The 56,271-nt window shown below is 65.4% G+C and carries 53 protein-coding genes (1 of these 53 only partly in view); 27 read left to right on the plus strand and 26 right to left on the minus strand.

Annotated features, from left to right (window positions below):
• The coding region (locus tag MFF62_RS27500) for an integrase core domain-containing protein (RefSeq protein ID WP_238266461.1) at positions 1–185 on the plus strand (185 nt) is incomplete at its 5' end.
• A gap of 74 nt (positions 186–259) precedes the next feature.
• Here the strand turns inward: MFF62_RS27500 and MFF62_RS27505 are convergent.
• Entirely contained in the window at positions 260–907 is a 648-nt protein-coding gene (locus tag MFF62_RS27505) for an arylesterase (RefSeq protein ID WP_404990849.1), read from the minus strand.
• Between the two features lie 34 nt (positions 908–941).
• Here MFF62_RS27505 and MFF62_RS27510 point away from each other — a divergent pair, with 34 nt between their 5' ends.
• On the plus strand, positions 942–1,640 hold the full coding sequence (locus MFF62_RS27510; RefSeq protein ID WP_238266680.1) for an ABC transporter ATP-binding protein: 699 nt from the start codon (positions 942–944) through the stop codon (positions 1,638–1,640).
• A gap of 25 nt (positions 1,641–1,665) precedes the next feature.
• Here the strand turns inward: MFF62_RS27510 and pgi are convergent, their stop codons facing one another.
• The 7 genes from pgi to MFF62_RS27545 all read right to left on the minus strand — a co-directional run bounded on the left by pgi (position 1,666) and on the right by MFF62_RS27545 (position 10,317).
• Positions 1,666–3,294: a glucose-6-phosphate isomerase gene (pgi, locus tag MFF62_RS27515; RefSeq protein ID WP_238266463.1), complete on the minus strand. Its 1,629-nt coding sequence runs from the start codon at positions 3,292–3,294 to the stop codon at positions 1,666–1,668.
• Positions 3,295–3,489: 195 nt separating this feature from the next.
• Complete coding sequence (locus MFF62_RS27520) at positions 3,490–4,443, minus strand: DMT family transporter (RefSeq protein WP_238266466.1); 954 nt, start codon at positions 4,441–4,443, stop codon at positions 3,490–3,492.
• Positions 4,440–6,038 carry an NAD(P)H-hydrate dehydratase gene (locus MFF62_RS27525; protein WP_238266467.1) on the minus strand — a complete coding sequence of 533 codons (1,599 nt, stop codon included), beginning with the start codon at positions 6,036–6,038 and terminating at the stop codon, positions 4,440–4,442. Before MFF62_RS27525 ends, MFF62_RS27520 begins: the two co-directional genes overlap by 4 nt.
• 7 nt (positions 6,039–6,045) lie before the next feature.
• Positions 6,046–7,341 (minus strand): D-amino acid dehydrogenase, encoded by a 1,296-nt coding sequence (locus tag MFF62_RS27530; RefSeq protein ID WP_238266468.1) that lies wholly within the window; start codon positions 7,339–7,341, stop codon positions 6,046–6,048.
• A 29-nt stretch (positions 7,342–7,370) separates the two neighbouring features.
• Positions 7,371–8,681: a TRAP transporter large permease gene (locus MFF62_RS27535; protein WP_238266470.1), complete on the minus strand. Its 1,311-nt coding sequence runs from the start codon at positions 8,679–8,681 to the stop codon at positions 7,371–7,373.
• Positions 8,681–9,232, minus strand: a complete 552-nt coding sequence (locus MFF62_RS27540; RefSeq protein WP_238266472.1) for a TRAP transporter small permease subunit — start codon at positions 9,230–9,232, stop codon at positions 8,681–8,683. The genes MFF62_RS27535 and MFF62_RS27540 overlap by 1 nt, the downstream gene beginning before the upstream one ends.
• Positions 9,233–9,345: 113 nt before the next feature.
• Positions 9,346–10,317, minus strand: a complete 972-nt coding sequence (locus MFF62_RS27545) for a TRAP transporter substrate-binding protein (protein ID WP_238266474.1) — start codon at positions 10,315–10,317, stop codon at positions 9,346–9,348.
• Between the two features lie 309 nt (positions 10,318–10,626).
• Between MFF62_RS27545 and MFF62_RS27550 the strand changes: the two genes are divergently transcribed.
• Entirely contained in the window at positions 10,627–11,220 is a 594-nt protein-coding gene (locus tag MFF62_RS27550) for a winged helix DNA-binding protein (protein WP_238266476.1), read from the plus strand.
• Positions 11,221–11,467: 247 nt separating this feature from the next.
• A complete protein-coding gene (gene purL, locus MFF62_RS27555) occupies positions 11,468–15,514 on the plus strand; it encodes a phosphoribosylformylglycinamidine synthase (RefSeq protein WP_238266478.1) in 4,047 nt (1,348 codons plus the stop codon).
• Positions 15,515–15,580: 66 nt separating this feature from the next.
• Here purL and MFF62_RS27560 read toward each other — a convergent pair whose 3' ends face one another.
• From MFF62_RS27560 to MFF62_RS27585, 6 genes are all read right to left on the minus strand, one after another.
• Positions 15,581–15,895 carry a hypothetical protein gene (locus MFF62_RS27560; protein ID WP_238266479.1) on the minus strand — a complete coding sequence of 105 codons (315 nt, stop codon included), beginning with the start codon at positions 15,893–15,895 and terminating at the stop codon, positions 15,581–15,583.
• Between the two features lie 214 nt (positions 15,896–16,109).
• Positions 16,110–16,904 carry a peptidylprolyl isomerase gene (locus MFF62_RS27565; RefSeq protein ID WP_238266481.1) on the minus strand — a complete coding sequence of 265 codons (795 nt, stop codon included), beginning with the start codon at positions 16,902–16,904 and terminating at the stop codon, positions 16,110–16,112.
• A gap of 35 nt (positions 16,905–16,939) precedes the next feature.
• Positions 16,940–17,224 carry a BolA family protein gene (locus tag MFF62_RS27570; RefSeq protein ID WP_238266484.1) on the minus strand — a complete coding sequence of 95 codons (285 nt, stop codon included), beginning with the start codon at positions 17,222–17,224 and terminating at the stop codon, positions 16,940–16,942.
• A gap of 46 nt (positions 17,225–17,270) precedes the next feature.
• Positions 17,271–17,825, minus strand: a complete 555-nt coding sequence (locus tag MFF62_RS27575) for a septation protein A (RefSeq protein WP_238266485.1) — start codon at positions 17,823–17,825, stop codon at positions 17,271–17,273.
• A 94-nt stretch (positions 17,826–17,919) separates the two neighbouring features.
• Positions 17,920–18,327, minus strand: coding sequence for a peptide-methionine (R)-S-oxide reductase MsrB (msrB, locus tag MFF62_RS27580; protein WP_238266487.1), 408 nt, complete (start codon positions 18,325–18,327; stop codon positions 17,920–17,922).
• 37 nt (positions 18,328–18,364) lie between these two features.
• Positions 18,365–19,915, minus strand: a complete 1,551-nt coding sequence (locus MFF62_RS27585) for a protein adenylyltransferase SelO (RefSeq protein ID WP_238266489.1) — start codon at positions 19,913–19,915, stop codon at positions 18,365–18,367.
• 396 nt (positions 19,916–20,311) lie between these two features.
• Here MFF62_RS27585 and MFF62_RS27590 point away from each other — a divergent pair, with 396 nt between their 5' ends.
• The 8 genes from MFF62_RS27590 to MFF62_RS27625 all read left to right on the plus strand — a co-directional run bounded on the left by MFF62_RS27590 (position 20,312) and on the right by MFF62_RS27625 (position 28,020).
• Positions 20,312–21,937: a 3-(methylthio)propionyl-CoA ligase gene (locus tag MFF62_RS27590; protein WP_238266491.1), complete on the plus strand. Its 1,626-nt coding sequence runs from the start codon at positions 20,312–20,314 to the stop codon at positions 21,935–21,937.
• A 154-nt stretch (positions 21,938–22,091) separates the two neighbouring features.
• Entirely contained in the window at positions 22,092–23,351 is a 1,260-nt protein-coding gene (locus MFF62_RS27595; protein ID WP_238266493.1) for a branched-chain amino acid ABC transporter substrate-binding protein, read from the plus strand.
• A 104-nt stretch (positions 23,352–23,455) separates the two neighbouring features.
• Entirely contained in the window at positions 23,456–24,403 is a 948-nt protein-coding gene (locus tag MFF62_RS27600) for a branched-chain amino acid ABC transporter permease (RefSeq protein ID WP_238266495.1), read from the plus strand.
• A gap of 3 nt (positions 24,404–24,406) precedes the next feature.
• Positions 24,407–25,720: a branched-chain amino acid ABC transporter permease gene (locus MFF62_RS27605; protein WP_238266496.1), complete on the plus strand. Its 1,314-nt coding sequence runs from the start codon at positions 24,407–24,409 to the stop codon at positions 25,718–25,720.
• Positions 25,717–26,493 (plus strand): ABC transporter ATP-binding protein, encoded by a 777-nt coding sequence (locus tag MFF62_RS27610; protein WP_238266499.1) that lies wholly within the window; start codon positions 25,717–25,719, stop codon positions 26,491–26,493. The genes MFF62_RS27605 and MFF62_RS27610 overlap by 4 nt, the downstream gene beginning before the upstream one ends.
• Positions 26,490–27,203: an ABC transporter ATP-binding protein gene (locus tag MFF62_RS27615; protein WP_238266501.1), complete on the plus strand. Its 714-nt coding sequence runs from the start codon at positions 26,490–26,492 to the stop codon at positions 27,201–27,203. The genes MFF62_RS27610 and MFF62_RS27615 overlap by 4 nt, the downstream gene beginning before the upstream one ends.
• A 165-nt stretch (positions 27,204–27,368) precedes the next feature.
• Complete coding sequence (locus tag MFF62_RS27620; protein ID WP_238266502.1) at positions 27,369–27,827, plus strand: hypothetical protein; 459 nt, start codon at positions 27,369–27,371, stop codon at positions 27,825–27,827.
• 46 nt (positions 27,828–27,873) lie between these two features.
• The gene (locus MFF62_RS27625) at positions 27,874–28,020 is read left to right on the plus strand and encodes a hypothetical protein (protein WP_238266504.1); all 147 of its coding nucleotides are present in this window, start codon (positions 27,874–27,876) and stop codon (positions 28,018–28,020) included.
• A 54-nt stretch (positions 28,021–28,074) separates the two neighbouring features.
• Here the strand turns inward: MFF62_RS27625 and MFF62_RS27630 are convergent, their stop codons facing one another.
• On the minus strand, positions 28,075–29,571 hold the full coding sequence (locus tag MFF62_RS27630) for an amino acid permease (RefSeq protein WP_283205386.1): 1,497 nt from the start codon (positions 29,569–29,571) through the stop codon (positions 28,075–28,077).
• Positions 29,572–30,093: 522 nt separating this feature from the next.
• Between MFF62_RS27630 and MFF62_RS27635 the strand changes: the two genes are divergently transcribed.
• The 11 genes from MFF62_RS27635 (at position 30,094) to MFF62_RS27685 (ending at position 42,621) form a co-directional block, all read left to right on the plus strand.
• Positions 30,094–32,175: a 3-hydroxyacyl-CoA dehydrogenase NAD-binding domain-containing protein gene (locus MFF62_RS27635; protein WP_238266512.1), complete on the plus strand. Its 2,082-nt coding sequence runs from the start codon at positions 30,094–30,096 to the stop codon at positions 32,173–32,175.
• A gap of 36 nt (positions 32,176–32,211) precedes the next feature.
• On the plus strand, positions 32,212–32,877 hold the full coding sequence (gene pncA / locus MFF62_RS27640) for a bifunctional nicotinamidase/pyrazinamidase (RefSeq protein WP_238266514.1): 666 nt from the start codon (positions 32,212–32,214) through the stop codon (positions 32,875–32,877).
• Positions 32,878–32,946: 69 nt separating this feature from the next.
• A complete protein-coding gene (locus tag MFF62_RS27645; RefSeq protein WP_238266515.1) occupies positions 32,947–34,125 on the plus strand; it encodes an acetyl-CoA C-acyltransferase in 1,179 nt (392 codons plus the stop codon).
• A 217-nt stretch (positions 34,126–34,342) separates the two neighbouring features.
• A complete protein-coding gene (locus MFF62_RS27650) occupies positions 34,343–36,202 on the plus strand; it encodes an acyl-CoA dehydrogenase (protein WP_238266516.1) in 1,860 nt (619 codons plus the stop codon).
• Between the two features lie 36 nt (positions 36,203–36,238).
• Complete coding sequence (locus tag MFF62_RS27655) at positions 36,239–37,021, plus strand: SDR family oxidoreductase (protein ID WP_238266517.1); 783 nt, start codon at positions 36,239–36,241, stop codon at positions 37,019–37,021.
• Positions 37,022–37,237: 216 nt separating this feature from the next.
• The gene (locus tag MFF62_RS27660) at positions 37,238–37,669 is read left to right on the plus strand and encodes a PaaI family thioesterase (protein WP_283205387.1); all 432 of its coding nucleotides are present in this window, start codon (positions 37,238–37,240) and stop codon (positions 37,667–37,669) included.
• A 57-nt stretch (positions 37,670–37,726) separates the two neighbouring features.
• On the plus strand, positions 37,727–38,740 hold the full coding sequence (locus MFF62_RS27665) for an NADP-dependent oxidoreductase (protein ID WP_238266518.1): 1,014 nt from the start codon (positions 37,727–37,729) through the stop codon (positions 38,738–38,740).
• A gap of 48 nt (positions 38,741–38,788) precedes the next feature.
• Complete coding sequence (locus tag MFF62_RS27670) at positions 38,789–39,631, plus strand: class II aldolase/adducin family protein (protein WP_238266520.1); 843 nt, start codon at positions 38,789–38,791, stop codon at positions 39,629–39,631.
• A gap of 62 nt (positions 39,632–39,693) precedes the next feature.
• Positions 39,694–40,629 (plus strand): glutathione S-transferase family protein, encoded by a 936-nt coding sequence (locus MFF62_RS27675; RefSeq protein ID WP_238266522.1) that lies wholly within the window; start codon positions 39,694–39,696, stop codon positions 40,627–40,629.
• 102 nt (positions 40,630–40,731) lie between these two features.
• Complete coding sequence (locus MFF62_RS27680) at positions 40,732–41,634, plus strand: SDR family oxidoreductase (protein WP_238266524.1); 903 nt, start codon at positions 40,732–40,734, stop codon at positions 41,632–41,634.
• A gap of 54 nt (positions 41,635–41,688) precedes the next feature.
• The gene (locus tag MFF62_RS27685) at positions 41,689–42,621 is read left to right on the plus strand and encodes an alpha/beta fold hydrolase (RefSeq protein WP_238266685.1); all 933 of its coding nucleotides are present in this window, start codon (positions 41,689–41,691) and stop codon (positions 42,619–42,621) included.
• A 26-nt stretch (positions 42,622–42,647) separates the two neighbouring features.
• On the opposite strand, the gene MFF62_RS27690 is transcribed toward MFF62_RS27685, so the two are convergent.
• The gene (locus tag MFF62_RS27690; protein WP_238266526.1) at positions 42,648–43,169 is read right to left on the minus strand and encodes an O-acetyl-ADP-ribose deacetylase; all 522 of its coding nucleotides are present in this window, start codon (positions 43,167–43,169) and stop codon (positions 42,648–42,650) included.
• 333 nt (positions 43,170–43,502) lie between these two features.
• On the opposite strand from MFF62_RS27690, the gene MFF62_RS27695 reads away from it, so the two are divergent.
• The 3 genes from MFF62_RS27695 to MFF62_RS27705 all read left to right on the plus strand — a co-directional run bounded on the left by MFF62_RS27695 (position 43,503) and on the right by MFF62_RS27705 (position 46,107).
• A complete protein-coding gene (locus MFF62_RS27695) occupies positions 43,503–44,501 on the plus strand; it encodes an alpha/beta hydrolase (RefSeq protein WP_238266532.1) in 999 nt (332 codons plus the stop codon).
• 122 nt (positions 44,502–44,623) lie between these two features.
• The gene (locus MFF62_RS27700) at positions 44,624–45,607 is read left to right on the plus strand and encodes a tripartite tricarboxylate transporter substrate binding protein (RefSeq protein WP_238266534.1); all 984 of its coding nucleotides are present in this window, start codon (positions 44,624–44,626) and stop codon (positions 45,605–45,607) included.
• A gap of 62 nt (positions 45,608–45,669) precedes the next feature.
• The gene (locus MFF62_RS27705; RefSeq protein ID WP_238266541.1) at positions 45,670–46,107 is read left to right on the plus strand and encodes a YbgC/FadM family acyl-CoA thioesterase; all 438 of its coding nucleotides are present in this window, start codon (positions 45,670–45,672) and stop codon (positions 46,105–46,107) included.
• A gap of 83 nt (positions 46,108–46,190) precedes the next feature.
• On the opposite strand, the gene denD is transcribed toward MFF62_RS27705, so the two are convergent.
• The 7 genes from denD to MFF62_RS27740 form a co-directional block, all read right to left on the minus strand.
• Entirely contained in the window at positions 46,191–47,150 is a 960-nt protein-coding gene (gene denD / locus MFF62_RS27710) for a D-erythronate dehydrogenase (RefSeq protein ID WP_238266542.1), read from the minus strand.
• A 19-nt stretch (positions 47,151–47,169) separates the two neighbouring features.
• A complete protein-coding gene (otnI, locus tag MFF62_RS27715; RefSeq protein ID WP_238266543.1) occupies positions 47,170–47,952 on the minus strand; it encodes a 2-oxo-tetronate isomerase in 783 nt (260 codons plus the stop codon).
• A 33-nt stretch (positions 47,953–47,985) separates the two neighbouring features.
• Positions 47,986–49,344, minus strand: a complete 1,359-nt coding sequence (locus tag MFF62_RS27720) for an MFS transporter (protein ID WP_238266544.1) — start codon at positions 49,342–49,344, stop codon at positions 47,986–47,988.
• A gap of 193 nt (positions 49,345–49,537) precedes the next feature.
• A complete protein-coding gene (gene otnC, locus MFF62_RS27725) occupies positions 49,538–50,176 on the minus strand; it encodes a 3-oxo-tetronate 4-phosphate decarboxylase (protein ID WP_238266545.1) in 639 nt (212 codons plus the stop codon).
• The gene (otnK, locus tag MFF62_RS27730; RefSeq protein ID WP_238266546.1) at positions 50,173–51,453 is read right to left on the minus strand and encodes a 3-oxo-tetronate kinase; all 1,281 of its coding nucleotides are present in this window, start codon (positions 51,451–51,453) and stop codon (positions 50,173–50,175) included. Before otnK ends, otnC begins: the two co-directional genes overlap by 4 nt.
• Before the next feature lie 4 nt (positions 51,454–51,457).
• A complete protein-coding gene (gene ltnD, locus MFF62_RS27735) occupies positions 51,458–52,351 on the minus strand; it encodes an L-threonate dehydrogenase (RefSeq protein WP_238266553.1) in 894 nt (297 codons plus the stop codon).
• A 22-nt stretch (positions 52,352–52,373) separates the two neighbouring features.
• Entirely contained in the window at positions 52,374–53,117 is a 744-nt protein-coding gene (locus MFF62_RS27740; RefSeq protein ID WP_238266555.1) for a FadR/GntR family transcriptional regulator, read from the minus strand.
• Between the two features lie 170 nt (positions 53,118–53,287).
• Here MFF62_RS27740 and MFF62_RS27745 point away from each other — a divergent pair, with 170 nt between their 5' ends.
• Positions 53,288–53,731, plus strand: coding sequence for a GNAT family N-acetyltransferase (locus MFF62_RS27745; protein WP_238266558.1), 444 nt, complete (start codon positions 53,288–53,290; stop codon positions 53,729–53,731).
• An 18-nt stretch (positions 53,732–53,749) separates the two neighbouring features.
• Here the strand turns inward: MFF62_RS27745 and MFF62_RS27750 are convergent, their stop codons facing one another.
• The 3 genes in view from MFF62_RS27750 to MFF62_RS27760 are tightly spaced (at most 53 nt apart) and all read right to left on the minus strand, a layout consistent with a single transcriptional unit that may run on beyond the window.
• Entirely contained in the window at positions 53,750–54,925 is a 1,176-nt protein-coding gene (locus MFF62_RS27750; protein WP_404990850.1) for a CaiB/BaiF CoA transferase family protein, read from the minus strand.
• 13 nt (positions 54,926–54,938) lie between these two features.
• Entirely contained in the window at positions 54,939–55,925 is a 987-nt protein-coding gene (locus MFF62_RS27755) for a Bug family tripartite tricarboxylate transporter substrate binding protein (RefSeq protein ID WP_238266567.1), read from the minus strand.
• A gap of 53 nt (positions 55,926–55,978) precedes the next feature.
• Positions 55,979–56,271, minus strand: the final stretch of a protein-coding gene (locus MFF62_RS27760) for an enoyl-CoA hydratase/isomerase family protein (RefSeq protein WP_238266569.1). The gene runs 469 nt beyond the window's last position; 293 of the gene's 762 nt are visible here — the last part of the coding sequence; its start codon lies off the right edge, out of view; it ends in the stop codon at positions 55,979–55,981.

Genomic DNA, 56,271 nt, shown 5'->3' on the forward strand with positions numbered 1-56,271 from the left:
TGGCCGAACGCATCAACGGCATTCTCAAGGGCGAATTCCTGCTGAACCGACCAAATGACCTGCAGCAAGCGACCCGCATGGTGAGGGAGTCTGTCCGGATCTATAACCGGGAACGGCCACATCAGGCCCTGAAATACAAAACGCCCGATGAGATCCATCGGGCGTCGGTTGCCTTGGCCCAATAGGGGCCGGCCGCAGCCAAAAAAGCTGTCAACCTATGTCAGGACTTGACATGGCGCTGTCGGCAGGCCAGAGCCGCTCAACTCGTCTTGCGGGGCGTCTTGAGCAGTGGCTTCAGCGCTGGCCATACAGTATCGAGCAGCGTGGATTGCGCAGCCGATGTCGGATGGATGCGATCGTCCTGGAACCACTCGGGGCGCGTGACGACCTTGTCGAGAAAGAACGGCACCAGTTGTGTGCGGTACTCCTTCGACAGTTTCGAATACAGCGCGAAGAACCGTTCGGTGTAGTCGGCCCCGTAGTTCGGCGGAATCCGCATGCCGACGAGCACGACCTGCGCGCCAGCCTTCTGCGCATCGCCGATGATGCCGCGCAGGTTGGCTTCGGTCGATGACAGCGACAGGCCGCGCAGGGCGTCGTTGGCGCCCAGTTCCACCACGACGATGGCCGGCTTGTGCCGCGTGAGCAGGTCGGGCAACCGGGTCTTGCCGCCAACGGTGGTCTCGCCGCTGATGCTGGCATTCACGACGCTATAATCGAACCGCTCGCGGCGCAGGCGTTCCTGCATCAGGCTTACCCATCCGGTGCCGCGCGCGATGCCATATTCGGCCGACAGGCTGTCTCCCAGCACCAGCACGGCAGGCCCGGCGGCCGGCTGTGCCATCGCAGGCAGCGGCAGATGTGAACCGAACAGGGCGATCACTGTCGCACCCAGAGTTGCCAGCATCCGCCGGCGTCCAATGTTTGCCATCCTTGCGCGCATGTCCTCTTCCATTCTTGCTGTCGAATCACTCGGAAAGACCGTAGCCGACACGACGGGTTCGCTGACGATTCTGCACGACGTCTCGTTTGCCGTCACGGCCGGCGAAACGCTGGCCATCGTCGGTGCCTCGGGATCGGGCAAATCCACGCTGCTGGGCCTGCTTGCCGGGCTCGACCTGCCGAGCACCGGGGCGGTCAAGCTGCACGGGCAGGACCTGTTCCAGCTTGACGAGGACCAGCGTGCCGCGCTGCGTGGTCGCCATGTCGGCTTTGTGTTCCAGTCATTCCAGCTGGTCGGGCACCTGACGGCGCTGGAGAACGTGATGCTGCCGCTGGAATTGCGCGGCGAAACGGTACGCGTACGCGAGCGTGCCACAGAAATGCTGGAGCGTGTCGGCCTGGGCAAGCGGCTCACGCACTACCCGCGGACGCTGTCCGGTGGCGAGCAGCAGCGTGTGGCGTTGGCCCGTGCCTTTGTGGCGCGGCCCGATATCCTGTTCGCAGATGAGCCGACAGGCAGCCTGGACACGGCAACCGGCGAAGCGGTCATCGCGTTGATGTTCGAACTCAATCGCGATGCGGGTTCCACGTTGGTCCTGGTAACCCACGACCGCTCCGTGGCAGCCCGCTGCGGCCGCATCCTGACCATCGACGCCGGCCGCGTGGCCAGCGATGAATTGATGGGTACGGAGATCTAGCCGATATCAGCCGGATCTTGCCGGCTCAGCCGCGTCCCAGCACGCCACGGGCACGTGCGATCAGCGCGGCCGTCGACGCATCGTGCGTGGCGGTACCCTGGCCAGTCAGTTCGCGCTCGATGGGCCGGGCCAGGATCTTGCCCAGCTCCACGCCCCACTGGTCGAACGAATTGATGTTCCAAACCACGCCCTGCACAAAGGTGCGGTGCTCGTACAGCGCGATCAGCGCGCCCAGCACGTGCGGGGTCAGGTCTTCCATCAGCAGCGTATTGCTGGGACGGTTGCCTTCGAACACCATGTGCGGCACGCGCGATTCGTCGGTGACGCTAGCCGCGCGCAATTCCTCCGCACTGCGGCCGCGCATCAGCGCCTCGGCCTGGGCAAAGCAGTTGGCCAGCAGCTTGGCGTGATGGCCGGGCAGGTCGCGCGGCGGCACCAGCGGCGCCACGAAATCCACCGGCACGATCTGCGAACCCTGGTGAATCATCTGGAAATAGGCATGCTGGCCGTTCGTGCCGGCCGTGCCCCACACCACGGGCGCGGTGTCCACGTGGGCCGGGTCGCCGTTCAACTGCACGGACTTGCCGTTGCTTTCCATCTCCAACTGCTGCAGGAATGCCGGGAACAGTTCGAGCGAGGTCGAATACGGCGCCATGCAACTGGTGGGCATGCCGAAGAAATTGCGGTACCAGATGCCGAGCATGCCCATGACCACGGGCATGTTCTGCGCCAGCGGCGCCGTGCGGAAGTGGTCGTCCATGGCCCGGCCGCCGCGCAGCAGGTCTTCGAATGCGTCGAAGCCCACGGCCAGCGCAATCGACAGGCCAACCGACGACCACAGCGAGAACCGGCCGCCAATCCAGTCCCAGAACTCGAACATGTTGGCGGGATCGATGCCGAACTTGACCACGGCCTCGCGATTGGTCGACACGGCCACGAAATGGCGCGCCAGTTGCGACTCCGCCGCGCCGTTACGCAGGAACCAGTCGCGCATGCTGCAGGCGTTGGCCATCGTTTCCAGCGTGGTGAACGTCTTCGAGCACACGATGACCAGCGTGCGCGCGGGGTCCAGTCGCACCAGCGTTTCCGCCAGCTCGGTACCGTCCACGTTCGACACGAAATGCATGCGCGGGCCCTGCGGGTCCGCCAGGTGCGCCAGCGCGCGGCAGACCATGCGGGGGCCCAGGTCGGAGCCGCCGATGCCGATGTTGACGATATCGGTGATCGACTGCCCGTCGAAGCCTGTCCAGGTGCCGGAATGTACGCGCGCCGTAAAGTCACGCATGCGTTGCAGCACATCCGCGATGCCGGGCATGACCGATGCGCCATCCACCTTGAATGGTGCGTCGGGCAGCGCGCGCAGCGCCACGTGCAGCGCGGCACGGTCTTCGGTCGTATTGATGTGCTCGCCCGCGAACATGGCGTCGCGGCGCTGGGTGACACCGGCTTCCTCCGCGAGCTTCATGAGCAGCGCGAAGGTTTCGAACGTGATGCGGTTTTTCGAGAAGTCGAGGAACAGGCCGGCGGCTTCCAGCGAGAAGTCCTCGACCCGGCGGGCGGCCTCGGCTTCGGCAAACCACTGCTGCATCGGCGTGTGGCGGATGGCATCGTGGTGTTGGCGAAGGGCGGTCCAGGCGTGGAATTCAGTCGGCATCGATATTCTGGGAATCTGGGGGCATTGCCCGCCAAAGCGGGCCTGAGCGCAAGTATATCGCTCCGATGTGATCTCAAAAGCCGAAAGTAGCAGCAAAAAGTAACTGCGCTTGCGGCATCCAGAAACCTTAGCAGCGTGGCGCGCGGCGCCGTATCGGGTGTTGTCCGACGCTGGCGTCGGTCGGGGCGCCGCGCGTCAGCGCCGCAGCCGTGCCGCCACGCGGCGCAAAAGCGGCTCGCCGCCCGCCACGCACAGCCCGCCAACGCAGATCACGGCGATGCCGAGCGCCGTGGTCCAGTCCGGCAGATGGCCGAACGCGAAGTACCCCACCACGGTGGCGGAGAAGATCTGCAGGTACAGGAACGGGCTCAGGAACGAGGCGTCGGCGTACTGGAAGGCGCGGATCACGAAGTAGTGTCCAAGCGATCCGGTCAGCCCCGCCGACAGCAGCAGCGCACCTTGCGTCGGCGTCGGCATGGCTTCGAACCAGAAGAATGGCACCAGTAGCGTGGTCAGCGCGGCGCCGGTCACGCCGCTCTGGATCAGCGTGGTCATCGGCGCGTCGTGGGCCGCGATCCGGCGCGTCAGCATCTGCAGCAAGGCGAACAGCAGGGCCGACAGCAAGCCGAGCCCCACGCCCAGAGCGCTGAGTTCACCGCCAGGGCGCACCACCACCAGCATGCCGCCAAAGCCGATGCCCACGCCGATCCAGCGTGTCCACCGCGCGTGCACGCCCGGCCGTTCGCCGAGCAGCCAGGGCGACAACGCCACGACGATCAGCGGCGCGCAGAAGTTCAGGGCTGTGGCGGTGGCCAGGGGCATCAGTTTCAGCACGCTGAAGAACACCAGCGTAGAGGCCAGCATCAGCGCGCCGCGCAGCCATTGCAGGCGCGGCGCGGTAGGCTGCGCCTGACGCCAGCGTGCGGGGCCGATCAGCAGGAAGATCGCCACCACGTGTCCCAGGTAGCGGACCCACGCCACGGCCACGACAGGCAGGCCCTGCTGGGTCAGCGTCTTGCCCGTGGCATCGAGCAGGCTCAGGATCCATTGCCCGATCACAAGCAGCGCGATGCCGGTCAGTAGCCGTCGCCGCGCGCCGTCGCCGCTTTCGCCATTCTCGCCGCCGGCCAGCGTTGCGGTGCTGGTCATGCCGCGCCGCCTTGCAGCAGCGCATTGAAAATTGCCCGCGCGGGCAGGTGGAGTTCGCTCGCGGTGAGTCCGGCCGGGCCGATGCCGGCGTCCACCAGGCGATCTGCCGCGCGTCCGTGGATCCATACCGCCGCGCGTGCGGCCGCCAGCAGCGGCATGCCTTGCGCCAGCAGCGCGCCGATCATGCCGGCCAGCACATCCCCCGTGCCTGCGGTCGACAGGCCGGCATTGCCGGTCGGGTTGATGGTGGCTGGCGCGGTCCCGGCCGTGGCGATGACCGTGCCGGAGCCCTTGAGCACGACGGTGGCCTGCCAGCGCGTGGCCAGCGCGTGCGCGGCCGCCAGGCGGTCACGCTGGACGTCGGCGACGCTATTGCCCAGCAGTCGGGCCGCCTCTAGCGGGTGTGGAGTCATGACGTACTCCAGGCCGCTCTCGGTCAGCGCCTGGGCCAGGGTTGCGTCGGCAGCCAGCAGGTTCAGGGCGTCGGCATCGAGTACAAGCGGCGGCGACGGTTCCGCCTTGGCGCAGACGTCGATCAGATGCGTCAGCAGCTTGCGCGCGGCCGTGCCGCCGCCCATGCCAGGGCCGGCCACGAACGCTGACATCGCGTCGAACGACAGTTCGGCCACCGGATGCAGCATCAGTTCGGGGTGCACAGGGTCGATGGCAGGTGCCGGTTGCGCCAGGAATCCCACATGCACGCGGCCTGCGCCAAGATGCAGCGCGGCACGCGCGCCCAGCAACGGTGCCCCGGTCATGCCATGGTTGCCGCCGATGACTGCCAGGCTGCCGAAGTGGCCCTTGTTGGCTGCGTGATCGCGGCGGGGCAGGGCATGCACGAACGCAGCCGGCTGGTTGACGATGGCGACTGGCCGCTCGGTGGGCGGGTAGTCCAATCCCAGCGGGGCGATATCGACAGCGCCCGCGCAGTCTCGGCCATCGAGCGTCAGCAGGCCCGGCTTGGCGGCCAGGAACGTGAGCGTGCGGCGTGCGCGTACGGCAGGCTGGCCGGCGCCGGTGTCGGCGAACAGGCCGCTGGGTACATCGAGGGCGTAGACCGGCAGGTGCGATGCGTTGAGATGCGTGATCCACCGCGCCAGATCGCTGTCGGCGGCGCGGTTCAGGCCAATGCCGAGCAGGCCGTCGACCACGGCCACGCAGCCAGTGGGCCACGGCGGCAGTGCTGCGTCGGGGGACGGATGCATGGCCAGCAGCGGCACGCCGGCGGCGCGCGCGTCGAACCATGCGCGCGCGGCATCGGCGGGCAACTGATCGGCCTCGGCGATCAGCCAGGCTTCGACCAGCCGCCCGGCCTGGTGCAGCCGCGTGGCGGCAACCAGCGCATCGCCGCCGTTGTTGCCGCGGCCAGCCAGGAACAGGATGCGACCGTTCGGCACATGGTGGTGAATCCAGTCCGCGGCGGCGGCGCCAGCGCGCGACATCAGCGTGAACGGCGGCGTGGCATCGAGCCCGGCCTGCTCGACACGGCGGATTGCGGCGGCGTCGTAGAGCGGGGTGGGGTCGCCGCTGGCGGCGTCCAGCGTCGTCCAGAGCGGGTCGTTGTTGGCGGAGGCGGCAGGGACTTCTGGATTCATGGTGAGTTCAGGCGGGCGCCAGCCGGTAGCGTGCCGGGGTCAGGCCATCCATGTCGATGGCAGGGCCGTCGCCCTGGCCGGCGCTGGCAGCAATCTGGTCAGCGGCGATTTTGCCCGATCCACAGCTCATCGCCCAGCCCGTGGACCCATGCCCGAGGTTCAGGAACAGCCCCGGCACGCGCGTGGCGCCGATCAGGGGCGGGCCGTCGGGCAGCATCGGCCGCGCGCCAGCCCACAACGTGGCTTCCTGATAGTGGCCGGCCACCGGAAACCAGTCGCGTGCCACCTTGATCAGCGTGTTCAGCGCGGCGGGGCGCAGGTCCAGCGCGCGCGAGCCCAATTCCGCCGTGCCGGCCACGCGCAGCCGGTTGCCCATGCGCGTGATCGCCACCTTGAACGATTCATCCATCAGCGCGCCAAGCGGCGCCTGCAGTTCGTCGCGCACCATGACCGTGGCCGAATAGCCTTTCACGGGGTAGAGCGGCACGCGCAGCCCCAGCGGGCGCAGCAGCCGTGCGCTGCCCACGCCGGCCGCCAGCAGCACGCGGTCGGCCTTTAGGATTTCGGGTGCGGCGCCATGCCGCGTGGGCGGCAGTTCGACGTCCAGTGCGCCGGTCTTGTCGGCGCGCAGCCGTGCCACGTCGGTCTGGAAGCGAAATTGCACGCCGGCGGCCTCGGCGTGCTGGTGCAGCCGGCGCACGAACATCGGGCAGTTGCCCGATTCATCCTCGGGCAGGTGCAGGCCGCCTGCCAGCGGCGTGTCGTCGGTCAGGCCCGGTTCGATACGCCGGCAGCCCGGCGCATCCACTAGCTGGTGCGGCACGTTGTTCTCGCGCAGCAGCGCCAGGGCGGGGGCGGCCAGGTCCAGGTCCTTCTGGGTGCGGAACAGTTGCAGGTAGCCGCGCGACTGTTCGTACTCGATCTCCAGTTCGGCGCGCAACTGGTGCAGGCATGCGCGGCTGTAGAACGCCACGCGCTGCATGCGCAGCTTGTTGGTGCGATAGCGCTCGACATCGCATTCGCGCAGCCACTGGCCGATCCAGCGCCACATTGCCGGATCGATGCCGGGGCGGAACAGCACCGGCGATTCGCGCTGGAACAGCGCGCGTAGCACCTTGCCCGGCATGCCCGGGGCGGCCCACGGCGTGACGTAGCCGGGCGCGATGACGCCGGCGTTGCCGAAGCTGGCCTCCTGCGCCGGTGCTGAACGCCGCTCCAGCACGGTGACCTCGAAGCCGGCCTGGCGCAGGTACCAGGCCGAGCAGACGCCGATGGCGCCGGCGCCAATGACGATGACGTGCATCCGGGCAGGTGTCCTTTTTCAGATGGGCGTTACTTGAGCTCCTTCGCCATCACCACGTCGGGCAGCCACGTGACCACGGTCGGCCAGACCGTGATGATGCCGATGGCAATCACCATCATCATGAAGAACGGCAGGGACACGCGCGCTATATAGTTGCTGTCCTTGCCGGTCATGCTCTGCAGCACGAAGAGGTTGAAGCCCACCGGCGGCGTCACCTCGGCGATTTCCACGAGCAGCACGATGAAGATGCCAAACCATACCAGATCGAAGCCGGCCGCCTGCACCATCGGCAGTACCGTGGCCGTGGTCAGCGCGATCATCGAGATGCCGTCGAGCGCCGTGCCCAGCACGATGTAGATCAGCGTCAGCACCGCGATCAGCGCCCATGGCGACAGGTGCAGCGCGGCCACCCATTCGGCCAGCGCGCGCGGAATGCCCGTGAAGCTCATGGTGACCGACAGGAACGACGTGGCGCCCAGCACGAACATGATCATCGCGGTCAGCCGCGTGGCCGACATCAGGCTTTCCCAGAACGCCTTGCGCGTCAGCGAGCCGCCGGCCCAGGCCAGGCCCAGCGACGCCACCACGCCATAGGCCGCGGCCTCGGTGGCGGTGGAGTAGCCGGCCATCATGATCCACGTGATGAACGCGATCAGGATGATGCAGGGCATCAGTTGCCGGATCGACGCCGCACGCGCGCGCCAGCCGAAGGTTTCGGCGGCCGGCGTCTTATTCGGGTTCATCAACGCCCAGACCACGATGTAGCCCGAAAACAGCAGCATCAGCAGCAGCCCCGGCAGGAAGCCCGCCAGGAACACGCGGATGATCGACACGTCGGCGGACACCGCGTACACCACCATCGTGATCGACGGCGGAATCAGGATGCCCAGCGTGCCCGCGCACGACAGCGAGCCCAGCGTGATGCGCTCGTCATAGCCACGCCGGGTCAGTTCGGGCAGCGCGGACTTGGCGATGGTGGCGCAGGTGGCGGCCGAAGACCCCGACACCGAGCCAAAGATGCCGCAGCCCAGGATGTTCACGTGCATCAGGCGTCCGGGCAGCCAGTTGAGCCAGGGCGACAGGCCGTTGAACATCTGCTCGGACAGCTTGGTCCGGAACAGGATTTCGCCCATCCAGACGAACAGCGGCAGCGACGCCAGCGTGTACGACGCGCTGGACGACCACCACGAATTGGCCAGGTTCACCAGGGCGTCGTGATCGGAGAAGATCACCAGTCCCACCCATGAGGTGACCGCGATCGCCACGGGAATCCAGGCGCCAATGGCCAGGAAGACGATCATCACCAGCAGCAGGACCAGGGCAACGAGTACGGTGCTCATCAGACGGTCTCCCCAAAATCGCCGGCGGCCAGCTTGGCTTCCTGCGCCTGCTGGTAGCGCGGCTTCTGCCGGCGCATCACGCGCAGCCATTCGTCGGCAACAGCCAGCAGGAATCCGATGGCACCCAGCACGGCAAAGCTCTGCGGCATCCAGAGCGGGATCACGATCTGGCCTTGCGAGACATCGCCGATATCCCAGCTCTGCCAGGCAAACGTGCCTAGCGCCCAGGCGGCGTAGGCGGCAAAGACCAGGCAGATGGTGAGCGAGAGCGCTTCGAGCAGCCAGCGGCGTTTGGGGCCGACGGCTTCGAGCAGCATTTCCACGCGCACGATGCCGCCGTGCTGGAACGTCTGGCCAAGGACCAGGAAGGCCGACGCGGCGCAGAGCCAGGCGACGATGTCGTCGCCGCCCTTGAGCACGATCAGGGTTTCGCGCGAGATCGACATGGCGATCATCACGATGCAGACGGCCAGGATACAGAGCGCGCCAAGCGCAGCGAACAGGTCAAGCAGACGGTCGAGCCATCGCTTGGGTGGGATAGGGGCGGGCATGGAACTACCTGTGGACGCGGACAGCAGGAATATGGAACGACCCGGCGCGGACCCCATCGGGGCATCCGCGCCGGGCCAACGGCACTAGACAACGGGCAGGGCAGGCGGACGATTTACTTGCGGTAGGCGTCCAGGATGGCCTTGCCGTCGTCACCGGCGCTCTTGGCCCACTCGTTGACCATGACTTCACCCACCTTCTGCATGTCGGTCTTCAGTTGCGCCGACGGCGGCGCCACGGTCATGCCGTTTTTCGACAGCGTGGCCAGGTATTCCTTGGTCTTCTGCTCCGAAACTTGCCAGCCGCGCTTCTCGGCGTCGGCCACGGCCTTGAGCAGTGCGTCCTGCGTGGGCTTGTCCAGCGCGTTGAACGCCTTCTTGCTGACCACCAGCATGTTCTTGGGCAGCCAGGCGTCGACGGTGTAGAAGTACTTGACCGATTCCCAGACCTTGGTATCCACGCCGGTGGCGCCCGAGGACATGAACGAATTCACGGTGCCGGTGGCCAGTGCCTGGGCCAGGTCGGCGGCCTGGATCGTCACCGGCTGCGCGCTCACCAGCTCTGCGATCTTCGACGTGGCGGGGTTGTAGGCGCGCCACTTCAGGCCCTTCATGTCGGCGGCGGCGTTGATCGGCTTGTTCGCGTAGATGCCCTGCGGCGGCCAGGCCACCGCGTAGAGCAGCTTTATGCCCTGGCGGTCCAGCACTTTGTCGGTGACCGGCTTCGATGCCTGCCAGAGCCGGTATGAGTCGGCATAGCTGGTGGCCAGGAACGGCACCGCGTCAACGCCATACACCGGATTTTCATTGGCCAGCAGCGACATCAGGATTTCGCCCATCTGCACCTGGCCGGTCTGCACGCCGCGCTTGATCTCGTTGGCCTTGAGCAGCGAGCCATTGGGGTGGATCACGATCTTGAGCTTGCCGCCCGTCGCCTTTTCCACATCGTTGGCCATCTGCTGCAGGTTTTCCGTGTGCAGATTGGTGGCCGGGTAGCCGGTTGGCAGGTCCCACTTCGTATCCGCCCGTGCCGCCGTGGCGGCCAGCAGCAGTGCCGCCACCGCGACGGCCATTGCCTTGACTCGCATTTCGATCTCTCCTGGTGTTGCGCATGGGCGCTTGCCCGACTGCGCGGGTTTGGACTACCTGGAACTGCCGCCGGCCCCAGGTCAGCAATGTTTGCGACATGGTCCGGTACCGCGGTCACGGCAATCGGCCTGGCTCTGCTTCAGTGCCCGTGACGGTAGAACGAATGCATCAATGCAAGGGACGTGCCCAGCAACGAATTAATGTGTTCATGCTCATAATTCGCCGATAAACTGTCAAGCCAAAATTGCCCGCTGCCGCTTCGGGCTTTCACCTATCGCCACCGTTCGAACTGTCCGGAGACTTTGCCCATGGCCCGCAAGCCCGCCCCAACCAGCCAAGCCGACGTGTCCGCGGACGCGGACGCGCAAGGCACGCGCGGCGCGCCGCTGACCCGGGCGGCAGGCGTCAATATCGTCTCGTCGGCGCACCTCGTCTCGGTGCGCAGCCCGGAATTGTCCGAATTCGAGTTCGGGCTGAACACCGCGTACAACGCCTATAGCCGGTGGGTGGTGCGCTGCATGGGCGCCGCCGGCGTGCGCGACCTGACCTTCCTGGACGTGCTGGTGCTGCACCATGTGAACCATCGCGGCCGGGCTAAGCGGCTGGCCGACATCTGCTTCGTGCTCAATGTCGAGGACACGCATCTTGTGACCTATTCGCTGAAGAAGCTGGTCGGCCTGGGGCTGGTGGCCGGCGAACGGGTGGGCAAGGAAGCTACCTATGCCACCTCGGCGGCCGGCACCGAGGCCTGTGCCCGGTACCGGGAAATCCGCGAGCAGTGCCTGACCAGCAATTTCACCGAGGGAAGCGACGAAAACGTCGAGATCGGCGAGCTGGCGCGGCTGCTGCGGGTGCTGACCGGGCTGTACGAACAGGCGGCACGCTCGGCAACTTCGCTCTGAGGCTACGTACCCGAGGGTATTGGTCGGGAGGATTACGGCCGGCCGATAGGGGGCTGAGGGGCGCCGGATGCGCCACCGGCACGGCGGGGCGTCCGGTTTTCCCGGCCTTGTCCGCCACTGCGGTATTGCGCAATGCAAAAAGCGGTCTCCGACAAGGTACAATAGCGGTTTCCCGACAGTCGGCATTCCATTCAGCAGTGCCGGCAGCCGCTTTGCCCCACCTCCTCGCCTCCTGACCGTACCGATCATGGCGCATTTCTCGTGCTTCCCCGGCGCTTTGGCGCTTTCTGCTTTCCGTCAGCAACGCCTGCTTGCCGCTCTCCAACAAGTCGACACCGATATTGAATCGGTGCACGGCCAGTTCGTGCATTTCGTCGATTCGGACACGCCGCTGTCCGCCGAGGACCAGACGCGCATCGGCGCCATGCTGACCTACGGCGCACCGTTCGCGGCCCAGCCCGAGGGCGACCGCTTCGTGGTGATTCCGCGCTTCGGCACGATCTCGCCGTGGGCCAGCAAGGCCACCGACATCGCCCATAACTGCGGCCTGACCCACGTGCACCGCGTCGAGCGCGGCATCGAGATCACCGTGGTCTGCAAGAAGGGCCTGCTGCGTGGCCGCAAGTCGCTGGACGCCGGCACGCGTGCCGCCGTGGCCGCGCACCTGTTCGATCGCATGACCGAGACCGTGATCGCCACGCGCGATGAAGCGGCCGGCCTGTTCCAGGAACTGCCGGCCAAGCCGCTGCAGTTCATCGACATTTCCGCCGGCCGCACCGCGCTGGAGGATGCCAATACGGCCATGGGCCTGGCGCTGTCGGACGACGAGATCGACTACCTGCTGGAAAACTACGGCAAGCTGGGCCGCAACCCGACCGACGTCGAACTGATGATGTTCGCGCAGGCCAACAGCGAGCACTGCCGCCACAAGATCTTCAACGCCACGTGGACCATCGACGGCGTGACGCAGGACAAGTCGCTGTTCGCGATGATCCGCAACACGCACCAGCTGAACCCGCAGGGCTCGATCGTCGCCTATTCGGACAACTCCGCCGTGATGGAAGGCGATGTGGCCGAGCGTTGGTATCCGCGCGGCGCGAACCAGCAGTATGGCCGCCACGAGGCGCTGACCCATACGCTGATGAAGGTGGAAACGCACAATCACCCGACCGCGATCTCGCCGTTCCCGGGCGCCTCGACCGGCGCTGGTGGCGAAATCCGCGATGAAGGCGCCACCGGCCGCGGCGCCAAGCCCAAGGCCGGCCTGACCGGCTTCACGGTGTCGAACCTGATGCTGCCCGACGCTATCGAGGCCTGGGAAAACGACCGCGACACGGCCCAGCCGATGGCGCATCGCAATCCCGACGACAAGGCCGGCGTGACCGGCAAGCCGGACCGCATCGCGTCGCCGCTGCAGATCATGATCGACGGCCCGCTGGGCGGCGCCGCGTTCAACAACGAATTCGGCCGCGCCAACCTGGGCGGCTACTTCCGCGTCTACGAGCAGAATGTGGGCGGCACGGTGCGCGGCTATCACAAGCCGATCATGATTGCCGGCGGTATCGGCAACATCGACGCCGGCCACACGCACAAGAACCCGCTGCCGGCCGGCACCCTGCTGATTCAGCTGGGCGGCCCGGGCATGCGCATCGGGATTGGCGGCGGGGCCGCCAGCTCGATGGCGACGGGTACCAATACCGCCGAGCTCGACTTCAACTCGGTGCAGCGCGGCAACCCCGAAATGGAGCGCCGTGCCCAGGAAGTGATCAATGCGTGCTGGCAGCTCGGTGAGGACAACCCGATCCTGTCAATCCACGACGTGGGCGCAGGCGGCATCTCGAATGCGTTCCCCGAACTGGTCGATGGCGCCGATCGCGGCGCGCGTTTCGACCTGCGCCAGGTGCATCTGGAAGAGTCCGGCCTGTCGCCGGCGGAAATCTGGTGCAACGAGTCGCAAGAGCGCTATGTGCTGGCCATCTCCCCGAACGAACTGTCGCGCTTCCAGGCCATGTGCGAGCGTGAGCGCGCACCGTTTGCCGTGGTGGGTATCGCCACGGAAGAAAAGCAGCTCCAGCTCGTCGACGCACACGTCGATGCCGCGCTGAATGAACATCACGCGGTGGACATGCCGATGGATGTGCTGCTCGGCAAGCCGCCGCGCATGCACCGCGACGTGCAGCGCGTGACGCGCGAACTGCCGCCCGTGGACGTGACCGGCATCTCGCTGGAACAGGCCGTGACCGACGTACTGCGTCATCCGACCGTTGCCAGCAAGTCGTTCCTGATCACGATCGGCGACCGTACGGTGGGCGGCATGAACGCACGCGACCAGATGGTGGGTCCGTGGCAGGTGCCGGTGGCCGACGTGGCCGTGACCACGCTCGACTACAAGGGCCGTGCCGGCGAAGCAATGACGATGGGCGAGCGTACGCCGCTGGCCGTGATCAATGCGCCGGCGTCGGGCCGCATGGCCATCGGCGAAGCGCTGACCAACCTGGCGGCTGCTCCGGTCAAGGACCTGAACAAGGTCAAGCTGTCGGCCAACTGGATGGCCGCCTGCGGCGTGGCTGGCGAGGACGCCAAGCTGTACGACACCGTGCATGCCGTGGGCATGGAGCTGTGCCCGGCACTGGGCATCAGCATCCCGGTGGGCAAAGATTCGCTGTCGATGCGCACCAAGTGGTCCGACGAAGGCGGCGACAAGGAAGTGGTGGCGCCGGTGTCGCTGATCATCTCGGCCTTTGCCGCCGTGGATGACACCGACAAGACCCTGACGCCGCAACTGCGTACCGATCTTGGCGAAACCGTGCTGATCGCGATCGACCTCGGCCGCGCGAAGAACCGCATGGGCGGCAGCATCCTGGCGCAAGTCACGCAGCAGGTGGGCGACAGCGCGCCGGACGTCGACAGCCCCGAGGATCTGAAGAACTTCTTCAACGTGATCCAGCGCCTGAACCGCGAGGACAAGCTGCTGGCCTATCACGACCGCTCCGATGGTGGCTTCCTGGCCGCCGTGGCGGAAATGGCTTTTGCCGGCCATACCGGCGTGTCGCTGAACGTCGACATGCTGACGCTCGATCCGAATCAGGAGCAGGACTACGGCGACGCCAAGAACTGGGCGCAGCAGGTGGCCGAACGCCGCAACGACCAGACGCTGCGCGCACTGTTCTCCGAGGAACTGGGCGCCGTGATCCAGGTGCGTGCGCAGGAGCGTGACGCCGTATTCGCCGTGCTGCGCGAAGCCGGTCTGTCGGCCTGCAGCCATGTGATCGGCAAGCCGAACGCGAACGACCAGTTCGAGATCTATCGCGACGCCAAGAAGGTATTCGGCGCCGCCCGTGCCGACCTGCAGCGCACCTGGACCGAGGTGAGCTGGCGTATCGCACGTCTGCGCGACAATCCCGCTTGCGCCGACAGCGAGTACGACAGCGTGCTGGACGCCGCGGACCCGGGTATCAGCCCCGTGCTGACCTTCGACCCGGCGCAGGACATCGCCGCACCGTTCATCGCCACGGGTAACCGTCCGCGCGTGGCCATCCTGCGCGAGCAGGGCGTCAATTCGCAGATCGAAATGGCGTACAGCATGGACCTGGCCGGCTTTGACACGGTCGACGTGCACATGAGCGACCTGATCGCCGGCCGCGCCAGCCTGGCCGACTTCAAGGGCTTCGTGGCGTGCGGCGGCTTCAGCTACGGCGACGTGCTCGGCGCGGGCGAGGGCTGGGCCAAGACGATCCTGTTCAACGGCCAGATGGCCGAGCAGTTCGCGGCCTTCTTCAACCGCCAGGACACGTTTGCCCTTGGCGTCTGCAATGGTTGCCAGATGCTGAGCAACCTGGCCCCGATCATCCCGGGCGCCGGCGCATGGCCGAAGTTCACGCGCAACCAGTCGGAACAGTACGAAGCGCGCTTCGTGACCGTGGAAGTCCAGCAGTCGTCGTCGATCTTCTTCGCCGGCATGGAAGGCAGCCGCATTCCCATCGCCGTTGCACACGGCGAAGGATTTGCCGACTTCTCGCAACAAGGCGATATCCGCAAGGTCAACGTGGCACTGCGCTTTGTCGACAACCGTGGCGCGGTCACGCAAGCCTATCCGCTGAACCCGAACGGTTCGCCGGAAGGCATCACGTCGGTCACCACGGTCGACGGCCGCTTCACCGCGCTGATGCCGCACCCGGAGCGCGTCTTCCGCGCCGCCACGATGAGCTGGGCACCGGACGCCTGGAAGGACGTGGCCGACGGCGGCAGCCCGTGGATGCGCATGTTCCGCAACGCCCGCAAGTGGGTCGGCTGATCGAACCCGTTGCCCTCAGGAAAACGCCCGCTGATGCGGGCGTTTTTTTACGTCATGAGAATGATCTCAGACAGGCGCGGATACCGCCGCTTCGGTCTCGTTTTCGACCGTCTGCGGGGTTTGCGTGGCAGGCGGGCGCGGGCGCTCGCTCCATGGCAGGTAGCGGGAATAGAGCAGCCGCATGCGGTCGGCGCCGGGCGGCACAGGGATCTCGCCGCGCACTTCCATGAAGGCGACGGTTGCCTGCAGCAGCTTCGATTGCGCGTAGCGGTCGCGCATTGGCAGGTGGGGGTGGAGTTCGCGCCAGCGGCCGCCGGTGCATTCGATATGCGGCATGCCGAGCGCGCAGTAGACCACCCCGCTGGAGTATAGGTGCCACATGTACCAGTAGCCGCTCGTCACGCCCATATGTCTTGAATCTCCGGCCCGATGCCGGGACGGATGTCCGGCTCTGTCGGGCCCTTCAGATCTTACTGAGGGCGGCGGGACGTTGGAACCCGCAAGCTGCACCAGTGTGTTACCAAGCGCGCCAAACCGCACGCACAAACAAAAACCGGCGCACAGGCGCCGGTTTTTTTGCTGCAATGGCAACGAATTACTGAATCTTTGCCTTGTCCTTGAGCGTCTTCATCATCGCCTGGAACTGCTCGCGCTGCCAGGCCTGATCGCCCATCAGCATTTGCTGCAGCTGAGGCTTCACTTCCTCGAACGTCGGCACCTTGGCATCGCGCACGTCCACGAGTTCGATGATGTGCCAGCCAAACTGCGACTTGACCGGCGTATCGGTCATCTGGCCCTTCTTGAGGCCGGTCATCGCGGCCGAGAATTCCGGCACGTAGCTGCTGCTGTTGGCCCAGTCCAGGTCGCCGCCGTTGGCTGCCGAGCCGGTGTCCTTCGACGATGCCTTGGCCACGTCCTCGAACTTGGCGCCGCCCTTGATCTTGGCGATCAGTGCCTTGGCGTCAGCTTCCTTTTCCACGAGGATATGGCGGGCGTGGTATTCCTTGCCATTGCCGAACTGGCTCTTGATCTTGTCGTACTGCTTGCGCAGTTCGTCGTCGCTGGCGCCGTGCGTGCGGACGTAGTCTTCGAACACCGCGCCGGCCAGCACGTTCAGGCGGGCCTGCTCGAGCTGGTCCTGAATGTCGTCGCGCTGCAGGATGCCGCGCTTGGAGGCTTCCTGCACCAGCAGTTCCCGGTCGATCAGCATGGTGCGTGCACGGTCGCGCAGTTCGGGCGAGGCGGGCTGGCCGGTGCCGGCGATCAGCTTGTCCACCTTGGCCGACGGGATGGGCTTGCCATTCACAACGGCGGCGTTCTGGGCGAACACGGGCAGGCTGCCAGCAGCGAGCACAGCCGCCAGGCTGAACGAGAGGACGGTGGTCTTCATGGAGTCAGGTCTGAAAGTAGCGAGAGCGCGTCGCGTCATGCTTCGCGGGATTGATATTCTTGGTCGGTGTACGCGCTGACGGCCAGCGCATGAATTTGCGAGGGGAATAGTTCGCGCAGCGCATCATACACCATACGATGTCGCGCAACGCGCGAATGCCCGGCGAACCGGTTGCTGACGATAAGAACGTTGTAATGCCCCCCACCGGAGGCTGCGCCGGCGTGGCCCGCGTGGGCCGCGCTGTCGTCATGCACATGCAGGTGGGTGGGTTCGAGCGCCGCGCGCAGCAGCGTCTCGATGGTGGCGGGATCGGCTGCCATGGGTAAATCCTTCCGAACGGTGAACGGGCAGGGCGGGGCGTTCCGGTTATTCGGAACGGCCTTCCTGGGACGGGGTTTCCTGGATGTGGCGCGACAGCCAGAGGCTCTGCGCCACAATGAAGACGACCATCAGGCCCATGCTGCCGAACAGCTTGAAATTGACCCAGGTGTCCGTGGAAAACTGGTAGGCGACGTACAGGTTCAGCACGCCCATCGCGGCGAAGAACGCGGCCCAGGCAACGTTGAGCCGGCCCCACATCGCGTCGGGCAGCGTCACCTGCTTGCCCATCATGGCGCGGATCAGGTTCTTGCGCCAGCCAATGACCGACCCGATCAGCGTGACCGCGAACAGCCAGTACAGCACCGTGGGCTTCCACTTGATGAACGTTTCGTTGTGCAGCAGGATGGTTGCGCCGCCAAACACGCCGATGATCACCAGGCTGACCCATTGCATCGGCTCCACCTTGCCATGGCGGATACGCACCCAGGCAATCTGCAGCACCGTCGCCACAATGGCCACCGCGGTGGCCGGATAGATGCCAAACAGCTTGAAGGCGACGAAGAAGAGGATGACCGGGAGTAGGTCGAAAAGAAATTTCATGCGGACCAAATCAGGTTGGCGGACCCGGCACATGGCCGGGCCTGCTGGCAATCCGCCTGGCGGATTGGACGTGGCGTCCGGTGTGCGGGTGGCGTCACCCGCGATCAGCCGGATCGCGATCGTCGAATTTTAGCGCAGCCGAGTTGATGCAATAGCGCAGACCGGTCGGGGCGGGTCCATCCTCGAAGACGTGGCCCAGATGGCTGCCGCATTCCTTGCAGCGGACCTCCACGCGCGTCATGCCATGGGTATGGTCGGCGTGCTCGGCAATTACCTCGCCGTTGATCGGCCGGAAATAGCTCGGCCATCCGCAACCGGCGTCGAACTTGGTGCCCGATTCGAACAGCGGCGTGTCGCAGCCCACGCAATGGTAGATGCCCTGGTCCCAGTGGTCCCAGTAGCGGCCGGTGAACGGGCGTTCGGTGGCGGATTCGCGCGCGACGCGGTATTCGATATCGGATAGTTGCTCACGCCATTCGGCGTCGGTCTTGGTGGTGGTCATCTCGTTTCCTTTGAGGGATCCCGCAAGGCTGCCTGGTTCACGACGAGCAGCTTACTTCCAGCCCCGAGGCCCAGTCGGGCGGCAGCGTGGCGTAGTGTTCCGCGTCCGGCTGTTCGTCGAATGGCTTCGACAGCACGGCCAGCAGGCGGTCCACTTCCGAAAAGTCCTTGTCGCGTGCCGCGCGGATCGCGGTTTCGGCCATATGGTTCCGGAGCACGTATTTCGGGTTGACTTGCAGCATTGCAACCCTGCGTGCGGCATCGTCGGACTGTTCCGACTGCAGCCGCGCACGATATTCGGCGGCCCATGCGTCCCAGGCCGCGCGATCCAGGAACAGGTCGCGCACCGGTGCGTCCAGCGACCCATCCTGGGCGCCCACCTGGGCAAGGCTGCGCCAGAACAGCGTGTAGTCCACGCGGTTGGCGTGCATCACGCGGAACAGGTTGGTCATCAGCGTTTCGTCCTGCTCGTGCTCGGTCCGCAGGCCCAGCTTGGCCCGGTAATGGCGGAAGAATGCCTGCGCATAGCGGTCGCGGAACGGGTCCAGGGCCTCGCGCGCGGCTTCCACGGCGGCTTCCTTTGCGGCCTCGGGGTCGGCGGCGTCCGTTTCGCGCCAGAGCGGCAGCAGCGCCTGCGCCAGGCAATGTAGGTTCCAGAACGCGATCTGCGGCTGCTGGCTGTACGCGTAGCGGCCCTGCTGGTCGGAGTGGTTGCAGATATGGTTGGCGTCGAACGCGTCCAGGAACCCGAACGGACCATAGTCGATGGTCAGGCCCAGGATCGACATGTTGTCGGTGTTCATGACGCCATGGCAGAACCCCACGGCCTGCCAGTGGGCCACCATGTCGGCCGTGCGCAGCGACACCTCGTGCAGCAGCGCCTGATACGGATTGGCGGCGTCGCGGCAGGTCGGATAGAAGCGGTCGATCACGAAATCGGCCAGTTGCTTCAGTGAGGCGTGGTCCTCGCGCGCCGCGAAATGCTCGAAGTGCCCGAAGCGGATGAAACTCGGCGCCAGCCGCGTGACCACGGCCGATGTCTCGATGGTTTCACGCCGTACCGGGGCATCGGAGCCCACGATGGCCAGCGCCCGCGTGGTGGGTACGCCCAGCGCGTGCATGGCTTCGGAGCACAGGTACTCGCGGATCGATGAGCGCAGCACCGCGCGGCCATCGGCCATCCGGGAATACGGGGTCAGGCCGGCGCCCTTGAGCTGGATTTCCCATGGACCATCGGGCATCGACGCTTCCGCCAGGCGGATCGCGCGGCCATCGCCAAGCTGCCCGGCCCAGACGCCAAACTGGTGGCCCGAATACACGGTGGCCAGCGGGTCGGCCCAGTCCGGAATGGCGTTGCCGATGAACGTATCAAGGAAGCGCGGATCCTGTGCCGCGGCGCGCAGCCCGGGCTCGTCCCAGCCCAGCAAGGCGCCAGCGGCGGGCGCCACGCTGACCAGGTACGGCGACGGCAGCGGCGTGGGCGCCAGGCGCGTGAAAAAGCGTTCGCCAAGCGCGGCCATGCCGGGTGTCGTGGCAAACGGTACGGGGTAGGGTGGGCGCGGCTGGGGGCTGGTGGATTCGGTAGACATCAGATGCACAGGCAAGGGGGCGGGCATTTATCCGTGATAAGGCTCGGGTTGCCGCATGTCCCGCTCGGACGCACATAGACAGCGTGCATGACGCTAGGGGAAAACGACATATTGAGACACATCAGGGCTCGCAGTATTGTACTTGCACCGGTTTTCCCCTGCCGGCCAAGGGTTGTCCGCTGCGCGTAGACCAGTCAAAAAACGACGCAAATATTGGACATCAATCCCGTGCATGGCAGGGTCCGCGAGTGGGTCTGGAGAGAACACCACTACGCGTCAGTCCACCAACATCACCAACAAGTTTCTTCATTTTTGTCGATGCTTTTGCAGGGTGTGGGAAGAATCGGCCAAAAATAAGAACGGTTGTTCGTTTTTATACGAAAAGGAGACCGTTTCATGGCATTGATGGGTCAAATGATGAGCGCGCCGCTGCTCATTTCCTCCATCATCAAGCACGCTGCGCGTTATTACGCCAGCACGGAAATCGTCTCGCGGCGAACCGAAGGCGACCTTCACCGGTATACCTATGCCGACTGCGAGCTGCGCGCCCGCAAGGTGGCGCAGGCACTGGGTGCGCTCGATGTGGGGCAGGGCGAACGCGTCGGCACGCTGGCCTGGAACGGCTACCGGCACCTTGAGATCTACTACGGCGTGTCGGGCATGGGGGCCGTGTGCCACACGATCAACCCGCGCCTGTTCCCGGAGCAGATCGCCTATATCGTCAATCACGCCGACGACCGCTTCATCTTCTTCGACTCGACGTTCCTGCCGCTGGTGGAGGGCGTGGCGCCGCACTGCCCGAACGTGAAGGGCTGGATCATGATGGCCGACCGCGCGCACATGCCGGCCGAGTCCAAGGTGAACCTGCTCTGCTACGAAGACCTGATCGACGCGCATGACGGCGAGTACGAATGGCCGGACCTCGACGAAAACCAGGCGTCGAGCCTGTGCTACACGTCGGGCACCACCGGCAATCCCAAGGGCGCGTTGTATTCGCATCGTTCGACGGTACTGCACTCGTATGCCTCGGCGCTGCCCGACGCGCTGGGTTGCTCGGCCAAGGACGTGATCCTGCCCGTGGTGCCGATGTTCCACGTCAATGCCTGGGGCCTGCCGTATTCGGTGCCGCTGGTGGGCGCCAAGCTGGTGTTCCCGGGCGCCAAGCTCGACGGCGCGTCGCTCTACGAACTGTTCGAGCAGGAAGGCGTGACGTTCTCGGCGGGGGTGCCCACGGTATGGCTGGGCCTGCTGCAGTACGTGCAGGCCAACAAGCTGAAGTTCTCGACGTTCCGCCGCACCGTGATTGGCGGTTCGGCCGCGCCGCCGGCGATGATCCGCACGCTGGAAGCGCTCGACGTGGAAGTCATCCACGCCTGGGGCATGACGGAAATGTCGCCGCTGGGCACGTCTTGCAAGCTGCTGGCCCGTCACAAGGACCTGCCCGAGGACGAGCGCCACCGCATCCTGGAAAAGCAGGGCCGGGTGATCTACGGCGTGGACATGAAGATCGTGGACGGCGAGGGCCGCGAACTGCCGTGGGACGGCAAGGCCTTTGGCGACCTGCTGGTGCGCGGCCCGTGGGTAATCGACCGCTACTTCCGCAACGACAGCAATCCGCTGGTGGATGGCTGGTTCCCGACCGGCGACGTGGCCACCATCGATGAAGAGGGCTACATGCAGATCACGGACCGCAGCAAGGACGTGATCAAGTCGGGCGGGGAATGGATCTCGTCGATCGATATCGAGAACGTGGCCGCGGCCCATCCGGCCGTGCACATGGCCGCGTGCATCTCGGTGTATCACCCGAAATGGGACGAGCGTCCGCTGCTGGTGGTGGTCAAGCGGCCCGGCATGGAGGTCAGCCGCGAAGAGCTGCTGGGCTTCTTCGAGGGCAAGGTGGCCAAGTGGTGGATTCCCGATGAGGTGGCGTTCGTGACCGAAATTCCGCTGACGGCTACCGGCAAGATGCAGAAGCTCAAGCTGCGCGAACAGTTCAAGGACTACCGGCTGCCCGGCGCCTGAGTCCCGTCCCCAATGGCCTGGATCAACCCCGACCAGGCCGCAGCAGGCATTTGCGGTGTGCCGCCAGGGCGGTCACAGCGCAGACACGGCCGCCCCCGCGAGGAGGATGTGGGCGGCCGTCAATCGCCAACGACAACAAGTGAAGGAGACAGGTATGACGAGGTTGCGTCCGCTGGTAAGAGGTGTGGCTGCAGTTGTTGCTCTGGGTTCCGCGCTGGCATCGGGCATGGCGGCGGCCGAAACGGTGAAGATCGCCTTCATCGATCCGCTGTCGGGGCTGATGGCCCCGGTGGGTCAGAACCAGCTCAAGAGCTGGCAGTATGTGGCCGATGTGGCCAACCAGAAGGGCTGGGGCGGGGCGCACAAGTTCGAGGTGGTGGGCTTCGACAACAAGCTGAGCCCGCAGGAAAGCCTGACCATCCTCAAGCAGGTGGTCGACCAGAACATCCGCTACATCGTGCAGGGCAACGGTTCGTCGGTGGGCCTGGCGCTGGAAGACGCCGTGGCCAAGCACAACGAGCGCAATCCGGGCAAGGAAATCGTCTACCTGAACTACGCGGCGGTTGACCCGGACATGACCAACAGCAAATGCAGCTACTGGCATTTCCGGCTCGACGCCAACTCCGACATGAAGATGGAGGCCCTGACCACGTACCTGGCCAAGGACCCCAGCGTCAAGAAGGTCTACCTGATCAACCAGAACTATTCGTTCGGCCACCAGGTGACCCGCGCCGCCAAGGACTACCTGAAGCGCAAGCGTCCTGACATCCAGATCGTCGGCGAAGACCTGCACCCGCTGGCACAGGTCAAGGATTTCGCGCCGTATGCCGCCAAGATCAAGGCATCGGGCGCCGATACCGTGATCACCGGCAACTGGGGCAGCGACCTGGCGCTGCTGATCAAGGCCGGCAAGGACGCGGGCCTGCCCGTCAACTACTACACCTACTACGCCGCCACGACTGGCGTACCGACCGCCATGGGGGCGTCCGGAGCAGAGCACGTCAAGTACGTGGGCTACTACAACCCGAACAACGCCACCTTCCGGGGTGCCGACATCGTCGAGGGGTACAAGAAGAAGTACAACGACGACTTCTACGTGATGGCGTCGTACACCGGCGTTGCCATGCTGGCCAAGGCGTTCAAGGACAGTGGATCCACCGATCCGGTCAAGGTGGCCAAGGCGCTGGAAGGTATCAAGGTGGAAAGCATGAACGGCACCGTGGAGATGCGCAACTCCGACCACCAGGCGCAGCAGCCGCTGGTGGTGGCCACGTGGACCAAGGTCAACGGCAAGGACATCAAGTTCGACCAGGAGAACACGGGCTACGGCTGGAAGACCAATGCGACGCTCGACCAGTTCGTGGCGGCGCAGCCGACGTCTTGCCAGATGAAGCGGCCCGGCGCCGGAGGCTGAGGCAGGGGATGTGGCTTGGGGTTCCCGCAAGCGCGGGAACCCCTGACAATATGGCTTTTGTCGGGCCAGGTTCCGGCTCCGGGAACCGCCCCTGAGGACTCGCCGTGGAATTTTTCGTCATCTCGCTACTGAACGGCGTCAGCTATGGGCTGCTGCTGTTCATGCTGTCATCGGGGCTCACGCTGATCTTCAGCATGATGGGCGTGCTGAACTTCGCGCACGCCAGCTTCTACATGCTGGGCGCCTATTTTGCCTACACCATCGCCACCAAGTTCGGCTTCTGGCCGGCGCTGATCTTCGCGCCGCTGCTGGTGGCCGGCGCCGGGGCGCTGGTCGAGCGCTTTGGCCTGCGTACCGTGCACAAGTACGGCCACGTGGCCGAACTGCTATTCACCTTCGGGCTGGCCTACCTGATCGAGGAAGGCGTCAAGCTGGTATGGGGCCTGGCCGCCGTGCCGTACCGGATTCCGGCCGAACTCGACGGGCCGCTGTTCACGGTCTTCACTTCGTCCTTCCCCAAATACCGCGCGTTCATGATGCTGGTGTCGCTGGGCATGCTGGTGGCGATCTACCTGGTGCTCACGCGTACGCGCATCGGGCTGGTCATCCAGGCCGCGCTGACGCATCCGGAGATGGTCGAGGCGCTGGGCCACAACGTGCCGCGCGTATTCATGATGGTGTTCGGCGGCGGCGCGGCCCTGGCCGGGCTAGCGGGCGTGATCGGCGGCAATGCGTTCGTCACCGAGCCGTCGATGGCGGCGGCGGTGGGGTCCATCGTCTTCGTCGTGGCCGTGGTGGGGGGCATGGGGTCTCTGGTCGGGGCGTTCATCGCGTCGATCCTGATTGGCGTGCTGCAGACATTCGCGGTGACCATCGACACATCGCTGGCGGGTTTGTTCGGCAGCTTCGGCCTGGCCGTGTCCGACACCACGCCGTTCAGTTCGGTATGGAAGCTGACCGTGGCGCAGGTGGCGCCGGTGATGCCATACCTGCTGCTGGTGGTGATGCTGATTTTCCGCCCGCGTGGGCTCATGGGCACCCGGGAGAGCTGAGCGATGGAGTCGACGACGATGCAACAAAGCTCCCAGCCGGTGGTGACGGGCCGTACGCTGCGCTACCGTCCGCTGAACCTGGCGCGCTGGATCATCTGGAGCGTCACGGCGCTGGTGATGCTGGCGATGCCGATGATGTTCACGGGCGGTTTCGCGGTGACGCTGATGTCGCAGATGGGCATCATGATCATTTTCGCGCTGTCCTACAACATGCTGCTGGGGCAAACCGGCATGCTCTCGTTCGGGCATGCGGTCTACTCGGGCCTGGGCGCCTTCATCGCGGTACACGTGCTGAACATGATCGGCGCGGGCAAGGTGTGGCTGCCGGTGTCGATGCTGCCGCTGGTGGGCGGGCTGGCCGGGGCCTTCTTCGGCGTGCTGTTCGGCTACGTCACCACCAAGAAGTCTGGCACCACGTTCGCCATGATCACGATGGGCATCGGCGAGATGGTGTTCGCCAGCTCGCTGATGTTCCCCGAGTTCTTCGGCGGCGAAGGCGGCATCTCGACCAACCGCGTGGTGGGCGACCCGTTCCTAGGCATCTCGTTCGGCCCGGGCCGGCAGGTGTACTACCTGATCGCGATCTGGTGCTTCCTGTCGATGGTGGCCATGTACGCATGGACCCAGACCCCGCTGGGGCGTATTGCCAACGCGGTGCGTGACAACCCCGAGCGCGTGGAATTCATCGGCTACAACACGCAGCGCGTGCGCTACCTGGTGCTGATCCTGTCGGCGTTCTTCGCCGGTATCGCCGGGGCGCTGTCGGCCATCAACTTCGAGATCGTGTCGGCCGAGAACGTCAGCGCGGTGCGTTCGGGCGGCGTGCTGCTGGCCGCGTTCATCGGCGGCGCGGGTGTGTTCTTCGGGCCAGTCATCGGCGCCGTCGTGTTCACGCTGTTCGCGGTGGCGCTTTCCGACCTGACCAAGGCGTGGCTGCTGTACCTGGGCCTGTTCTTCGTGGGGATGGTGATGTTCGTGCCGGGCGGCATCGCCAGCCTGCTGCTGATGCAGTTGCCGCTGGTGGCCAAGAAGAAGCTCGGCCGCATGGTGCCGTCGTACGCGCAGGCCGGCGTGGCCGGGCTAGTGCTGCTGGCGGCCATGATCCTGACCGTCGAGATGGTCTACAAGGTGCAGGTCGACAGTGCCAACGGCACCGCCATGTCGCTGATGGGCATTGGCTTCGATGCTGGAACATTGCCGCCATGGGTGGTGGCGGCTGTGCTGTGGGCCGTGGGATATGCGGCATGGCGCTGGGCTACGGGCAAGGTGCGCGCCGAGCTCGACGCGATCCAGGCGGAAACCGGAGGCATCGCATGAACGCCGCACTCGAACTGTCGGATGTCCGCAAGCGGTTTGGGCAGACCGAGATTATCCGTGGCGTCACGCTGACCATCGGCAAGGGCGAGCGGCACGCGCTGATCGGCCCGAACGGTGCCGGCAAGTCCACGACGTTCAACCTGATCTCGGGTCGGTTTTCTCCGACCTCGGGCACGGTGAAACTGAACGGTGAGAGCATCGCCGGGCTGCGTCCGTTCGAGATCAACCGCATGGGGCTGTCGCGCAGCTTCCAGATCACCAACATCTTCCATCGGCTGTCGGTATTCGAGAATTTGCGCTGCGCGGTGCTCTGGTCGCTGGGGTACAAGTACTCGTTTTGGCACCGGCTGTCCGCGCTGCGCGACGCCAAGGAGCGGGCGGACGAGGTGCTGGAGCTGATCGGCATGCAGCATCGCCGCAATTCGCAGGCTGGGTTGCTCACGTACGCCGAGCAGCGCGCACTGGAGATCGGCATCACGATCGCCGGCGGCGCCGAGGTGATTCTGCTCGACGAGCCCACTGCGGGCATGAGCCGGTCGGAATCGGACCACGCGGTGGAGCTGATCCGGAAAGTCACCGTCGGCAAGACGCTGGTCATGGTGGAGCACGATATGAGCGTGGTGTTCGGCCTGGCTGACCGCATCTCGGTGCTGGTCTACGGCGAGGTCATCGCTACCGACACGCCGGAGGCCATCCGCAACAATCGCCGCGTCAAGGAAGCCTACCTGGGCACATCGCTCGACGAACCCGCGCTGGCAGGAGCCCACGAATGAGCAAGCCCATGCTGGAAGTCTCCGGCCTGCACGCCTACTACGGCAAAAGCCACATCCTGCACGGCGTGGATGCCCATATCGACGACGGCGAGATCGTCGCGCTGCTGGGCCGCAACGGCGTGGGGCGCTCGACCATGGCCAAGGCCATCCTGGGCATGGTCAAGGCCGAAGGGTCGGTGCGCTTCCGTGGCGACGAGATCCTGGGCCGCCGCACTTTCGAGATCGCCCATGCGGGCATTGGCTACGTGCCGGAGAACCGCGACATCTTTCCGACGCTGACCGTCCGGCAGAACCTGCTGCTTGGCGAGAAACGCAATCCCCGCCAGCAAAAGCCGCGCTGGAGTGTGGAGGACATGTACCGCATGTTCCCCCGGCTCAAGGAGCGCGAGAACACGTCGGCCGGTGTGCTGTCCGGCGGCGAGCAGCAGATGCTCACGCTATGCCGCACGCTGATGGGCGATCCCGACCTGATCCTGATCGACGAGCCCACCGAGGGCCTGGCGCCGATGATCGTGACGCTGGTGGGCGATTTCCTGAAAACGCTCAAGGAGCGCGGCGTATCGGTGCTGCTGATCGAACAGAAACTGGCCATCGCACTAGACATCTCGCAGCGCGTCTATGTGATGGGACACGGCCACATCGTGTTCGAAGGCACGCCGACGGAATTGAAGGCGAACGCGCAGATCCGGAAGGAGTGGCTGGAGGTCTGACGCACCGTCAGACCTTTCTCAAAGCGTTTTCACACATCCGCAGGAATCAGTTGGCGCGGTGCAACGCCGCGTTTCTTCCCTGCCGATTTAACACATTGACACTTGGTGCCTGGCGCTCCCGCGCCTAGCATGGCCCGCGTACATCAACTTGCGGGGAAGGCGCCAATGCCCAGTGTCATCGAGCTGTTCGGCTGGTTCGTATTCAACATCGCTATCCCATTGTTTGCGCCGCTGATGCTGCTGCCGTTGATCCGGTATTCGAGTCCCAGTCCGGAACGGTATGTGGGCATTGTCCGGTTCGCCATCACGGACGGGCAACTGCTGTGGTCCGTGATTGCGATCAGCGCTAACGGGTGCTACATGATGGCATCCGCAAGCAATCCAGCCGGAACTGATGCGCAAGTCATGTGGCTTGCGCTGGGCCTCCATGTTGCTGTGCTGGTGGCGGCCTCCGTGATGGCCGCGTTTGCCACGATGGACTCGTTCATGCGTCGGGAGCGGCGGCGGCGGCGTCGGCATGGGCAACAGCATCGCCGATATCCTTTGACCTGGATCGTTGTCATCGTTGCATGTGCGGTGTCAAATTTCATCGGCTACGTGTGTGTCGTGCGGCCCAGCACATAGCCATCGCTGCGCCCGCAGCATTCATCAATATATAAAGGGGGTCCTGATGAGAAGCTTCGTTGAAGCCATGGAAAATGACTTTGATCATGTGCAGGCGATCGTGCGTCGCGTCGTCTGTGTTGTATGCCTGCTCTGCATCGTATTGTCGTTGGGGGTCGGCTACTACTCGATGACGCAGCAACTACAGCGTTGAAATCGGGCGAGGGCGCACTGAGGGCGGCCTCGCCGGCCTCACTCCTTCACTCCTTCACTCCTTCCTCTCGATCTCGAACGGCATGTCCTCGTACGCGATAAACCGCGTCTTGCGCGCAAGCCGGTAGCCCAGCCACAGTGCCAGGAACACTGGCACGCCGATGTATGTGGCGATGATTTCCTGCCAGCGGCCGGGGATATCGGCAAAGGCCTGGTAGTTCTGGCCGGCGACGATCGCCAGGCACAGCACGCCGGAGAAGATCGGGCCAAACGGATAGAGCGGTGACCGGTAGGCAAGGTCCGTCACCTTGAAGCCCTGGGCGATCAGCCCCTTGCGGAAGCGGTAGTGGCTGATGGCGATGCCAAACCATGCAAAGAACCCGGTCATGGCGGAGGTGTTCAGCAGCCACAGGTAGACGGCCTTGTCGCCGAACAGCGAGCTGAAGAAGCATAGCGCGCCAACCGCGGTGGAGATCAGCAGCGCGTTGAACGGCACGCCGTTGTTCGTGAGCTTTGCGAAGGCCTTTGGTGCGCGGCCGCTGACGGCCAGGCCATAGAGGATGCGTGTCGACACATACATGCTCGACGTGCCGGCGGACAGCAAGGCGGTCAGGATCACTGCGTTCATGACACCTGCCGCGAACGCCAGGCCGGCGTGGCGGAAGACCAGCGCGAACGGGCTGACGCCGACATCGGTCACGTCGTTGCGTAGCAGGCTCGGGTCGGTGTAGGGGATCAGCACGCCAACGATGAGGATGGCGAGCACATAGAACAGCAGGATGCGCCAGAAGGTCTGGCGGATCGCGCGGGGAATCGTGCGCGACGGGTTGTCGGCTTCGCCGGCAGCCACGCCGACGGTCTCGGTACCCAGGAACGAGAACCCCGCGATCATCGCCACCGCGAACAGGCCTGGCACGCCGCCCACGAACGGGGCGTCGCCGATCGTGAAGTTGTGCCAGCCCGACTGCGGGCCGCCCTTGAGAATGCCGAAGATCATCAGCACGCCAACGACAAGGAAAACCACCACGGTAACGATCTTGATCAGTGCGAACCAGTACTCGGCCTCGCCAAAGCCGCGTACGGAGAACGCATTGAGCGCGAACATCAGGGCGAGAAAGCCGGCGCTCCAGTAAACGCCGGGCACGTCGGGGAACCAGTACTGCATGACGAGCTGCGCGGCCGTCAGTTCCACGGCGATGGTCACGGCCAGGCTGAACCAGTAGTTCCAACCCAGGGCAAAGCCAAAGCCTTCTTCCACATAGAGCGCGCTGTAGGTGACGAAGGAACCGGCCACAGGCATATGCACAGCCAGTTCGCCCAGGCTCGTCATCAGGCAATAGACCATCAGGCCGATCAGGCAATAAGCCAGCAGGGCGCCGCCGGGGCCGGACTGGGCGATCGAGGCGCCCGAGGCGACGAACAGGCCGGTGCCGATGGCGCCGCCGAGCGCGATCATGGTCAGGTGGCGTGCCTTGAGCTTGCGGTGCAGGTCGTCGTGTTCGACGACCGGATGCTGGTGTTGCGATTGGGGTTGGGCGGGATCGAAGGTCATCAGGGTCGCTGGGTGGTCGGGATCGGCGGCCGCCTGAAAGCCTTGTGGGCGGAAGGGTGGCGTGCCGTTCCGAAAAAAACGAAAGGCGCGAGTCTACAGGGTCACTTCTAGTCGATTGGAGGCCGACGTCAAACCATTGCGTTTGCAATGACGGCTGCCGCGTAAAAGCGCCTCAAACGCCATAAACCGCGACGCCTCGCCGGATTTCCTACGGGTTCCCCCTGAGGGTTTCGTCCGTCATGGCGGATCAACATGAACGGCGGAAAAGCCGGGCATGAAGGCCGCGCATGGCGCAACTTCCATCGTAGAAAAATGAAATTGAACGACCGTGCTATTTTGTGTATGCTTGTTCCGCTTTCGAGCCGGATGGCTTGTGGCGCAAGGGATTGCGGGCCGTCGCGCAAGCGGGGCTTCGGTCCTGGCGGTACCCAAGGCAATAACTGAATTCGAGAATTCGAATCCCGAGACAACCCATGAGCCCCTAGGTAGAACGAAGGGCTCGCAGATACCAAAGGAACGCGTATGACAGCGCAGTATCAGGTACAGGACGGCGTAGCCGTTATCACGCTCGACAATCCCCCCGTCAACGGGCTGGGTCACAGCACCCGCCTGGGTATCGTCGAAGGCATGACCCGTGCGCTGGACGATGCCGCCGTCAAGGCCGTCGTCATTACCGGCGCTGGCAAGGCGTTCTCGGGCGGCGCCGACATCCGTGAATTCAATACCCCCAAGGCCACGCAGGAGCCGACGCTGCATTCGGTGATCCGTACGCTGGAAGCCTCCACCAAGCCGGTGGTTGCGGCCATCCACTCGGTCGCCATGGGCGGCGGCCTGGAACTGGCCCTGGGCTGTAACTACCGCGTGGCCGCCAAGGGCGCGCAGATCGCGCTGCCTGAAGTCAAGCTGGGCCTGCTGCCGGGCGCCGGTGGCACGCAGCGTCTGCCGCGCCTGATCGGCCTGGAGCACGCGCTGAACATGATCGTGTCCGGCACCGCCATTCCGTCGGAAAAGTTCGCCGGTTCGAAGCTGTTCGACGAGATCGTCGACGGCGACGTGCTGCCTGCCGCTGTCAAGTTCGCGCAGAACGTGGGCGCCGCAGCCGGCCCGCATCCGAAGGTGCGTGACCTGAAGGTGCGTCATGAAAACGCCGAAGGCTTCCTGGCCTTCGCGAAGAACACCGTGGCCGCCGTGGCCAAGAACTTCCCGGCCCCGTCGAAGTGCGTCGAAGCCGTGGCCGCGTCGCTCAAGCCGTTCGAAGCTGGCCTGAAGGAAGAGCGCGAAGGCTTCATGTACCTGGTGGGTACGCCGGAATCGCGCGCACTGCGCCATGCGTTCTTCGGCGAGCGTGCCGCCAGCAAGATCCCCGATGTGTCCGGAGACACCCCGGTCCGCAAGATCGAGAAGGTTGCCGTGATCGGCGCCGGCACGATGGGCGGCGGCATCACCATGAACTTCCTGAACGCCGGCATCCCCGTGACGATGCTGGAGACCAAGCAGGAAGCGCTGGACCGTGGCGTGGCCACCATCCGCAAGAACTACGAAAACAGCGCCAAGAAGGGCAAGCTGACGCAAGAGAAGGTCGAGCAGCGCCTGGGCCTGCTGACCACCACGCTGTCCTATGACGAGATCAAGGACGCGGACATGGTCATCGAGGCCGTGTTCGAGGAAATGGGCGTCAAGGAAATCGTGTTCAAGAAGCTGGACGAAGTGATGAAGGACGGCGCAATCCTGGCCTCCAACACGTCCACGCTCGACGTCAACAAGATTGCCTCGTTCACCAAGCGTCCGCAAGACGTGGTCGGCATGCACTTCTTCAGCCCGGCCAACGTGATGAAGCTGCTGGAAGTGGTGCGTGGCGAAAAGACCGGCAAGGATGTGCTGGCCACCGTCATGCAGATCGGCAAGAAGATCAAGAAGACGGCTGTTGTTTCGGGCGTCTGCGACGGCTTCATCGGCAACCGCATGATCGAGCAGTACAGCCGCCAGGCCGGCTACCTGCTGGACGAAGGTGCGCTGCCCGAGCAAGTGGATCGCGCGATCGAGAAGTTCGGTTTCGCGATGGGCCCGTTCCGAATGGGCGACCTGGCCGGCAACGACATCGGCTGGGCCATCCGCAAGCGCCGCGCCGTGGACAAGCCGGACATCCAGTACTCGAAGACGGCCGACAAGCTGTGCGAAATGGGCCGTTTCGGCCAGAAGACCGGCGCCGGCTGGTACGACTACAAGGCGGGCGACCGCAAGCCGTACCCGAATGCGCAGGTCAACGAAATGATCGTCGAGCATTCGAAGGAACTCGGCATCACGCGCCGCAAGATTTCCGATGAGGAAATCGTGGAGCGCCTGGTGTTCGCGCTGGTGAATGAAGGCGCGAAGATCCTGGAAGAAGGTATTGCCTCGAAGGCGTCGGACATCGACATGGTCTACCTGACCGGCTACGGCTTCCCGCTGTTCCGCGGCGGCCCGATGCTGTACGCAGACCAGGTTGGCCTGTTCAACGTGGCGCAGGTCATGAAGCGCTTTGCCAAGGGTTACCACGGCGAAGCGTGGAAGGTGGCCCCGCTGCTGCAGAAGCTGGCCGACGAGGGCAAGGGCTTCAACGGCTGAGATACGTTGGCGTGAACCGACAGGGGTAACGGAACCATGACCTACGGCGCGCAGGATTGCCTGCTGGTTGTCGACGTGCAATACGATTTCATGCCTGGTGGCGCGCTGGCCGTGCCGCAGGGCAACGAGGTCGTGCCCGTGGTCAACCGGCTGGCAGCGGCGTTCGAGCATGTGGTGCTGACGCAGGACTGGCATCCGGCCGGCCATGCGTCGTTTGCCACCAGCCATGCCGGCGCGGTGCCGTTCCAGACCACCATGCTGCCGTACGGCGAGCAGGTGCTGTGGCCCGACCACTGCGTGCAGGACACTGACGGCGCCGCGCTTCACGCGGACCTGCATGTCCCGCATGCACGGCTGGTGATCCGCAAGGGTCATCACGCCGGGGTGGACAGCTACAGCGCCTTCGTGGAAGCGGACCGCACGACGAAAACCGGCCTGGCCGGCTACCTGCGCGAGCAGGGCGTGCGGCGCGTGGTCTTCGCGGGGCTGGCAACGGACTACTGCGTGGCCTGGAGCGCGCTCGATGCGCGCGCCGCCGGCTTCGAGGCCGTGATCGTCGAGGACGCCTGCCGCGCAATCGACCTGAACGGGTCGCTGGCGCAGGCGTGGCGCGATCTGGCCGAGGCTGGTGTCCAGCGCATGACGTCCGAGGCATTGCTGGCCGGTAGTGCGAACCACAATCCCTGGCTGCCCGAATCCTGACGGCTCACGCCGCAATACCGAATATTTCTCGCATATTTGCGAAAGAACCAAGATACCGAGGAGCAACACATGAACGAGGCAGTCATCGTATCCACGGCGCGCACCGCGCTGGCCAAGAGCTGGAAAGGCGCTTTCAACATGACCCACGGCGCCACCCTGGGCGGCCATGCCGTGCAGCACGCCATCGCCCGCGCCAAGATCGAGGCCGGTGAAGTGGAAGACGTGCTGATGGGCTGTGCCAACCCCGAAGGCGCCACCGGTGCCAACATCGCGCGCCAGATCGCACTGCGCGCCGGCTGCCCGGTGACCGTGCCCGGCGCCACCGTGAACCGCTTCTGCTCGTCGGGCCTGCAGACCATCGCCATGGCGGCACAGCGCGTGATCGCCGACGAAGGCGACATCTTCGTGGCCGGCGGCGTTGAGTCGATCTCGTGCGTGCAGCAGGAGATGAACCGCCACATGATCCAGGAAAGCTGGCTGAACAAGAACAAGCCGGAAATCTACTGGAGCATGCTGCAGACCGCCGAGAACGTGGCCAAGCGCTACAACATCTCGAAGGACCGCCAGGACGAGTACGGTGTCCAGAGCCAGCTGCGTGCCGCAGCCGCGCTGGAAGCCGGCAAGTTCAAGGACGAGATCGTGCCGATGACGGTACTGGCGGGCGTGGCCGACAAGGCCACTGGCCAGCTGATGACCAAGGAAGTCACGATCGACGCCGACGAAGGCATCCGCGCCGACACCACGCTGGAAGGCGTGTCGAAGATCCGCACGGCAATGCCCGGTGGCGTGATCACCGCTGGCAACGCGTCGCAGTTCTCGGACGGCGCCTCGGCAGCCGTGGTCATGAACGCACGCGTGGCAGCGGCCAAGGGCCTGCAGCCGCTGGGCGTGTTCCGCGGCTTTGCCGTGGCCGGTTGCGAACCCGATGAAATGGGTATCGGCCCGGTGTTCGCGGTGCCCAAGCTGCTGAAGAAGACGGGTCTCAAGGTCGAGGACATCGGCCTGTGGGAACTGAACGAGGCGTTCGCTGTGCAGGTGCTGTACTGCGCTGACAAGCTGGGCATCCCGATGGATCGCCTGAACGTCAACGGCGGTGCCATCGCCGTGGGCCACCCGTACGGTGTGTCTGGTGCGCGCCTGGTTGGCCATGCGCTGATCGAAGGCAAGCGTCGTGGCGTCAAGTACGTCGTGGTGACGATGTGCATCGGCGGCGGCCAGGGCGCTGCTGGCCTGTTCGAAGTGCTGTAAGCCTCCGGACTACCCGCTGCTGGTTGTCTCCCCTCTCCCGCAAAGCGGGAGAGGGGCCGGGGGTGAGGGCCCAGCGCTTCAATTTGCCAATATCGCATCTTGAGCCGCCAACCCTCACCCCCAACCCCTCTCCCGCTTGCGGGAGAGGGGAGCATTCCCTCATCGCATTTTCGAAGGCCAAGCCTGCCCTTCGTTTCAGCCCGGAGCCTAGCATTCCATGTCGCTGATTCTTTCCCGTCGTGATCTCAACTTCGTGCTCTACGAATGGCTCAAGGCCGAGTCACTGACCGAAATTCCCCGCTATGCAGACCATTCGCGCGAGACGTTCGACGCCGCGCTGGATACCTGCGAAAAGATTGCCACCGACCTGTTCGCGCCCCACAACAAAAAGAGCGACGGCAACGAACCGCATTTCGACGGCGAGACCGTCACGATCATTCCCGAGGTCAAGACGGCCCTGAAGGCGTTCTGCGAAGCCGGGCTGATGGCTGCTGGCCAGGACTACGAGTACGGCGGCATGCAATTGCCGGTCACGCTGGAAAAGGCCGCGTTCGCGTACTTCAAGGCGGCCAACGTCGGCACGAGTTCGTATCCGTTCCTGACCATCGGCAACTCCAACCTGCTGCTGACGCACGGCACGCCGACGCAGATCGACACCTTCGTACGTCCCGAGCTGGAAGGCCGGTTCTTCGGCACGATGTGCCTGTCCGAGCCGCAGGCCGGATCGTCGCTGTCGGACATCACCACGCGCGCCGATTTCGAAGGCGAATCGCCGTTCGGGCAGCAGTACCGGCTGCGCGGCAACAAGATGTGGATCTCGGCCGGCGAGCATGAGCTGTCCGACAATATCGTCCATCTGGTGCTGGCCAAGATTCCCGGCCCCGACGGCAAGCCGATTCCGGGCGTGAAGGGCATCTCGCTGTTCATCGTGCCGAAGTACCTGGTCAACGAAGACGGCTCGCTGGGCGAGCACAACGACGTGGTGCTGGCCGGCCTGAACCACAAGATGGGCTATCGCGGCACCACCAATTGCCTGCTGAATTTTGGCGAGGGCATGAAGTACCGCCCCAACGGCAAGGCAGGCGCGATTGGCTACCTGGTTGGCGAGCCGCACAAGGGTCTGGCCTGCATGTTCCACATGATGAACGAGGCCCGCATCGGCGTAGGTCTTGGCGCCGTGGCACTGGGCTACACCGGCTACCTGCACTCGCTCGACTACGCACGTAATCGTCCGCAGGGCCGTCCGGTGGGGCCGCAGGGCAAGGACCCGGCCAGCCCGCAGGTCAAGCTCGTGGAGCACGCCGACGTGCGCCGCATGCTGCTGGCGCAGAAGAGCTATGTCGAGGGTGGCCTGGCGCTGAACCTGTATTGCGCGCGGCTCGTCGATGAAGAGCATGCGGCCAAGGCCGCTGGTGCGACGGAGACGCAGCGCGAACTGGCGCTGCTGCTCGACATCCTGACGCCGATCGCCAAGAGCTGGCCGTCGCAATGGTGCCTGGAAGCCAACAGCCTGGCCATCCAGGTGCATGGCGGCTACGGCTATACGCGTGAGTACAACGTCGAGCAGTTCTATCGCGACAACCGCCTGAATCCGATTCATGAAGGCACGCACGGCATTCAGGGCCTGGACCTGCTGGGCCGCAAGGTCGTGATGCAGGATGGCGCTGCGTTCCAGTTGCTGGGCAAGCGCGTGCAGGCCACCTGTGAACGGGCTGCCGCCAGCGGCGACAAGACGCTTGGCGAGCAGGCCCGCGCGCTGGGCGCCGCCACCGCGCGTCTGGCCGAGGTCACGCGCACACTCTGGGCGGCCGGCGACACGAACGTGACGCTGGCCAATGCATCGGTCTATCTCGAAGCATTCGGCCACATCGTTGTCTCGTGGATCTGGCTCGAACAGGCGCTGGTGGCGCAGGCCGCCGTGGCGGGCGCCGCTGGCGAGGACGCCGATTTCTATCGCGGCAAGCTCGCGGCGGCGGCGTTCTTCTTCCGCTTCGAACTGCCGAAGGTCTATCCGCAGCTCGACCTGCTGGCCTCGCTGGACCGCACGACGCTCGACATGCAGGACGCCTGGTTCTAAAGCCGGGTGTTCCAGAAACAAAAATTGGGAGACAACATGAGAACCATCCAGCAACTGTTCGACCTGAAGGGCCGCACCGCGCTGATCACGGGCGGATCGCGCGGCCTGGGCCTGCAGATTGCCGAAGCACTGGGCGAGCAGGGCGCCCGCGTGGTGCTGTCGGCACGCAAGGCCGACGAGCTGCAGTCGGCGCAGGCGCACCTGAAGGCGCGCGGCATCGAGGCCGACTGGATTGCCGCCGACGGCTCGCGCGAAGACGAAATCGCACGACTGGCCGATGAAGCGTTGGCCAAGCTTGGCCACGTGGACATCCTGGTCAACAACGCAGGCGCCACGTGGGGCGCCCCGGCGGAAGATCATCCAATCGAAGCCTGGGACAAGGTGATGAACCTGAACATCCGCGGGCTGTTCCTGCTGTCGCAGAAGATCGGCAAGCTGTCGATGATCCCGCGCCGCAATGGCCGCATCATCAACGTGGCGTCGATTGCTGGCCTGGCCGGCAATCCGCCGGGGTCGATGGAGACGATCGCGTACAACACGTCGAAGGGTGCCGTGATCAACTTCACGCGCACGCTGGCGGCGGAATGGGGCGAGCACAACATCACCGTCAATGCGCTGGCGCCGGGCTTCTTCCCGTCGAAGATGACCAAGGGCTCGCTGGACCGCCTGGGCGTGGACAAGATGTGCGAAGGCGTGCCGCTTCACCGCCTGGGCGACGACGAAGACCTGAAGGGCGCCGCGCTGCTGTTCGCATCGGACGCCGGCAAGCACATCACGGGTCAGGTGCTGGCAGTTGATGGCGGGGTTAGCGCGGTTTGATGCGGCGCTCTCCCTGGTTTGTTTTGCTCCCCTCTCCCATGCAATGGGAGAGGGGCCGGGGGTGAGGGCGCGGAGGTTCAAATTGCGATTTGTCTCGATTTGAGCCACTAAGCCCTCACCCCCAACCCCTCTCCCGCGCGCGGGAGAGGGGAGCAGATATCAGGGATCACTGAAAACCGCGCATAATCCCAGATCACGTTTTACCAGCCCCCAATCATGACCCAGCGCCCCCACAGCATTCCATTCCTTACCGACCTCGGCGTCGTCTTCAACTACATGGAGGGCGGCCGCAGCGAGATCGAGCTCGACCTGCAGAAGCGCCACCAGAACAGCTGGGACATGGCGCACGGTGGCGTCATCATGACGCTGCTGGATGTGGCGATGGCCATCGCGGGCCGGTCGTCGGACGCGGACGGGCGCGGCGTGGTCACCATCGAGATGAAGACCAGTTTCATGTCGCCGGGCCGAGGCAAGCTGACCGCGCGCGGCCAGACCGTGCATCGCACGACGACGATGGTGTTCTGCGAGGGCGAGATCGTCGATGCCGACGGCAAGGTCGTGTCGAAGGCATCCGGCACATTCAAGTACATCAAGCGCATGCCGCCCAAGCGTGAAACCGGCGCGGCCGATTCGGGCGCGGACGGCTGATCCCGTCGCGCCAGCAGTTTTTCCTTTCACAACACACCTAGAGCGAAGGAACCGATCATGTCGAAGCAAACCTACAAGCGCATCGTCCTGGCCTCGCGCCCCACGGCAGCCGTCACGCCCGACAACTTCCGCCTGGAAGAAGTGGCCGTGCCTGAACTGGCTGACGGCCAGGTCATGGTGCGCAACCATTTCCTGTCGCTGGACCCGTACATGCGCGGCCGCATGAGCGAAAGCAAGTCGTACGCCGACCCGCAACCGCTGGATTCCGTGATGATCGGCGGCACCGTGGGCGAGGTGGTCGCCAGCAAGAACCCGAAATGGAACGTGGGCGACAAGGTCGTCGGCATGTTCGGCTGGCAGGAAATCGGCATCACCGACGGCGGCGGCATGCAGAAGGTCGATACCACGCATATCCCGCTGTCCGCCTACCTAGGCTCGGTCGGCATGCCCGGCGTGACGGCCTGGTACGGCCTGAACAAGATCATCGCGCCGAAGGCTGGCGAGACGATCGTTGTCAGCGCGGCCTCGGGCGCCGTGGGCAGCGTGGTGGGCCAACTGGCCAAGCTGGCGGGCTGCCATGTGGTGGGCGTGGCCGGTGGCAAGGACAAGTGCGACTACGTGACCCGTGAACTGGGCTTTGACGCGTGCGTGGACTACAAGGCGGCCAAGGACGCCAAGGAGCTGTACGCGATGGTCAAGGCCGTGACGCCGAATGGTGTCGATGGCTATTTCGAGAACGTCGGTGGCGACATCCTCGACGTGGTGCTGTCCCGCCTGAATCCGTTCGCGCGCATTGCCGTGTGCGGCCTGATCGCCGGCTACGACGGCCAGGACATGCCGCTGCGCAATCCGCGCGCCATTCTGGTGTCGCGCTGCAAGATCGAGGGCTTCATCGTGTCCGAGCACATGGAAGTCTGGCCCCAGGCGCTCAAGGAACTGGGCGGCTATGTGGCCCAGGGCAAGATCAAGTTCCGCGAAAGCATTGCCGAAGGTCTGGCCAGCGCGCCGGACGCCTTCATCGGCCTGCTGAAGGGCAAAAACTTCGGTAAGCAGCTCGTGAAGATGGTCTGACCGCAAGACTGCACAAAAACAAGCAGCAAGCCCACAAAGGAGACAGCCATGAACGCCCCGCAATCCCCCGCCGACCGTGACGACATCGCCGCAGGCCTGTCCGAGGAGGTCAAGGCCCGCTACCGCAACCTGCCGCGTCCGCCGAAGTTCGATACCCCGGCGCAAGAGCGGCTGCATCGCAAGCAGCGGCTGGCGGCGGCGTTCCGGCTGTTCTCCAAGTTTGGCTTTGACGAGGGCGTGGCCGGCCATATCACGGCGCGCGACCCCGAGTTCACCGATACGTTCTGGGTCAATCCGTTCGGCGTGCATTTCAGCCAGGTCAAGGCGTCGAACCTGATCCGCTGCGATCACCATGGCAACGTGGTGGAGGGCGACTATCCGGTGAATGCGGCCGCCTTTGCGATCCACTCGCGCGTGCACCAGACCCGCGACGACGCCGTGGCCGCGGCCCATTCGCACAGCACACATGGCCGGGCGTGGTCCACGCTGGGCCGCAAGCTCGACCCGCTGACGCAGGATGTCTGCGCGTTCTACAACGATCACGCGCTGTACGACGATTTCGGCGGCGTGGTGGTCGAACTGGACGAGGGCCAGCGCATTGCCAACGCGCTGGGGCCGAACAAGGCGGTGATCCTGCAGAACCATGGTCTGCTGACGGTAGGCAAGACCGTGGACGAAGCCGCCTGGTGGTTCATCACGATGGAGCGGTCGTGCCAGGTGCAGATCCTGGCGGAATCGGCGGCCGCCCGTACCGGCGAGGCGCCGAAGACGATCAGCGACGCCGCCGCGCGCCAGGCGTGCTCGATCGTGGGTACGGCCCAGGCCGGCTGGTTCCAGTTTCAGCCGTTGTACGCACGAATCGTTAAAGAACAGCCGGATCTGCTCGATTAAGAAGGGGTCACAATCCGGTCAACGCCGGACGAATTCCTCGATCCTTCTTCTAAAAGGCCAAGATGCCCGAAATCATCCTGCATCAATACGCAACGTCGCCGTTCTCCGAGAAAGTTCGGCTCGTATTGGGTGCCAAGAACATGTCGTGGTGTGCGGTGGAAATTCCGCCGATCATGCCCAAGCCCGACGTCACCGCACTGACCGGCGGCTATCGCCGAACCCCGGTGATGCAGATCGGTGCCGATATCTACTGCGATACGGCCCTGATCTGCGCGGTGCTGGACCGAATGGCGCCCAATCCGCCGCTTTACCCGGCTGCCCAGGCGGCTCACGCACGCATGGCCGCGGCCTGGATCGACAGTGCGCTGTTCACGGCCACCGTCACCTATGCAATGCAGCCGGCCGGGGTGCAGGCGATGCTGTCGCACCTGTCGCCGGGGCAGATCCAGGCATTCATGGCCGACCGCAAGGCCATGCGCGGCGATACCAATGCGCTGCGCATGCCGTTGCCCGAGGCGGCGGCGATGCTGCATGAGACGTTCGCGCAGTTGCAGGAGCAGTTTGCGGCCGGCGTCCAGCACGTGGCCGGGCCGGAACTGTCGATTGCCGATTTTTCGCTGTTCCACTGCATCTGGTTCATCCGCCGCGCGCCGGCGCTGGCCGCGCTGCTCGACGGCTATCCGCTGGTCAAGACGTGGTTCGCGCGCATGCAGGCGTACGGGCACGGCAAGCTCCGCGTGGTGCCGTCGGAATCGGCCATTGCCGATGCCTACGACCACGATCCGCTCCCGCACGACCCGACCATCCTGCCCGGCGCCGGCTTTGCCGCTGGCGACGCAGTCACCGTCACCCCCAACGACTACGCCAAGGACCCGGTTGCCGGCGTACTGCTGACGCTGACCGAGCACGTGGTGACCATCCGCCGCCAGGACTCCCGCGCCGGCGCGGTCAACGTGAATTTCCCGCGCCAGAACTACCACGTCCGCGCAGCAGGTTGAAGGACTGAAAGAGTGTTCCCCTCTCCCGCAAAGCGGGAGAGGGGAGCAAGACAAAGACAAAAGCGAGCCAAGACAAACCATCCGTAAACGGAGGAGACAACCATGAAGCAGTTCGAAGGCAGGGTAGCCGTCATTACCGGGGGTGCCTCGGGATTCGGCAAGGAATTCGCGCGGATTGGTGCCCAGCTGGGCATGAAGCTCGTACTGGCCGACGTCCAGGAAGACGCGCTCGATGCCACGGTTGCCGAACTGAAGTCGCAGGGCACGCAGGTCATCGGCCTGCGTACGGATGTGTCGAAGGCCGAGCAGGTGCAGGCGCTGGCCGATGCCGCGATGACCACGTTCGGTGAGGTCAACCTCGTGTTCAACAACGCGGGCGTGGGCGCGGGCGGCTTTGTCTGGGAAAACACCGAGAAGGACTGGGAGTGGGTGCTGGGCGTGAACCTGTACGGGGTTATCCACGGCGTGCGCATCTTTACTCCGCTGATGCTGGCGGCCGCCGCCAAGGATCCGTCGTTCCAGGGGCATATCATCAATACGGCGTCGATGGCCGGGCTGCTGAATCCGCCGGCGATGGGCGTCTACAACGTGTCCAAGCACGCGGTGGTGTCGCTCACCGAAACGCTCCATCACGACCTGGGCCTGGTCACCGAACAGGTGCGCTGCTCGGTACTGTGCCCGTACTTCGTGCCAACCGGCATCAGCCAGTCGCACCGCAATCGTCCCTCGGGCCTGACCAACGATGCGCCGCCCACGCGGTCGCAGATGGTGTCGCAGGCGCTGTCGGACAAGGCAGTCAGTTCGGGCAAGGTCACGGCCGCCGACGTGGCGCAACTGACGTTCGACGCCATCCGCGACGAAAGCTTCTATATTTATTCGCACCCGCAGGCACTGGCCGCGGTGCGACAGCGCATGGAACACATCGTCGACCAGACCAATCCTGGCGATCCGTTCGGCGACAGGCCCGAAGTGCGTGCGGGTCTGGTTGCCGCGCTGCGTGGCTGACCTGGCCACTTTCTTGCATCGTCGACTGGGAGACCTGTGATGGCAGAAATGGCCATGGAGACCATGATGACCGCACCCGCCGTGATTCATCACCTGCAGTTCGCCAATTTGCCCAATGGCATGCGACTGCATTACGGCAGTGCGGGAGAGCAAGGCAAGCCGCTGATCCTGTTCGTACACGGCTTTCCGGAGTTCTGGTACGCGTGGGAACGGCAGCTGGCCGAATTTGGCCAGACCCATTTTGCAGTGGCCCCCGACCTGCGCGGCTTCAACCTGTCGGGCAAGCCGGCGGCGGCCGAGGCCTACCGGCCGAAGCAGCTGGTCGAAGACCTCGTGCAGTTCATCCGCGTGCTGGGCTACGACCGCTGCACGATCGTGGCCCATGACTGGGGCGGGGCGGTCTGCTGGAACCTGGCGGCCCAGTTCCCGGACCTGATCGAGCGTTTTGTCATCATCAACTCGCCGCACCCGTACCTGTTTGCCCGCGCGTTGTCCGCCGATCCGGCGCAACAGCAGGCGTCGGCTTACATGAACTGGCTGCGCAAGCCCGGATCGGAACAGGCGCTGGCCGCCAACGACTTCGCGCTGCTGGAAAAGATGCTGACCGGCGATGCGGGCAGCCCGCCCGCGTGGTTCAACGGCGAGACGCGCGCCAAGTATCACGCCGCCTGGTCAGAACCGGGCGACGAGGGCTCGCATCCGCTGACTGGCGGGGTGAACTACTACCGCGCCACGCCCATGCATCCGCCAGCCCAGGGCGAAACGGCTCCCGACATCTCGCGGCTGGACCCGTCCATGTTCGTGATCCGGGTGCCGACGCTGGTGATCTGGGGCGAAAACGACCGGGCGCTACCCAAGTCGCTGGTCAACGGGCTGGACGAGTTCGTGCCCGACCTGCGCCTGGAGCGCATTCCGGAAGGCACGCACTGGATCATTCACGAGCAGCCGGAGCGGATCAACCTGTTGATCCGCAGCGCGCTGCCGTGAATGGCTGAACGGGCAGGTGAGGTGATTCAGCTCAGTCGTTCGCGATAGAGCCTGTAGTTCTCGTCGTCGAAGCAGACGAACGTCACCTGCTCGATCTTGGGCGCGCGGGCCAGCGCCTCGCGTACCGCCGCAATGGCGATATCGACGGCCCGCTCGCGCGGAAAGCCGTAGATGCCCGTGCTGATGTTCGGAAAGGCCACCGTGCGCAGGTTATGCTCCGCCGCCAGGCGGATGCTGTTGCGGTAGGCGTTGGCCAGCAGTTCGTCCTCGTTCTGTCCGCCGCCTTGCCAGACCGGCCCGACCGCGTGGATGACATAGGGCGCCGGCAGCAGGCCTCCCGTGGTGATGACGGCCTCGCCGGTCGGGCAGCCGCCTTGTGTATCGCGAATGGCCTGGCACGCCGTCTTGATGGCCAGCCCGCCCGCGCCATGGATCGCCCCGTCCACACCGCCGCCGCCAAGCAGGCCGCTATTGGCCGCGTTGACGATGGCGTCTACCTCCATCCGCGTGATATCCCCGTGCACAACCTGCAAATGCTCGCCTGTCATGGTGTCTCCTGGTTCGAATGGGACCTGTCGAAACTCTGCCTGGGATGCCCTACTAGCATAGGCGGCAAACGTGCGCCCGGCAGCATCGCAGGCATGGCCGGTGATCGCGCAAAAGGTGCAGCAAGCGTGGATCCAAGGGTTATTTCGTAATGCCGCTGCCGGCAAACGCTGGCATAGTTACAGAAATCGAACGACCGTTCACAATTTGAAACTGTCTCGAATCCCGGCGAACCTGCACGTACTCGCACGTACCTGCAGGGCCTTTGTGGTTATGGTGTGCCCCCGATCGGCAACGGTCTAACATGGCCGCCAGTCCGACTTCGACCGATCGACATGTCCGCCCAGCCTTATCCATCCACTCCCGGTTTGCCCGCCCAGCCGCTCGACCCCCAGGTCGCGCAGCTGCTTGAGCTGATCGGGCGGGCCAAGCGGCCGTCGCTCCATACGATGGAGCCGGCGGACGCCAAGATCGGCTACGAAAAAAGCGCGCCGATCCTGGACCTGAACCCGGCCCCGGTGCACGCCGTGGAGAATTTCACCGTCGCCGCGCGCGACGGCCATGAGATTCCGGTGCGGCTCTATGCGCCGCGCGAGGCAAGCTGGGCCGATCCGCTGCCGCTGCTGGTGTACTTCCATGGCGGCGGATTCACGGTCGGCAGCGTCAATTCGCATGACTCGCTGTGCCGCGTGTTCTGCAACGGGGCCGACTGCCTGGTGCTGTCGGTCGACTACCGGCTAGGGCCGGACTGGAAGTTTCCGACCGCCGCCAACGACGCGTTCGACGTGTTGCACTGGGTGTTCGCCGAAGCGGCGCGCCTGGGCGCGGACCCGGCGTGCATCGCCATCGGTGGCGACAGCGCGGGCGGCACGCTGGCCGCGGCATGTGCCGTCGAGGCGCGTGATGCCGGCTTGCAGCCGGTGCTGCAGATGCTGATCTATCCGGGCACGAGTGCGCGCCAGGATATGCCGTCGCACCGCGCACTGGCCGACGGCTACCTGCTGACGGCCGACATGATCCAGTGGTTCTTCTCGCAGTACCTGGACACGGACGCAAGCCGCGACGACTGGCGCTTCGCGCCGCTCGACGGCGGTGGCGCCGGCGCCGATGTGCGCGGCGTCTGCCCGGCCTGGGTGGCCGTGGCTGGCTACGACCCGCTGCACGACGAAGGGGTGGCCTATGCGGCCAAGCTCCAGGCGGCGGGCGTGTCGGCAGTGCTTGCCGACTACCCGACGATGATCCACGATTTCTTCAAGCTCGGACGTTTCATCCACGCGGTGGCCGGCGCGCATGCCGATGCCGTGGCCGCGTTGCGGAGGGCGTTCGGCACGTAGCAACAGAATTACCAGGATTTCCGGCCCGACCCCTCCCATAACAACCGGGGCGGGCCCGCAACTGTTTCACGGTTTATCGAAGTCGCAACAGTGCATTTTTGCAGCAGAAGGAGACAACACTCATGCAACGCCGCCACTTTATGGCCCAGGTGGGCCTGATCGCCGCTTCGGCCGCAGTTGGAATGGCCGCCATGCCGGCCCATGCCCAGGCGGACAAATTCCCGACCCGCCCGATTCGCCTTGTCATTGGCTACACGGCCGGTGGGTCCACGGACATCCCGTTCCGCGTGCTCGCGGACAACGCCTCGAAGATCCTGGGCCAGCCCGTGATCGTCGAGAACAAGCCCGGTGCCGGCGGTGTGCTGCCCGCACAGATGATGCAGACGACGGCGCCCGACGGCTACACGCTGGCCCAGGTGGCCATGCCCGTGTACCGCCTGCCGTACATCCAGAAGATCAGCTGGGACCCGGTCAAGGACCTGTCCTACGTGATCAACCTGGCCGGCTATTCGTTCGGCCTGGTCGTGCCCGCGGACTCGCCGATCAAGACGATGCAGGACTACATCGCCTACGCCCGCGCCAATCCGGGCAAGCTGACGTACGGCTCGCCGGGCTCGATGACCACGCTGCACCTGACGATGGAAGACCTGGCGCTGCGCCAGAACGTGCAGTTCTCGCACGTGCCGTACAAGGGCAATTCCGAGTCGATGCAGGCACTGCTGGGCGGCCACGTGATGTCGGTGGCCGATACCCCGGCCTGGGCGCAGTACGTGGAAAGCGGCAAGCTGCGTCTGCTGTCCACCTGGGGCGACAAGCGCTCGGCGCGCTTCCCGAACGTGCCGACGCTGAAGGAACTGGGCATGGGCATCGTGCAGACCTCGCCGTTCGGCCTGGTGGCGCCCAAGGGCACCGATCCGGCCATCGTCAAGAAGCTGCATGACGCGTTCAAGCAGGCCATGGAAATGCCGAACTACCGCGAATCGCTGGCCAAGTTCGACATGGAGCCGTACTACATGAACAGCACCCAGTACACGGCCTTTGCCGCCGACACGGTCAAGCGCGAGCGCGCGATCATCGAGAAGCTGGGCCTGAACAAGCCGCAGTAAGCGGGGCGGGCAAGCGGGGCACTCCACGGGGTGCCCCTTTTTCTTTTGGGAGCTACCGACAGATGGCAAAAGAGGATTTTCGCCACAGCGTGCCGCTGCGCGTGCGCTGGTCCGAAGTCGATCCGCAGTCGATCGTGTTCAACGCGCACTACCTGACGTATTGCGACATCTGCGTGACCGAGTACTGGCGTGCGGTAGGTATCCGCTATCCCGAAGACGTGCTGCACGCGCATGGCGTGGACATCTTCGTGGTCAAGTCGACGCTCGAATATCACGCCTCGGCGCGCTTCGACGACATGCTGGAAATTCGTGGGCGCATGGCCCGTCTGGGGCGGTCAAGCATGCTGTTCCGCGTGGAGATGTATCGCGGTGACGAACACCTGATTACCGGCGAGATCGTCTATGTGTGTGCCGATCCGGCTACGCAGAAGTCGGCGCCGATTCCGGGGCAGGTGAGGGAGACGATTACGGATTGGGAGGTGGTGAAGCCTGAGGGTTGACGCTTATTTTTGCTCCGGCTTTTTTTGCTCCCCTCTCCCGCCTTGCGGGAGAGGGGAGCAAGACAAAGGAAGAGGGGTGACCCTCACCGATCCTCCATATACCCCCGGATCACCGAATCAAAGTCCGCATCACCCTGGAACCCCAGCTCCACGGCGCGCGATACATCCCAGGCCGCCGGCCAGGTGCCGACGATCTTCTCGATGCGGTCTTCACGTTCCCATGTCACGCGGTTGGCCACTTCGTCGCCAGCCACGCGGCGCAGGGCTTCCACCATCTGCGCGGCGGTGACCGACAGGCCCGGCAGGTTCACCACGCGGCGGTTGCCAAAGCGGGCGCCATCGAGTTCGATGCCATTGACCAGCGCCTGGATCGCGCCGCGCGGCGACAGCAGCCACAGCGCGGTTTCCGGTGCCACCGGGCAATTGGCGGCCACGCCCGCCAGCGGTTCGCGGATGATGCCGCTGGCGAACGACGACGCGGCGGCGTTGGGCTTGCCCGGACGCACGCTGATCGTCGGCAGGCGCAGCACGCGGCCATCGACAAAGCTCTTGCGGCTGTAGTCCGACAGCAGCAGTTCGCCAATGGCCTTCTGCGCGCCGTACGACGATTGCGGATTCAGCGCGGTGTCGTCCTGCACCACAGGCGGCAGCTTGCCGCCGTAGACCGCCACCGAACTCGTGAACACCACGCGCGGCGCGTGGCCGAGCTGGCGGCACGTTTCCAGCAGCGCGTGCGACGCGTCCAGGTTCACCCGCATGCCCAGGTCGAAATCGGCCTCGGCCTGCCCGCTGACCACAGCGGCCAGGTGGAAGATGGCGCCGGTGTCGCGGTCGATGGCCTGCGCGAGCACGGCCGGGTCCGACAGGTCGCCGGTCACCACGCGCACGCGTGCGTCGTCGATCTGCGGCGCCACCACATCGAGCAGCGTGAGGCGGTCGATGGTGACGGCGCGGCCGTCCAGGTTCAGCGTGCCGCGCTTGAGCAGCAGGCGGGCCAGCTGCTGGCCCAAGAAACCGGCGCCGCCGGTAATCAGTACGTTCATGGTGGCAACAATCCTGTGATTAACGATTCAGGTACGGCTTGAGCCAGCCCAGGCCCGCCGACGTGCCGGCGCGCGGCCGGTACTCGCAGCCGATCCAGCCCGTGTAGCCGAGCCGGTCGATCACGTCGAACAGGTAGGGGTAGTTCAGCTCGCCGATATCGGGCTCGTGCCGTTCGGGCACGCCCGCGATCTGGATATGGCCAATGCCGGCAAAGTCGCGTTCGAGCTTCTTGGCAATGTCGCCTTCCACGATCTGGCAGTGGTAGCAGTCGAACTGCACCTTCAGGTTGGCGGCGCCCACCTGGCGGCAGATGGTCTGGCCGTCGTCCTGGCGGTTCAGGAAGTAGCCCGGCATGTCGCGCGTGTTGATCGGCTCGATCAGCACCGTGATCCCGTGCGAGGCAGCCGACGCCGCCGCGTACGCCAGGTTCTCCAGGTACACGGCGCGGCAGCGCGCGTGGTCCGCGTCGGCCGGGACGATGCCGGCCATCACGTGCACACGGTCGTTGCCGATCACGGCCGCGTATTCCAGGGCCTTGGCAAAGGCCGTGCGGAACTCGGTCTCACGGCCGGGCAGGGCCGCGATGCCGCGCTCGCCGGCGCCCCAGTCGCCCGGCGGCGCGTTGAACAGGGCCTGGGTCAGGCCATGGTCGTCGAGCCGCTTGCGGATCTCGGCAGCCGGATGGTCGTACGGGAACAGGTACTCCACGGCCTGGAAGCCATCTTTTGCCGCGGCGGCAAAGCGGTCCAGGAAGTCGTGCTCCGTGTACATCATCGAGAGGTTCGCGGCAAAGCGCGGCATGTCAGGTCTCCTAGAACAACAAAGGAATGGATTTCAGCGGTTGACCAGCTTGGCCGGGGTCAGCCACACCAGCAGCGCACCCACGACCAGGATGGCCGACAGCACATACATCGGCAACTGCGTGCTCTGCGTCATGTCCTTTAGCGCGCCCACCATGTACGGCGACACAAAGCCCGCCAGGTTACCCACCGAATTCACCACGGCGATGCCCGATGCGGCGGCAATGCCGCTCAGGAACGCGGTCGGCAGCGACCAGAACAGCGGGGCGCAGGTCAGCACGCCCGCGGCAGCCAGCGACAGCGCCGCGATGGCCACCGTCGTATTGTGGGTGAACGACGCGGCGATGGCAAAGCCCGTGGCGCCCATCAGTGCCGGCACGATCAGGTGCCAGCGGCGTTCGCGGCGCGAGTCGGCGCTGTGGCCCAGGATGTTCATGACCACGATGGCGCAGAGGAACGGAATGGCCGACAGCAGGCCAATGTTCAGGTTGCCGGTCACGCCGCTGGCCTTGACCAGCGTGGGCATCCAGAACGTCAGCGCGTACTGGCCGGTCACGAAGCAGAAGTAGATCAGGCACATCCACCAGACGCGGCGGTCGCTGAACACGGCACCCAGCGAGTGCATGTCGCGCTGGCCGTTGGCGGCAGCGGCGGCCGATGCGGCGCGCTCGTCTTCCTCGATATTGCGCTTGAGCACCTGCTTTTCGTCGGCGCTGAGCCACGGGGCCTTGTCGATGCCGTCGCGCAGCACAAAGACCGTGACGATGCCGATGGCAAACGCGGGCAGGGCTTCGATGAAGAACATCCATTGCCAGCCGGCCCAGCCGTGCGTGTCGTGGAACGCGTCCATGATCCAGCCCGACAGCGGGTTGCCGAACATGCCGGCCACCGGAATGCCCGACATGAACAACGCGATCATCTTGGCGCGGCGGTGCGACGGATACCAGTAGGTCAGGTACAGGATCACGCCGGGATAGAAGCCCGCTTCGGCCAGGCCCAGCAGGAATCGCATCACGTAGAACTGCGTGGGCGTCTGCACGAACACGAACGCGGCCGAGATGATGCCCCACGTGATCATGATCCGCGCAATCCAGATGCGCGCGCCGAGGCGGTGCATCAGCAGGTTGCTGGGCACCTCGAACAGGAAGTAGCCGATGAAGAACAGCCCGGCGCCCAGGCCGAACACGGTCTCCGAAAACTGCAGGTCCTGCGCCATCTGCAGCTTGGCAAAGCCCACGTTGACGCGATCCAGATAGGCAATCACGTAACAGAGCATCAGGAACGGCATGATGCGCCAGAACACCTTGTTGTAGGCGGTTTTTTCAACAGCGCTTTCGGCGTCTAGCCGGGCGTTGGCGGCAGGGGTCCCCGCCGCGGGGTTGGATGCGGTCATTGGAAATGTCTCCGTCTAGGTCTGGGGCGCTTTAGGCTCCCTCTCCCGCATGGCGGGAGAGGGCGGGGGGGTGAGGGCGGGCGCCACTCGATGCGGTGGCGGTGTTTGCACCGCCACGCCCTCACCCCCAACCCCTCTCCCGCGAGCGGGAGAGGGGAGGAAAACAGTGGATCAATACGTCGTACTCAGGGCCCTACCACTTCGCCTTGAACGTGTCGCGTAATTCGGTCAGCGCATGTTCGTCCAGCGGCGCGGGTTTGTCCTTGAGCATCATCCAGAGCTTTGCGGTTTCCTCCAGCTCTTCAAGCGCCCAGGCTGCGCGCGACACGCTGTCTTCCCACACCACGGGGCCCAGGCGCGCCAGCAGCACGCCGCGCACCTCGTTGGCCAGTTGCGCCACGCGCGCGGCCACGGCCGGATCGCCGGGGCGGTGGTACGGAATCAGCGGGATATGGCCCACCTTCATCACGTAGTACGGCGTGATCGGCGGCAGCACGTCGTCGGGCTGCCAGACGCCGGCCAGCGTCAGTGCCACGAGGTTGGTCGAATGCGTGTGGACCACGCCGTGGGCGTTCGGATTGTTGTCGTAGACACAGCGGTGCAGCGTCAGCGTCTTCGACGGCTTGTCGCCCGACACCCATGTGCCATCGATCGCCACCTTGGCCACCTTGGCCGGGTCGAGCGTGCCCAGGCAGGCGTCGGTGGGCGTGATCAGCCAGCCGTCTTCCAGCCGTGCGCTGATATTGCCCGCCGTGCCCACCGTATAGCCGCGCTGGAACAGGCTGGCGCCGACGCGGCAGATTTCCTCGCGCAGTGCGCTTTCGGTGCTCATCGTGCGGCTCCCAGCGCCTGCAGCGCTTCGTCGAAGAAGTTCTCGCCGCCAAAGTTGCCGGACTTCAGTGCCAGCGCCAGCGGCTCGGCGTCGAGCGTGACCGTGGCCGGCACACCCGGCGCGATCTGCTTGCCGATGCGCAGCGACTGCACGCCCAGCGCCTGGACCACGGCGCCCGACGTTTCACCACCCGCCACCACAAAGCGGCGCGTGCCGCGCGACTTCAGCGTGGCCGCGATGCAGGCCAGCGCATGCTCCACCAGTTCACCGGCGCGTGCCACGCCAAGCTCGGCCTGCACGGCCTTGACCTGCTCCGGTTGCGCGGTGGCGTAGACCAGCACCGGCTCGTCATGATCACGCGCAAAGGCCAGGGCCTCGTCGAACACCGCTTCGCCACGGGCCAGCCGCAGCGGATCGATACGCAGGGCGGGGCGCTTCTGGGCGATCCAGTGCGCCACCTGGCCATTGGTGGCGCGCGATGCGCTACCGGCCAGCACCACGCCGTGACCGTTCACCGCCGGCACCTCGGCCGCGTCGGTGCGCACCGGCAGCAGGCCCGCGCGCCGGAAGTTCTCGGGCAGGCCCAGCGCGATGCCGGAACCGCCGGTAATCAGCGGCAGCGCGGCGCAGCCTTCGCCCAGCGCGAACAGGTCGGCGTCGGAGATGGCATCGGCAATCGCCAGCCGCACGCCTTCGCCGCGCAGCGCGTCGATGCGCGCCTGCACGGCGGCGGCGCCTTTGCCCACGGTGTCGTAGCGCAGCAGCCCGACCTTGGCCTGGCTCTGGCGCTGCAGCACGCGCACCAGGTTGGCATCGGTCATCGGCGTCAGCGGATGGTTTTCCATGCCCGACTCGTTGAGCAGGCCATCGGCCACGAACAGATGGCCGCGGAAGATCGTGCGGCCGTTTTCCGGGAAGGCGGGGCACGCAATCGTGAAGTCGCTGCCCAGCGCGTCCAGCAGCGCTTCGGCAACCGGGCCGATGTTGCCGGCGTCGGTGGAATCGAAGGTCGAGCAGTACTTGAACACGAACTGGCGGCAGCCCTGTTCACGCAGCCATGCCAGCGCGGCCAGCGACTGCGCCACCGCGTCGGCGGCCGGAATGGTGCGCGACTTGAGTGCCACGACGATGGCATCGGCGTTCACGGCCGAGGTGGGCACGCCAATCGTCTGGACGGTGCGCATGCCGTTGCGCACGAGTGTGTTTGCCAGGTCGGTGGCGCCCGTGAAATCGTCGGCGATGCAGCCGAGCAGCGGACGGTTGGTCTGGTCGGACATCGGCTTACTCCTTGGCTTTCGGGAGCTCGATGCCCGGGAAGATCTTGATCACGGCCGAGTCGTCCTCGCCGCCATGGCCGGCCGTGGACGCCATCATGAACATCTGGTGCGCGGCGGCGGAAAGCGGCAGCGGGAACTTGCTGGTGCGCGCGGTATCGAGCACCATGCCCAGGTCCTTCACGAAGATGTCGACAGCCGAGAGCGGCGTGTAGTCGCCCGCCAGGATGTGCGGCACGCGGTTTTCGAACATCCACGAATTGCCGGCGCTGTGCGTGATCACGTCGTAGAGCGCGTCGGGGTCCACGCCTTCGCGCAGGCCCAGGGCCATGGCTTCGGCCGCGGCGGCAATGTGCACGCCCGCCAGAAGCTGGTTGATGATCTTGACCTTCGAGCCCGCGCCGTGCGCGTCGCCCAGGCGGTAGACCTTGCCGGCGATGGCGGCCAGCACGTCCTCGGCCAGCGCGTACGCGGCGGCGGGGCCCGACGTCATCATCGTCATCTCGCCGCTGGCCGCGCGCGCGGCACCGCCCGACACCGGGGCATCGATCATCAGCAGGCCCTGTTCGCCCAGGCGGCGGCCCAGTGCTTCGGCAAAGCCGGGCGGCACGGTGGCGCTGGCAATCACGAGCTTGCCCGCGGCCATCTTCGTCGCGGCGCCCTGTTCGCCGAACAGCACGGCCTCGGTCTGCGCGGCGTTGACCACCAGCGTCAGCACCACGTCGCAGCGCTCGCCCAGTTCGGCGGGGCTGCCACACGGCACGCCGCCGGCATCGGCTAAGCGGCGCAGCACGTCTTCGCGCAGGTCGCACGCGTGAACCTTGAAACCGGCGCGCAGCAGCGACTGCGCCACGCCGTAGCCCATCGCGCCCAAACCGATGACGCCAATATTCCTGGACATGGATATCTCCTGAATTGCGGGATTAGTGCGACGTGTGCTGCGGCTGGTCGCCAGCGGCCGATTCGTCGTCGCCAAGCTGGGACAGCCGACGCGCCGCGTTGTACATGTGGTTCTGCGCCGCGTTGCGCGCGGCGTCGGGGTCGCCGGCACGGATGGCGGCGACGATGGCCTGGTGTTCTTCACGTACCTGGCGCGAGAAGTCCTCGCGCCGCGCCTCGTTGGTGCGCGTCACGCGCGTGGCGGTTTCCAGGTACTGGCTCAGGAACGCCAGGGTCTTGAGGAAATAGGGGTTGCCGGTGGCTTCGGCGATGGCGCGGTGAAAACCCACGTCGGCCTCCACGCCGTCGCCGCCGTCCGCCACCTCGGCGTCCAGCCGGGCCAGCGCGGCATCGATGCCGGCCATGGCGGCGTCCGTCCGGCGCCGGGCGGCTTGCGCGGCCACCTCCGCTTCGATGGAGCGGCGCAGTTCCACGATCTGCAGCACCGATTCCAGCGTGCCGACGTCGGTGTAGTCGATGCGCAGCGGCCGGATGCCGGCCTGCTCGGTGACGAATACGCCGCTGCCCTGGCGCGATTCCACCAGGCCCTCGTACTTGAGCCGGGCGATGGCCTCGCGGATCACGGTCCGGCTGACGCCGAATTCCTCGGACAGCACGGCTTCGGTCGGCAGTTTGGCGCCGCGCGGAAAGGCGCCGCCTTCGATCTTTTCGAGTAGCTGTTCGGCCACGCTGTCGGTCAGCGCACGGGCAGGAATCTTCTGGAACATCGTCGTCACGTCATCGGGTAGTCAGGTCATCATACAAATTTCACAAAAGGATGGCAGGCGGGTTATCCCTAGGATGGTGCGTCGGTGGCCGATAATCGCACGACCGCCGCTGCCATGTTGACCGGGCGAGGCGTATGATTGCGCCTCTTTATTTGCCTTCCGTATCTGCCATGTCCGCCGCTACTGCCCCCACCGATTCCGTCCTGGTCTGCGCCTGGGATGACGCCCGCGAACGCGCGCGCGCCATCCGCTACACCGTCTTTGTGGAAGAACAGGGTGTGCCGGTGGAACTGGAATGGGATGACATGGACGCGCCGAGCTGGCACGCGCTGGCGTTCGCCGCGGATGGCACGCCGGTGGCCACGGGCCGGCTGCTGCCGGACGGCCATATCGGCCGGATGGCCGTGCTCAAGGTGGCGCGCGGCACCGGCATGGGCGCCCGCGTGCTGGACGCCTTGATGGCCAAGGCTGCCGAACTGGGCTATGCCGAGCTGATCCTCAATGCACAGACCCACGCGGCGCCGTTCTATGCGCGCGTGGGCTTCGAGCAGGTTGGTGACGAGTTCGAAGAGGCCGGCATCCCCCACGTCGAGATGCGCAAGCGCATCGGCTAAGCGCTACTAGGCCCCGAACTAGGCCCCGAACTCGTCCAGCAACGCGTCGCGATCCTGGTCCAGCCGGGGTGCCCGGCGGACTTCGCCCGCGTGCCACGTGGCGCCGATCTTGATCGGATTGCCGGCCACGCGCAGTTGCTTGTCCTCGCCGATGCCCACATCCAGCAGCATCTGCCTGGCCGCCACGTGGGCGTTGTCCATGATCTGGGGCACGCCGTTCAGCGGGCCGTGCGGCACGCCGGCCGTCTCCAGAATGGCTTCCCATTCGGCCGTCGATGCCTCGCGCAGGCGCGACTCCAGGCAGGACTTCAACGCCGCGTGATGCTCGTTGCGGGCCGGGACCGATGCAAAGCGCGCGTCGCCAGCCCATTCGGGATGCCCCAGCGCCTCGCACAGCCGTGCGAACAGCGCGTCGTTGCCTACCGCGATCACGATATAGCCGTCCTGCGTGGCGAACATGTCGAACGGCGTGATCGACGGATGCCGCGTGCCGAGCGGCTTCGGTACGCTGCCCGTGGCCGAGAAGCGGGCAATCGGGTTTTCCAGCAGCGCCACCTGGCAATCGAGCATCGAGATGTCCACGCGTTCGCCCACGTCCGTGGCGGCGCGCCGCAGCAGCGCTGCCTGGATGCCGATGGTGGCGTACAGCCCGGCGCCGATATCGCCAATCGACACGCCCACGCGCGCCGGGTTGCCGCCCGGTTCGCCCGTCACGCTCATCAGGCCGCCCATGGCCTGCACCACCATGTCGTACGCCGGCCGGTTGCGATAGGGGCCGGTCTGCCCGAAGCCCGAGATCGACGCATAGACCAGGCGCGGAAAGCGCGCGTGGAGCTGGTCCCAGGTGTAGCCAAGCTTGTCCATCACGCCGGCGCGGAAGTTTTCCACCAGCACGTCGGCACTGGCCAGCATGCGGTCCAGCACCGCGCGGTCGGCGGGGTCCTTGAGGTCGAGCGCAATCGACGACTTGTTGCGGTTCACCGACGCAAAGTACGCCGACTCGCCGTCGACGAACGGACCCACCTGGCGCGAATCATCGCCACGGCCCGGGTTTTCGATCTTGATGACGCGGGCACCCAGGTCCGCCAGCATCATCGTGCAGTAGGGGCCGGCCAGCACGCGCGTCAGGTCGACGACCGTGATGCCGTGCAGGGGGCCATGGGGCGTGCTCATACCGTGCTTCTCCGTGTTCATGCGGGGTTCCGTGTCAGTCGATCTTGGCGCCGCTCGATTGGGCCAGTTCCACGCCGATCTTTCCTTCCTGCGCCGCGAACTGGCGGAATTCCGCCACCGACGCCGACACGGCCACCTCGTCACCTTGCGCCAGGAAGCGCTTCTTGAGTTCAGGGTCGGCCATTACCTTGGCCGTGGCGGCGAACAGCCGGTCGATGATCTCGGGCGGGGTCTTGGCGGGAGCGAACAGGCCGTACCACGCCGACAGGTCGTAGCCCTTGAGGCCGCTTTCGGAGATGGTCGGCAACTGCGGGTTGGCATTGGATCGCTGCGCGGAAGTCACGGCAATCGGCACCACCTTGTGCGTGTCGATCATCGGCTTGACCGACGGCGCGGTGCCGAACGTCAGTTGTACGTCGCCGGCCGCCACGGCCTGGGCCGACGGCGCGCCGCCCTTGTACGGCACGTGGGTCATGCGTACGCCGGCCAGCTTGGTGAAGTAGACGCCGGCCAGATGCGTGATCACGCCGTTACCCGATGACGAATAGTTGAGCGCGCCCGGATTCGCGCGGGCCTGCGTGATCAGGTCCTGCACGTTCTTGATGCCGCTGTCCTTGTTGACGGCCAGGATCAGCGGCGCGGCCGACAGCTTGGTGATCGGCGCGAAATCGGACGGTTCGTACCGGATGTTCTTGTACAGCACCTTGTCGCCACCCATCAGGCTGGCCGTGGCGATGTAGAGCGTGTAGCCGTCGGGCGCGGACTTGGCGACGAATTCGGCCGCGATCGTGGTGCCCGCGCCGGGCCGGTTGTCGACGACCACCGGTTGTCCCAGTTCGCGGCTCAGGGCATCGCCGTATAGCCGCGCGGTATTGTCCGCGCCACCGCCGGCGGGAAAGCCGATCACGAGCCGGATCGGCTTGTTCGGATAGCTGGCCTGCGCCTGGGCGGCAACGGGCAGGACCGTGCAGAGCGTGCCGATGACGGTCAGCGCGGCGCGGCGGGTCAGGGTGGTCGTCATGATGATGTCTCCTCCGTAGCTGTATCGCCACTTGAGTGAAAAGGCGCGGCAGCCTATCTGCCGCGGAACACGGGTGTCCGTTTCTCCTTCCAGGCCGTCGCGCCTTCGCGCAGGTCTTCGGACGTTTCCGAACGGTGGATATCGGCCTGCAGCGCCTGGGCATCCAGGCGGCCGCAGGCGATGTCGTTGAGGTGCCGCTTCATGCCGAGCAACGCAATCGGGGCCATGCCGGCCAACTGGGCGCTCAGCGATTCCACGCGCGTGGCCAGCGCATCGGCGCGTACCACTTCGGTCAGGAAGCCGATTTGCAGCATGGTGTCGGCGTCGATGCGGTCGGTCGTCAGGA

Origin of the sequence: Cupriavidus pauculus, from assembly GCF_022179805.1 — a bacterium.
In the GTDB taxonomy this organism is placed as follows: domain Bacteria; phylum Pseudomonadota; class Gammaproteobacteria; order Burkholderiales; family Burkholderiaceae; genus Cupriavidus; species Cupriavidus pauculus_E.

What these genes read in the sequence shown, in the direction of transcription:
- MFF62_RS27505 (WP_404990849.1), bottom strand. Translation starts at nt 907, where the DNA reads ATGCTGGCAACTCTGGGTGCGACAGTGATCGCCCTGTTCGGTTCACAT.
- MFF62_RS27510 (WP_238266680.1), top strand. Translation starts at nt 942, where the DNA reads ATGTCCTCTTCCATTCTTGCTGTCGAATCACTCGGAAAGACCGTAGCC.
- pgi (WP_238266463.1), bottom strand. Translation starts at nt 3,294, where the DNA reads ATGCCGACTGAATTCCACGCCTGGACCGCCCTTCGCCAACACCACGAT.
- MFF62_RS27520 (WP_238266466.1), bottom strand. Translation starts at nt 4,443, where the DNA reads ATGACCAGCACCGCAACGCTGGCCGGCGGCGAGAATGGCGAAAGCGGC.
- MFF62_RS27525 (WP_238266467.1), bottom strand. Translation starts at nt 6,038, where the DNA reads ATGAATCCAGAAGTCCCTGCCGCCTCCGCCAACAACGACCCGCTCTGG.
- MFF62_RS27530 (WP_238266468.1), bottom strand. Translation starts at nt 7,341, where the DNA reads ATGCACGTCATCGTCATTGGCGCCGGCGCCATCGGCGTCTGCTCGGCC.
- MFF62_RS27535 (WP_238266470.1), bottom strand. Translation starts at nt 8,681, where the DNA reads ATGAGCACCGTACTCGTTGCCCTGGTCCTGCTGCTGGTGATGATCGTC.
- MFF62_RS27540 (WP_238266472.1), bottom strand. Translation starts at nt 9,232, where the DNA reads ATGCCCGCCCCTATCCCACCCAAGCGATGGCTCGACCGTCTGCTTGAC.
- MFF62_RS27545 (WP_238266474.1), bottom strand. Translation starts at nt 10,317, where the DNA reads ATGCGAGTCAAGGCAATGGCCGTCGCGGTGGCGGCACTGCTGCTGGCC.
- MFF62_RS27550 (WP_238266476.1), top strand. Translation starts at nt 10,627, where the DNA reads ATGGCCCGCAAGCCCGCCCCAACCAGCCAAGCCGACGTGTCCGCGGAC.
- purL (WP_238266478.1), top strand. Translation starts at nt 11,468, where the DNA reads ATGGCGCATTTCTCGTGCTTCCCCGGCGCTTTGGCGCTTTCTGCTTTC.
- MFF62_RS27560 (WP_238266479.1), bottom strand. Translation starts at nt 15,895, where the DNA reads ATGTGGCACCTATACTCCAGCGGGGTGGTCTACTGCGCGCTCGGCATG.
- MFF62_RS27565 (WP_238266481.1), bottom strand. Translation starts at nt 16,904, where the DNA reads ATGAAGACCACCGTCCTCTCGTTCAGCCTGGCGGCTGTGCTCGCTGCT.
- MFF62_RS27570 (WP_238266484.1), bottom strand. Translation starts at nt 17,224, where the DNA reads ATGGCAGCCGATCCCGCCACCATCGAGACGCTGCTGCGCGCGGCGCTC.
- MFF62_RS27575 (WP_238266485.1), bottom strand. Translation starts at nt 17,825, where the DNA reads ATGAAATTTCTTTTCGACCTACTCCCGGTCATCCTCTTCTTCGTCGCC.
- msrB (WP_238266487.1), bottom strand. Translation starts at nt 18,327, where the DNA reads ATGACCACCACCAAGACCGACGCCGAATGGCGTGAGCAACTATCCGAT.
- MFF62_RS27585 (WP_238266489.1), bottom strand. Translation starts at nt 19,915, where the DNA reads ATGTCTACCGAATCCACCAGCCCCCAGCCGCGCCCACCCTACCCCGTA.
- MFF62_RS27590 (WP_238266491.1), top strand. Translation starts at nt 20,312, where the DNA reads ATGGCATTGATGGGTCAAATGATGAGCGCGCCGCTGCTCATTTCCTCC.
- MFF62_RS27595 (WP_238266493.1), top strand. Translation starts at nt 22,092, where the DNA reads ATGACGAGGTTGCGTCCGCTGGTAAGAGGTGTGGCTGCAGTTGTTGCT.
- MFF62_RS27605 (WP_238266496.1), top strand. Translation starts at nt 24,407, where the DNA reads ATGGAGTCGACGACGATGCAACAAAGCTCCCAGCCGGTGGTGACGGGC.
- MFF62_RS27610 (WP_238266499.1), top strand. Translation starts at nt 25,717, where the DNA reads ATGAACGCCGCACTCGAACTGTCGGATGTCCGCAAGCGGTTTGGGCAG.
- MFF62_RS27615 (WP_238266501.1), top strand. Translation starts at nt 26,490, where the DNA reads ATGAGCAAGCCCATGCTGGAAGTCTCCGGCCTGCACGCCTACTACGGC.
- MFF62_RS27620 (WP_238266502.1), top strand. Translation starts at nt 27,369, where the DNA reads ATGCCCAGTGTCATCGAGCTGTTCGGCTGGTTCGTATTCAACATCGCT.
- MFF62_RS27625 (WP_238266504.1), top strand. Translation starts at nt 27,874, where the DNA reads ATGAGAAGCTTCGTTGAAGCCATGGAAAATGACTTTGATCATGTGCAG.
- MFF62_RS27630 (WP_283205386.1), bottom strand. Translation starts at nt 29,571, where the DNA reads ATGACCTTCGATCCCGCCCAACCCCAATCGCAACACCAGCATCCGGTC.
- MFF62_RS27635 (WP_238266512.1), top strand. Translation starts at nt 30,094, where the DNA reads ATGACAGCGCAGTATCAGGTACAGGACGGCGTAGCCGTTATCACGCTC.
- pncA (WP_238266514.1), top strand. Translation starts at nt 32,212, where the DNA reads ATGACCTACGGCGCGCAGGATTGCCTGCTGGTTGTCGACGTGCAATAC.
- MFF62_RS27645 (WP_238266515.1), top strand. Translation starts at nt 32,947, where the DNA reads ATGAACGAGGCAGTCATCGTATCCACGGCGCGCACCGCGCTGGCCAAG.
- MFF62_RS27650 (WP_238266516.1), top strand. Translation starts at nt 34,343, where the DNA reads ATGTCGCTGATTCTTTCCCGTCGTGATCTCAACTTCGTGCTCTACGAA.
- MFF62_RS27655 (WP_238266517.1), top strand. Translation starts at nt 36,239, where the DNA reads ATGAGAACCATCCAGCAACTGTTCGACCTGAAGGGCCGCACCGCGCTG.
- MFF62_RS27660 (WP_283205387.1), top strand. Translation starts at nt 37,238, where the DNA reads ATGACCCAGCGCCCCCACAGCATTCCATTCCTTACCGACCTCGGCGTC.
- MFF62_RS27665 (WP_238266518.1), top strand. Translation starts at nt 37,727, where the DNA reads ATGTCGAAGCAAACCTACAAGCGCATCGTCCTGGCCTCGCGCCCCACG.
- MFF62_RS27670 (WP_238266520.1), top strand. Translation starts at nt 38,789, where the DNA reads ATGAACGCCCCGCAATCCCCCGCCGACCGTGACGACATCGCCGCAGGC.
- MFF62_RS27675 (WP_238266522.1), top strand. Translation starts at nt 39,694, where the DNA reads ATGCCCGAAATCATCCTGCATCAATACGCAACGTCGCCGTTCTCCGAG.
- MFF62_RS27680 (WP_238266524.1), top strand. Translation starts at nt 40,732, where the DNA reads ATGAAGCAGTTCGAAGGCAGGGTAGCCGTCATTACCGGGGGTGCCTCG.
- MFF62_RS27685 (WP_238266685.1), top strand. Translation starts at nt 41,689, where the DNA reads ATGGAGACCATGATGACCGCACCCGCCGTGATTCATCACCTGCAGTTC.
- MFF62_RS27690 (WP_238266526.1), bottom strand. Translation starts at nt 43,169, where the DNA reads ATGACAGGCGAGCATTTGCAGGTTGTGCACGGGGATATCACGCGGATG.
- MFF62_RS27695 (WP_238266532.1), top strand. Translation starts at nt 43,503, where the DNA reads ATGTCCGCCCAGCCTTATCCATCCACTCCCGGTTTGCCCGCCCAGCCG.
- MFF62_RS27700 (WP_238266534.1), top strand. Translation starts at nt 44,624, where the DNA reads ATGCAACGCCGCCACTTTATGGCCCAGGTGGGCCTGATCGCCGCTTCG.
- MFF62_RS27705 (WP_238266541.1), top strand. Translation starts at nt 45,670, where the DNA reads ATGGCAAAAGAGGATTTTCGCCACAGCGTGCCGCTGCGCGTGCGCTGG.
- denD (WP_238266542.1), bottom strand. Translation starts at nt 47,150, where the DNA reads ATGAACGTACTGATTACCGGCGGCGCCGGTTTCTTGGGCCAGCAGCTG.
- otnI (WP_238266543.1), bottom strand. Translation starts at nt 47,952, where the DNA reads ATGCCGCGCTTTGCCGCGAACCTCTCGATGATGTACACGGAGCACGAC.
- MFF62_RS27720 (WP_238266544.1), bottom strand. Translation starts at nt 49,344, where the DNA reads ATGACCGCATCCAACCCCGCGGCGGGGACCCCTGCCGCCAACGCCCGG.
- otnC (WP_238266545.1), bottom strand. Translation starts at nt 50,176, where the DNA reads ATGAGCACCGAAAGCGCACTGCGCGAGGAAATCTGCCGCGTCGGCGCC.
- otnK (WP_238266546.1), bottom strand. Translation starts at nt 51,453, where the DNA reads ATGTCCGACCAGACCAACCGTCCGCTGCTCGGCTGCATCGCCGACGAT.
- ltnD (WP_238266553.1), bottom strand. Translation starts at nt 52,351, where the DNA reads ATGTCCAGGAATATTGGCGTCATCGGTTTGGGCGCGATGGGCTACGGC.
- MFF62_RS27740 (WP_238266555.1), bottom strand. Translation starts at nt 53,117, where the DNA reads ATGTTCCAGAAGATTCCTGCCCGTGCGCTGACCGACAGCGTGGCCGAA.
- MFF62_RS27745 (WP_238266558.1), top strand. Translation starts at nt 53,288, where the DNA reads ATGTCCGCCGCTACTGCCCCCACCGATTCCGTCCTGGTCTGCGCCTGG.
- MFF62_RS27750 (WP_404990850.1), bottom strand. Translation starts at nt 54,925, where the DNA reads ATGAACACGGAGAAGCACGGTATGAGCACGCCCCATGGCCCCCTGCAC.
- MFF62_RS27755 (WP_238266567.1), bottom strand. Translation starts at nt 55,925, where the DNA reads ATGACGACCACCCTGACCCGCCGCGCCGCGCTGACCGTCATCGGCACG.